The 41,363-nt window shown below is 66.2% G+C and carries 39 protein-coding genes and 1 tRNA gene; 18 read left to right on the top strand and 22 right to left on the bottom strand.

Annotated features, from left to right (window positions below):
- Positions 1-18 precede the first annotated feature (18 nt).
- The 3 genes from ACTJKX_RS34130 to ACTJKX_RS34120 are packed head-to-tail and all read left to right on the top strand — an operon-like array spanning position 19 to position 2,381.
- Positions 19-813: an SDR family oxidoreductase gene (locus ACTJKX_RS34130; protein ID WP_394315765.1), complete on the top strand. Its 795-nt coding sequence runs from the start codon at positions 19-21 to the stop codon at positions 811-813.
- A 1-nt stretch (position 814) separates the two neighbouring features.
- Positions 815-1,882, top strand: coding sequence for an ABC transporter ATP-binding protein (locus tag ACTJKX_RS34125; RefSeq protein WP_440728028.1), 1,068 nt, complete (start codon positions 815-817; stop codon positions 1,880-1,882).
- Positions 1,883-1,892: 10 nt separating this feature from the next.
- Positions 1,893-2,381 (top strand): hypothetical protein, encoded by a 489-nt coding sequence (locus tag ACTJKX_RS34120; RefSeq protein WP_440728027.1) that lies wholly within the window; start codon positions 1,893-1,895, stop codon positions 2,379-2,381.
- A gap of 176 nt (positions 2,382-2,557) precedes the next feature.
- Here ACTJKX_RS34120 and ACTJKX_RS34115 read toward each other — a convergent pair whose 3' ends face one another.
- From ACTJKX_RS34115 to ACTJKX_RS34085, 7 genes are all read right to left on the bottom strand, one after another.
- A complete protein-coding gene (locus ACTJKX_RS34115) occupies positions 2,558-4,129 on the bottom strand; it encodes a GMC family oxidoreductase (protein WP_440728026.1) in 1,572 nt (523 codons plus the stop codon).
- Between the two features lie 190 nt (positions 4,130-4,319).
- On the bottom strand, positions 4,320-4,856 hold the full coding sequence (locus ACTJKX_RS34110; RefSeq protein ID WP_440728025.1) for a twin-arginine translocation signal domain-containing protein: 537 nt from the start codon (positions 4,854-4,856) through the stop codon (positions 4,320-4,322).
- Positions 4,857-4,949: 93 nt separating this feature from the next.
- The gene (locus tag ACTJKX_RS34105; protein ID WP_440728024.1) at positions 4,950-5,324 is read right to left on the bottom strand and encodes a VOC family protein; all 375 of its coding nucleotides are present in this window, start codon (positions 5,322-5,324) and stop codon (positions 4,950-4,952) included.
- A gap of 30 nt (positions 5,325-5,354) precedes the next feature.
- Positions 5,355-5,759 (bottom strand): c-type cytochrome, encoded by a 405-nt coding sequence (locus tag ACTJKX_RS34100; RefSeq protein ID WP_394315579.1) that lies wholly within the window; start codon positions 5,757-5,759, stop codon positions 5,355-5,357.
- A gap of 142 nt (positions 5,760-5,901) precedes the next feature.
- On the bottom strand, positions 5,902-6,213 hold the full coding sequence (locus tag ACTJKX_RS34095) for a ribbon-helix-helix domain-containing protein (protein WP_311932746.1): 312 nt from the start codon (positions 6,211-6,213) through the stop codon (positions 5,902-5,904).
- Positions 6,214-6,356: 143 nt separating this feature from the next.
- A complete protein-coding gene (locus ACTJKX_RS34090; RefSeq protein WP_440728023.1) occupies positions 6,357-7,769 on the bottom strand; it encodes an MFS transporter in 1,413 nt (470 codons plus the stop codon).
- Positions 7,770-7,900: 131 nt separating this feature from the next.
- The gene (locus ACTJKX_RS34085; protein WP_367626429.1) at positions 7,901-8,656 is read right to left on the bottom strand and encodes a sulfite exporter TauE/SafE family protein; all 756 of its coding nucleotides are present in this window, start codon (positions 8,654-8,656) and stop codon (positions 7,901-7,903) included.
- An 82-nt stretch (positions 8,657-8,738) separates the two neighbouring features.
- Here ACTJKX_RS34085 and ACTJKX_RS34080 point away from each other — a divergent pair, with 82 nt between their 5' ends.
- Positions 8,739-9,680: a LysR family transcriptional regulator gene (locus tag ACTJKX_RS34080; protein ID WP_440728022.1), complete on the top strand. Its 942-nt coding sequence runs from the start codon at positions 8,739-8,741 to the stop codon at positions 9,678-9,680.
- A gap of 26 nt (positions 9,681-9,706) precedes the next feature.
- Here ACTJKX_RS34080 and ACTJKX_RS34075 read toward each other — a convergent pair whose 3' ends face one another.
- Together ACTJKX_RS34075 and ACTJKX_RS34070 are read right to left on the bottom strand one after the other, a co-directional pair.
- Entirely contained in the window at positions 9,707-10,477 is a 771-nt protein-coding gene (locus tag ACTJKX_RS34075) for a hypothetical protein (protein WP_415086256.1), read from the bottom strand.
- A gap of 410 nt (positions 10,478-10,887) precedes the next feature.
- Positions 10,888-10,963: transfer RNA gene (locus ACTJKX_RS34070), tRNA-Ala, on the bottom strand.
- Between the two features lie 263 nt (positions 10,964-11,226).
- Between ACTJKX_RS34070 and cbiB the strand changes: the two genes are divergently transcribed.
- Positions 11,227-12,210 (top strand): adenosylcobinamide-phosphate synthase CbiB, encoded by a 984-nt coding sequence (gene cbiB, locus ACTJKX_RS34065; protein WP_440728030.1) that lies wholly within the window; start codon positions 11,227-11,229, stop codon positions 12,208-12,210.
- 39 nt (positions 12,211-12,249) lie between these two features.
- Here cbiB and ACTJKX_RS34060 read toward each other — a convergent pair whose 3' ends face one another.
- A complete protein-coding gene (locus ACTJKX_RS34060; protein WP_440728021.1) occupies positions 12,250-13,713 on the bottom strand; it encodes a cobyric acid synthase in 1,464 nt (487 codons plus the stop codon).
- Between the two features lie 5 nt (positions 13,714-13,718).
- Entirely contained in the window at positions 13,719-14,489 is a 771-nt protein-coding gene (locus ACTJKX_RS34055) for a class I SAM-dependent methyltransferase (RefSeq protein ID WP_440728020.1), read from the bottom strand.
- A gap of 240 nt (positions 14,490-14,729) precedes the next feature.
- On the opposite strand from ACTJKX_RS34055, the gene ACTJKX_RS34050 reads away from it, so the two are divergent.
- Positions 14,730-17,396: a TIGR02302 family protein gene (locus tag ACTJKX_RS34050; protein ID WP_440728019.1), complete on the top strand. Its 2,667-nt coding sequence runs from the start codon at positions 14,730-14,732 to the stop codon at positions 17,394-17,396.
- Between the two features lie 44 nt (positions 17,397-17,440).
- On the top strand, positions 17,441-17,842 hold the full coding sequence (locus tag ACTJKX_RS34045) for a GFA family protein (protein WP_311932736.1): 402 nt from the start codon (positions 17,441-17,443) through the stop codon (positions 17,840-17,842).
- Between the two features lie 60 nt (positions 17,843-17,902).
- Here ACTJKX_RS34045 and ACTJKX_RS34040 read toward each other — a convergent pair whose 3' ends face one another.
- Positions 17,903-18,583: a GNAT family N-acetyltransferase gene (locus ACTJKX_RS34040; RefSeq protein ID WP_440728018.1), complete on the bottom strand. Its 681-nt coding sequence runs from the start codon at positions 18,581-18,583 to the stop codon at positions 17,903-17,905.
- A complete protein-coding gene (locus tag ACTJKX_RS34035) occupies positions 18,580-19,071 on the bottom strand; it encodes a MarR family winged helix-turn-helix transcriptional regulator (protein ID WP_440728017.1) in 492 nt (163 codons plus the stop codon). The genes ACTJKX_RS34040 and ACTJKX_RS34035 overlap by 4 nt, the downstream gene beginning before the upstream one ends.
- Positions 19,072-19,259: 188 nt before the next feature.
- Between ACTJKX_RS34035 and ACTJKX_RS34030 the strand changes: the two genes are divergently transcribed.
- The 5 genes from ACTJKX_RS34030 to ACTJKX_RS34010 all read left to right on the top strand — a co-directional run bounded on the left by ACTJKX_RS34030 (position 19,260) and on the right by ACTJKX_RS34010 (position 23,090).
- The gene (locus tag ACTJKX_RS34030) at positions 19,260-19,859 is read left to right on the top strand and encodes a DUF2585 domain-containing protein (RefSeq protein ID WP_440728016.1); all 600 of its coding nucleotides are present in this window, start codon (positions 19,260-19,262) and stop codon (positions 19,857-19,859) included.
- A 70-nt stretch (positions 19,860-19,929) separates the two neighbouring features.
- Complete coding sequence (locus ACTJKX_RS34025; protein WP_440728015.1) at positions 19,930-21,060, top strand: MGDG synthase family glycosyltransferase; 1,131 nt, start codon at positions 19,930-19,932, stop codon at positions 21,058-21,060.
- The gene (locus ACTJKX_RS34020) at positions 21,057-21,641 is read left to right on the top strand and encodes a hypothetical protein (protein ID WP_440728014.1); all 585 of its coding nucleotides are present in this window, start codon (positions 21,057-21,059) and stop codon (positions 21,639-21,641) included. Before ACTJKX_RS34025 ends, ACTJKX_RS34020 begins: the two co-directional genes overlap by 4 nt.
- Before the next feature lie 46 nt (positions 21,642-21,687).
- The gene (locus ACTJKX_RS34015) at positions 21,688-22,386 is read left to right on the top strand and encodes a hypothetical protein (RefSeq protein WP_440728013.1); all 699 of its coding nucleotides are present in this window, start codon (positions 21,688-21,690) and stop codon (positions 22,384-22,386) included.
- Positions 22,387-22,400: 14 nt separating this feature from the next.
- The gene (locus tag ACTJKX_RS34010; RefSeq protein WP_440728012.1) at positions 22,401-23,090 is read left to right on the top strand and encodes a hypothetical protein; all 690 of its coding nucleotides are present in this window, start codon (positions 22,401-22,403) and stop codon (positions 23,088-23,090) included.
- A 91-nt stretch (positions 23,091-23,181) separates the two neighbouring features.
- Here the strand turns inward: ACTJKX_RS34010 and ACTJKX_RS34005 are convergent, their stop codons facing one another.
- On the bottom strand, positions 23,182-25,608 hold the full coding sequence (locus ACTJKX_RS34005; protein ID WP_440728011.1) for a GcvT family protein: 2,427 nt from the start codon (positions 25,606-25,608) through the stop codon (positions 23,182-23,184).
- A gap of 119 nt (positions 25,609-25,727) precedes the next feature.
- Entirely contained in the window at positions 25,728-27,281 is a 1,554-nt protein-coding gene (locus ACTJKX_RS34000; protein ID WP_440728029.1) for a trimethylamine methyltransferase family protein, read from the bottom strand.
- A 254-nt stretch (positions 27,282-27,535) separates the two neighbouring features.
- Between ACTJKX_RS34000 and ACTJKX_RS33995 the strand changes: the two genes are divergently transcribed.
- The 3 genes from ACTJKX_RS33995 (at position 27,536) to ACTJKX_RS33985 (ending at position 31,494) form a co-directional block, all read left to right on the top strand.
- Positions 27,536-28,696: an iron-containing alcohol dehydrogenase gene (locus ACTJKX_RS33995; RefSeq protein WP_394315357.1), complete on the top strand. Its 1,161-nt coding sequence runs from the start codon at positions 27,536-27,538 to the stop codon at positions 28,694-28,696.
- A 92-nt stretch (positions 28,697-28,788) separates the two neighbouring features.
- A complete protein-coding gene (locus tag ACTJKX_RS33990) occupies positions 28,789-30,291 on the top strand; it encodes an aldehyde dehydrogenase (protein ID WP_440728010.1) in 1,503 nt (500 codons plus the stop codon).
- Between the two features lie 93 nt (positions 30,292-30,384).
- Positions 30,385-31,494, top strand: a complete 1,110-nt coding sequence (locus ACTJKX_RS33985; protein ID WP_440728009.1) for a mandelate racemase/muconate lactonizing enzyme family protein — start codon at positions 30,385-30,387, stop codon at positions 31,492-31,494.
- 263 nt (positions 31,495-31,757) lie between these two features.
- Here the strand turns inward: ACTJKX_RS33985 and ACTJKX_RS33980 are convergent, their stop codons facing one another.
- Positions 31,758-32,171, bottom strand: a complete 414-nt coding sequence (locus ACTJKX_RS33980; protein ID WP_440728008.1) for a hypothetical protein — start codon at positions 32,169-32,171, stop codon at positions 31,758-31,760.
- A 106-nt stretch (positions 32,172-32,277) separates the two neighbouring features.
- On the opposite strand from ACTJKX_RS33980, the gene ACTJKX_RS33975 reads away from it, so the two are divergent.
- Positions 32,278-32,601, top strand: coding sequence for an MmcQ/YjbR family DNA-binding protein (locus tag ACTJKX_RS33975; protein ID WP_440728007.1), 324 nt, complete (start codon positions 32,278-32,280; stop codon positions 32,599-32,601).
- Between the two features lie 28 nt (positions 32,602-32,629).
- On the opposite strand, the gene ACTJKX_RS33970 is transcribed toward ACTJKX_RS33975, so the two are convergent.
- Entirely contained in the window at positions 32,630-33,520 is an 891-nt protein-coding gene (locus tag ACTJKX_RS33970; protein WP_440728006.1) for a DMT family transporter, read from the bottom strand.
- 478 nt (positions 33,521-33,998) lie between these two features.
- Between ACTJKX_RS33970 and ACTJKX_RS33965 the strand changes: the two genes are divergently transcribed.
- Together ACTJKX_RS33965 and ACTJKX_RS33960 are read left to right on the top strand one after the other, a co-directional pair.
- Positions 33,999-34,937 carry a LysR substrate-binding domain-containing protein gene (locus ACTJKX_RS33965; RefSeq protein ID WP_440728005.1) on the top strand — a complete coding sequence of 313 codons (939 nt, stop codon included), beginning with the start codon at positions 33,999-34,001 and terminating at the stop codon, positions 34,935-34,937.
- A gap of 54 nt (positions 34,938-34,991) precedes the next feature.
- A complete protein-coding gene (locus tag ACTJKX_RS33960; protein WP_440728004.1) occupies positions 34,992-36,167 on the top strand; it encodes an MFS transporter in 1,176 nt (391 codons plus the stop codon).
- A gap of 190 nt (positions 36,168-36,357) precedes the next feature.
- Here ACTJKX_RS33960 and ACTJKX_RS33955 read toward each other — a convergent pair whose 3' ends face one another.
- The 5 genes from ACTJKX_RS33955 to ACTJKX_RS33935 form a co-directional block, all read right to left on the bottom strand.
- A complete protein-coding gene (locus ACTJKX_RS33955; RefSeq protein WP_440728003.1) occupies positions 36,358-37,311 on the bottom strand; it encodes a glucokinase in 954 nt (317 codons plus the stop codon).
- Positions 37,312-37,422: 111 nt separating this feature from the next.
- Positions 37,423-38,052: a glutathione S-transferase family protein gene (locus ACTJKX_RS33950; protein ID WP_440728002.1), complete on the bottom strand. Its 630-nt coding sequence runs from the start codon at positions 38,050-38,052 to the stop codon at positions 37,423-37,425.
- Between the two features lie 152 nt (positions 38,053-38,204).
- Complete coding sequence (locus ACTJKX_RS33945) at positions 38,205-39,608, bottom strand: NAD(P)(+) transhydrogenase (Re/Si-specific) subunit beta (RefSeq protein WP_440728001.1); 1,404 nt, start codon at positions 39,606-39,608, stop codon at positions 38,205-38,207.
- A gap of 10 nt (positions 39,609-39,618) precedes the next feature.
- Positions 39,619-40,119 (bottom strand): proton-translocating transhydrogenase family protein, encoded by a 501-nt coding sequence (locus ACTJKX_RS33940; protein ID WP_068299804.1) that lies wholly within the window; start codon positions 40,117-40,119, stop codon positions 39,619-39,621.
- A 132-nt stretch (positions 40,120-40,251) separates the two neighbouring features.
- The coding region (locus tag ACTJKX_RS33935; RefSeq protein WP_440728000.1) for a Re/Si-specific NAD(P)(+) transhydrogenase subunit alpha at positions 40,252-41,363 on the bottom strand (1,112 nt) is incomplete at its 5' end.

The following is a 41,363-nucleotide window of genomic DNA, read 5'->3' as shown; positions in this document are numbered from 1 at the left end:
GTTCCCACGAGTCTTCCGATGTCCGATCCTGCCAGCCTCCCCGATCCCTTCGGCCTTTCGGGACGCCACGTCCTGGTCACCGGCGCCGGCGGCGGCATCGGGCGGGCAATGATCGAAGCTTTCCTGCGGGCCGGCGCCATCGTCTCGGGCGCCGACCGGGATGCGGCCCTGCTGGAAAGCCTGCCCCTGCAGCACCGGCTCGTCTTCGATCTCACCGACGCCAGGGCTTGCGCCAATGCCGTTGCCCAACTGGTGGCCCAGGGCAACACGCCCGACATCCTGGTCAACAATGCCGGCTTCACCCGCGCCGAGACGCTGGCTGACGTCGACGACGCGGTCTGGGACAGCGAGCTTGCCATCAACCTCACCGGCGCCTTTCATGTCACCCGGCCCGTGATGGCAGCGATGGCAGCGCGCGGCGGCGGTTCGGTCGTCTTCGTCGCCTCGGTCAACGGGCTCGGCCATTACGGCAACCCGGCCTATTCGGCCGCCAAGGCCGGGCTGATCGCCTATGCCAAGTCGATCGCGGTGGAGGCCGGCCGCGACGGCGTCCGCGCCAATGTCGTCTGCCCCGGCTCGGTGCGCACGCCGGCCTGGGACCATCGCCTTGCCAAGGATCCGACGATCCTCGAAGATGTCGTCTCCCACTACCCGCTCGGCCGGATGGTGCGCCCCGAGGACGTCGCCAATGCCGCCGTCTTCCTGGCCTCCCCGCTCGCCGCCGGCGTGACGGGAGCGGTCCTGCCGGTCGATGGCGGCCTGACCGCCGGCAATCTGCGCTTCGTGCGCGACATCATCGAGAGGAGGTCGTGACATGGCGGGCCTGCAGGTCAAGGCGCTGCAAAAGCGATATGGCTCGGCCGTGATCCTCAAGGGCATCGACCTCGATGTCCGCGACGGCGAATTCGTGGTGCTGGTCGGCCCCTCCGGCTGCGGCAAGTCCACGCTGCTGCGCATGATCGCCGGCCTCGACGAGATCTCGGACGGCGAATTGTGGATCGGCTCCAAGCTCGCCAACAAGCTGTCGCCGCAGCAGCGCAACATCTCCATGGTGTTCCAGAGCTACGCTTTGTTCCCGCACATGACCACGCGCGCCAATATCGGCTTCGGCCCGCGCATGCGCGGCGAGAGTGCCCAGTCGATCGAGCCGCGCGTCAAGAAGGCGGCGAGCGTGCTCAACCTGCACGACTATCTCGAGCGCTATCCTCGCCAGCTCTCCGGCGGCCAGCGCCAGCGCGTCGCCATGGGCCGTACCATCGTGCGCCAGCCCGAGCTCTTCCTGTTCGATGAACCGCTCTCCAATCTCGACGCCAAGCTGCGCGTGCAGATGCGTACCGAGATCAAGGCGCTGCACCAGGACCTGAAGACCACCATCGTCTACGTCACGCATGACCAGATCGAGGCCATGACCATGGCCGATCGCATCGTGGTGATGAATGCCGGCCATATCGAGCAGGTCGGCACGCCGCTCGAGCTCTATGACCGGCCTGCCAACCGTTTCGTGGCGAGTTTCCTCGGCTCGCCCTCGATGGGCTTCATTCCCGGTACGGCCGAGAAGGGCGATGGCGCGCCGCGTCTGCGCACCAGGAACGGCCTCTTGCTGCCGATGGGTGACAGCACCGCCGCTTCCGGGCAGGCGGTCGAGATCGGCATCCGCCCCGAGCATTTCATCGTCGGCGATGCGCAGACCGGCTTTCCCTTCGTGGTCGGCGTGGTCGAGCCCACCGGCGCGGAGACCCATCTGTTCGGCACCATCGACGGCACCGAGATGCGCGCGGTGTTTCGCGAACGCCTGTCGCCCCAGTCGGGCGAGACGCTCTACCTTGATGTCAACAGGGCCAATGTCCACGTCTTCGACCCGCAGAGCGGTGCGAGGCTGTAGCTGATATCACATGCCCTTCGACACCAATCCCTTCCCCGACGATTCCGAACGCCACGCCCTTTGGGAGATGCTGGTCCGCCGCGACATCGAGGCCTATCTCGGGGCGGACTGGCCGGCGGTGGAAGACGATTTCCTCGCCGAAACCTTCTTCGGCCTCAGCGGCCTCAAATCCGCCAATCCGGACGAATGGCGCATGATCTTCCCGCGCCTCGACGATTACCGCGACCGCTGGCTGAGCCAGGCCCGGCTCTCGGCGGCCACCGCCTATGCCGAGCCCCGCCGCGAGGCGCTCTATCGCATCACCACGCTCCAGGACATCGACATCAATGGCGAGCGGGCGGTGGCGCACAAGAAGTTCGACGGCACCATCGCGAAGGCCGACGGCAGCATCGATACCATCAACTGGCAGACCCTCTATCTGTGCAACCGGGTCGACGGACGCTGGAAGATCGCCGGCTTCGTCGGCTACCTGCCCAATCCGATGGGGATATCGGGCTGAACGCAATACAGTTCACTTAAGCGTCTTGGAGTTTGCGCGACCTTTGTCATTGCCGGGCTTGACCCGGCAATCCAGCTCTTTCGCGCGGATATTGGATAGCCGGGTCAAGCCCGGCTATGACAAATCGGAGGACTCCTTCCTTTTGTGAACGGCATTGGGGCTGAACGCCCCCTGCCCTACAGCTCGCCCTTCTTCAGGCTGGATGCGATGAAATCGGCCTGTCGGATGGCGAGCGCCACGATAGTCAGGGTCGGATTCTCCGCGCCGCCGCTGGTGAACTGGCTGCCATCCGAGACGAACAGGTTCTTGATGTCGTGCGTCTGGCCATGCTTGTTGACCACGCCGTCGGATGCCTTGGCACTCATGCGGTTGGTGCCGAGATTGTGGGTTGAAGGATAGGGGGGCGTCGGGAAGGTCCTGACTGCGCCGACCGCCTCATAGATTGCCTGTCCCTGCCGATAGGCATGGTTTCGCATGGCAGTATCGTTCTCGTGGTCGTCGAAATGCACATTGGCGACAGGCATGCCCGCCTTGTCCTTGGCGCTTGCATGCAGGGTGATGCGGTTGGCCTCGCTCGGCATGTCCTCGCCGACGATCCACATGCCGGCCATGTGGTCGTAGCTGTCGAGCGCCGAGGTGAAGGAACGCCCCCAGGCACCGGGATCGAGAAACGCCGCCATGAAGGGCAGCCCGAGCGAGAGCGTCTCCAGCTCATAGCCGCCGGCAAAGCCGCGCTTGGGATCGTGGCGCGCCTCGTCCCTGACGATGCCGGCCATGGTGGTGCCGCGATACATGTGCACCGGCTTTTCGAAAATGCCGTAGACCGAGCCGGTGGTGTGGCGCATGTAGTTGCGGCCGACCTGGCCTGAGCTGTTGGCGAGGCCGTCCGAAAACAGGTTCGAAGCCGAGTTGAGCAGCAGGCGCGGGCTCTCGATGGAATTGCCGGCAACCGCGACGACACGCGCCTTCTGGCGTTGCGTCTTGCCGTCCTTGTCGAGATAGACCACGCCGGTGACCTTGCCCTTCGCATCATGCTCGATCTTGACGGCCTGGCTGTTCGGCCGGACCTCGAGATTGCCGGTCTCCTCACCCTTGGGGATCTCGGCGTAGAGGGTCGACCATTTCGCGCCGGATTTGCAGCCCTGGAAGCAGAAGCCGATCTGCTGGCAGGAGCCGCGCCCGTCGCGCGGCTGGCTGTTGATCGCCATGCGGCCGGTATGCACTTCCTTGTAGCCGAGCTTCTTGGCGCCGGCCTCCAGCACCTTGTAGTTGTTGTTGCCGGGCAGGCCGGGAATGTTGTTGGTGCGCGTCACCCCCATCTTGTCCTCGGCCTTGGCGTAATAAGGCTCGAGTTCGGCGAGGGTGATCGGCCAGTCCAGGAGATTGGCGCCCGGCAGGCTGCCATAGGTGGAGCGGATCTTGAATTCGTGTTCCTGGAAGCGCAGCGAGGCGCCGGCCCAATGCACGCTGGAGCCGCCGACCGCCTTGACGATCCAGGCCGGCAGATTGGGGAAGTCCTTGTGCACGCGCCAGCTTCCGGACGTGGTGCGCATGTCCTTCCAGGCAAGCTGGCCGAAGCTTTCCCACTCGTCGTTGACGAAATCCTCGATCTCGTAGCGGCCCCCTGCTTCCAGGATCACGACCTTCACGCCCTTGAGGGCCAGTTCGGTGCCCAGCGTGCCGCCGCCGGCGCCGGAGCCGACGATCACCACGACGGAATCGTCGTTCAGATCAAAAGGGGCTGCCATGGTTCTGTCTCCTCCAAGGCGTCCTGCGCAAAGACGAGCTCGTCTCAGGCGGCAAGGACGCGTCGAACCAAAGAATTGAGAGTAAAAATGCGTTCTCGCTGAAACGCGTTCTGCTCAGGGAATGGATGCCGCCGGCAGGAAGATCCGGCCGGTCAGAATGATCGAGGGAAGCCGATATCGGCAGGCCGGGTCAGAGCCACTCGATGTCGGAGAAGCCGCGATTGATGTAGCCGCCCTTGTCGGCGGAGGAGCCCTCATAGCCAAAGAGGGGCCAGACCTCCTTCTGGTTGTAGAGGCTGACCACCAAGCCCGAGCGTACGGCAGCGAAGAAGGGCGAGGCCTCGACCTTGCGCAGGATCGCCAGCCTCTCCTCTTCCCAGCCGAGATCGGCATAGCGCTTGCCGCCCGCCGCCGCGGCCAGCCCGTCCAGCGTGGTCACGCCGTCCTCGAACAGGGCCTTGCTAGCCGCATCCTTGCCGGCCTTGGCATCGAAATCCTTGACGGCAATGGCGTAGTAGCGATCGGGAAGCCGGTCATACGGATAGATGTCGCGCGACATCCGGACCAGCGTTTCCAGCGTCTCCGGCTTCAGCGCGCCGGCTTCGAGCGCCCAGGCCTCCCGCGGGCAGTAAAGCGCCCCGCCGGCGACCACCAACGCAACGCCGGTCGCAGCCGAGACGATAAAACCGCGACGGGACAGTTCACCTGCCTGCCTGGCCTTCTTCATGTTGTCCTCCCTGCTTGTTGCGCCGGGGCTGCCATCGGCGCCCCGGTCTGCCGTTCTTGTCATTCCGTGCGACCGCGCGATGGCGGCCGCAGACTATTTGTAGCGCCCGCCCCGCTGCAGGACCTCGATCTTGTAGCCGTCCGGGTCCTGGATGAAGAAGAAGCGCGCGGCGCCCGAGCCATCCGGGAAGGAGAGGCTCTTCAGATCGCCGGGCATGAGGCCGAGGGCCGAGACCTTCGCATGCGCCGCTTCGAGGTCCGGCACGGAGATCGCCAGATGGCCATAGCCGTCGCCAAGCTGGTAGGGCTCGGTACGCCCCTTGTTGACCGTCAGTTCCAGCTCGAAGCCGGTCTCGTCGCTCAGATAGATCAGGGTGAAGCTCTCGAAGGCGAAGCGGCCGGCAACTTCGAGCCCAAAGGCCTTCCGGTAGAAATCGACCGAGCGCTCCTCGTCGAGAACGCGGATCATGCTGTGAATCATGCCCATGGCAACTGGCCTCTACTTTTGAACGCTGAGTGACTTGAGATAGGCGATGATCCGCGCCCGTTTGGCGGGATCGGCCTGGCGATAGGGCATGGTCGAGCCCGGCCGGAAGGCCTGGGCATTGGTGATCCACTTGTCGAGATTGTCGGCATCCCAGGTGAAGCCGGCATTGGCGAGGGCAGCCGAATATTTGTAGCCCGGATAGGTTCCTGCCTTGCGGCCGACGAGACCGGCCAGGTTCGGCCCCTGGCGCGGGCCTGCCGCGGGATCAACGACATGGCAGGTGCCACAGCTGGTGACGAACTGCTTCTGAGCGGCTGCGAGATCATCGTCCGCCTGGGCGGTGGAGATGCTGAACAGCAACGCTCCCGCCACGACGGCAAGCGCCTTGCCCATCCCTCCCTGCGTCCCACCCATCATGACCGCCTGCTTCGTTTGCGACTATGGCCAGGAGGTTAGGTGCCGGCTTCAGGCACCGGGTAGTAATATTGCATTACACGTCGAGAATTCGGAAAATAGGCCGGGTTTCAGCACGGGTCCCCGAGGGCAACCGCTTCCACCCCTACTCCGCGGCAACGAGGTCGAAGGCGGCAGGCCGGCGCGAGGTGGCCGGCCGCAGTTCGGCGACGTATTTCAGGCAGCAGCAGCGCAGGAGCGAGGTGAAGTTGCGGACGTCGCCGTGCAGGTCCAGCACCTCGTCATGCAGGCGGGTGACGAAACGGCCAAGCGACATGCCCTGGTCGACGGCAAGCTGCTCCAGAATGTCCCAATAGACGGCTTCGAGGCGAATCGAGGTGGCATGACCGCCGATACGCACCGAACGCGTATGCGTCTCATAGGTCTCCGGCGGCTGGGAGGCGAACAGATGGCACATGGCTTTCCCCCGATCGGCGCGTCCCTGCGCTTCCTGCCGGTTGCGGCACGTCGCGAAACGCTTTGCTTTCTTTGACTCTTTCCAAAGAGAGCGGCTCTGTCAATCGGCGAACGCCACACCAAGACGTTACCGGTATCGGGGTGCTATTTCGCGCCCACCCGCCGGACCCTGAGCTCGTTGCCGGCCCTGGCATCAAGGCCGATCATGTCGAGGATGGCGATGAAGGCGATCACTCCGATCACCGCAAAGGCAATCTGGAAATCCACCAGCGGCAGTGAGCCATTCGTGCCGGGGAACCAGAGTTCCGCCAACCTGAGCGCCGCGGCGGCCACGCCGACACCAAGGCCCATCGACATCTGCTGGGCGACGTTGAACAGAGTGTTCGCCCCGCTCATCCGCGCTTCCGGCACCTCGGCGAAGGCGATGGTGTTGAGCGCGGTGAACTGCATCGAGCGCGTCAGGCCGCTGGCGAACAGCAAGGCGCAGATCAGCGGGAAGGGCGTCGCCGGCGTCAGCAGCGCATAGGAAGAGATCAGCACGGCGTTGAGGAGGCCATTGCCGAGCAGCACCTGGCGGAAGGTAAAGCGCCGCAGCACCGGCGTGGTGAAGGGCTTCATCACGATATTGCCGGCGAACACCCACAACACCAGCAGACCGGCCTGATAGGCGTCGAGCCCGAAGGCGAGCTGGAACATCAGCGGCGCCAGGAAGGGCACGGCGCCGATGGCCACGCGGAATATCGAGCCGCCCCAGATGGTGATGGAGAAGCTGCGGATGCGCAGGGCCCAGGGATCGACCAAGGGATGCGCGGCGCGCCGCGCATGGAGAACCGCCGCCAGCGTGACCACGGCGCTCGCCGCCAGCCAGATCGCCGCCAGCGCCATGGAGCCATCCTGCCGCGAGATCAGGTCCAGGCCATACATCAGGCCGAAGCAGGCGACGCCGATCAGGACGAAGCCCGTCCAGTCGAACGGCTTGGCACCGTCTGGCTTGCCGGCGGGAATCAGCTTCATGGTGAGGAGGAAACCAATGATGCCGAGCGGCACGTTGAGGAAGAAGATCCAGTGCCAGGTCGCATAGGTGGCGAGGAAGCCACCGATCGGCGGGCCGAGCACGGGTGCCGCCAGGCCGGGCCAGGTGATGGTGGCGATCGCCCGCATCAGATCCGGCTTGGCGGTGTTGCGCAGCACGATCAACCGGCCGACCGGCACCATCAAGGCGCCGCCGACGCCCTGCAGGATGCGCGCCGCCGTGAAGACCGGCAGGCTGGTGCTGAGGCCGCACAGGATGGAAGCGAGCGTGAAGATCACGATCGCCCAGCCGAACACCGCGCGCGGGCCGTATTTGTCGGCGACCCAGCCGCTGGCCGGGATCAGCACGGCCAAAGTGAGCAGATAGGCGGAGATGCCGATATTGAGGTCGATCGGCTGCACGCCGAAGGAATCGGCCATCTGCGGCAGGGCGCTGACCACCACCGTGCCGTCCAGCATCTCCATGAAATAGGCGCCGGCGACGAGGAAGGCCAGGATGGAACTACTCGCCGGCTTGGATGTCATGAAGGTCGGTTCCGAAGACGAAGGCGGCTGGTATTATCCGCCGCGCCATTGGTCGGACCATAGAAAAAGAAGACGGAGCTGGAAAGAGAAAGCTTGAGGGCGAACTTAAAGGGAAACGATCATTTCCAAATTCACCCTCGCCCATAGGCCCTGACGAAAAAGGCCACCGTCATGCCGACCGCAATCGCCAGCGTGGCAAAGCGTACGGCGCCGGATGGCAGCCGCCGGCCGGCCTGGGCGCCGAGATAGCCACCGGCGAGCGCCCCGCCTCCCACGATCAGTGTCTGCGGCCAATGCACGGCACCGGCCAGCGCAAAGCAGAGCACAGCGGCGGTGTTGGCCGCCGTCACCATCAGCGTGCGTGACGGGTTCAGCGCCTTGAAATCGGCACCATCGAGCAGGCTCCAGGCTGCGATCATCATCAGCCCCACGGCGCCGCCGAAATAGCCGCCATAAAGACCGAGCAGGACCTGGATCGCCAGCACCACAAGGGGCCCGGCCGCCAGGCGCGCCCGCAGCGCGGCGCCGAGCCGCGGCCCGGCTGCCAGCATGAGGGTGGCAACCAGCAGCAGCCAGGGCAGCAGCTGGTCGAACATGGTCGTTGGCGTCCACAGCAGGAGGAGTGCGCCCGCAAGGCCGCCCGCCAGCGTGACGGCGAGCATCCAACCGGCCGGCGCGCCGCAGATCGGATCGAAGCCGCTGCGATAGACATAGGCACTGGCCGCGCCGCCGGGATAAAGCGCCACCGTGCTCGAAGCATTCGCCGCAACCGAAGGCACACCGGCGGCAATCAGGGCCGGCAGCGTCACGAAGGAGCCGCCGCCCGCCATGGCGTTCATTGCACCAGCAAGCAGACCGGCACCGGCAAGCAGGAAAAGATCGGACATACGGGCTTCCTGACATTCGGCAACCCGGTTGACAATCGGGAAGATCCGATCCTTTCCTTCGGATAAAACGAAGGAAGAGCCCATGCGTTTCGATCTCACCGATTTGCGCCTGTTCGACGCCGTGGTGCGGGCGGGCAGCATTTCCGGCGGGGCCGAGCGCATGCATATGGCGCTTGCCTCCGCCAGTGCCCGGGTGAGCGGCATGGAGGCTGCGCTCGGCATCGCTCTGTTCAACCGCAGCCGCCGCGGCGTCGAGCCGACGGCGGCCGGGCTGGCGCTGCTGCACCACGCCCGCGCCATCACCGCGCAGGTCGAGCAGATGCGGGGCGAATTGCTGTCCTTCTCCTCCGGCCTCAAGGGCGAGATCCGCATGCTCTCCAACACTGCCGGGCTGGTCGAGCTGGTGCCGGCGGCCTTGCGCGTCTTCCTGGCCAGCCACCCCGGCGTCGACATCGACATCGAGGAAAGGACCAGCGCCGAAATCGTCGAGGCGATCGGCGCCGGCATGGCCGAGTTCGGCGTGATCGCCGCCACCGCTGATCTGGCGGAACTGGAGACCCGCACCCTTGGCGTCGATCGCCTGGTGGCCGTAACGGCGAGGAGCAGCGCCCTCGCGGCCCGGCCGGAGATCGGTTTTTCGGAACTGATCGGCGAACCCTTCGTCGGCCTGGCCGGCGGCGCCCTCACCGACCATCTCGCCCGCCAGGCCGCGCGCCTCGGACGGCGCATCGCCTATCGCGTCAGGCTGCGCAGCTTCGATGCCGTCGCCCGCCTGGTCGAGGCCGGCATCGGCGTCGGCGTATTGCCGCAGGCTGCCGTCGAGCGCTATGGCAGCCCGCATTTGGTCGCGCTGCGCCTGAGCGACGGCTGGGCCGACCGGCACCTGGTCGTTTGCGCCAAATCCCTCGCCGGCCTGTCGATGCACAGCCGCTTGCTCATCGACGAACTCCAGCGGCAGGGGATGGCGACGCACGGGCCTGGCGACGAGACAAAATATACCGGATATCTGCCCCACAATCCCTGACAGGCCCGGCTTCCCCAAGCGTGGCGTCAGGCAAACACCATCTCGACCGAGCCGAGGTCGCCGAAATCGGCGGCGAAAGCCTGGCCGACGACCGCCTGCAGGATCAGCGGCCCGCCCCCGATGGCGATGAGGTTGCCCGGCGGCACCTGCCGGCCACGACGCGCAAGGTAGAGTGAAAGGCTGGCAATCGCCTGCCTGACCTCGCGCATCACCTGCTCGCCCCGGCTGCGGCCGACCACCGCCCCATTCATACTGGCGACGACCTCCAGGCCTCCGAGATCGGCCAGTTGGCGGTCGAACACGGGCCTGCCCTTGGCGGAGGCCACGTGCAGGCCGAAATCGGCCGTGGCCGTCCAGGAGTTGAGCGGCACGGCCCCCCTCACCCGACGGCCGAGGATCGTGATCATCGGCACGCAACCAATGATGGCTTCCTCGATCAGCGAGGGCGTGACCGGGCGGTGCGGGTCGGGATAGGAATCTCCCAGCAGCAGGCCGAGACTCCATTCCGCCCCCAGCACGCCCGGCGGCAGGCGGAAAGGACTATGGCTGGACATCATGCTTGCACCGGGCAGCGGCCCGAATACAGGACCGTCGCATTGCAGGATGCGCCGGGTGGCCGGGATCGTCGCCGTCGCGTAGTAGCCGACGCTATTGTCGTCCAGGGCAGCGAATGCAGCATCCTGGACGTCTTCCGCCATCTGTTCCGATGAAATCAGGTGAAGCGGAAGATCGCCGATGGTGCCGCCGGAACGATTGAAAGCCAGCGCCTCACCGAGTTCGGCAATCGACGCCTTCATTCTCATCCTCGATCGGTTCGAAGCCCAGCCCAGCGCGCCATTATACCGTCGCCCGATGCAGGCCTTCAAATCAGGAGATCGTCCTATTTCGGCTGGAGAGCATAAGGGACGTATAAAGGAAATGGCTGCCGGCAAGACGACCGGCGTCTCCAGCGCCCAGCGCCTTGTTCAGCGCGAAACGCCTGTCCGGCCCCGGCTCTGCTTCATGCCGGTGGGCGAAGAGTTCAACCCGTCGCGATCGTTCACGCCGTGCCACCCGCCAGGGCCCGATCACGCCCAGCGGCATATGCCATTGCGTAAACTTAATGTGAGGCGGCACGGCGAATGAAAAACAACCGCGACTGGGGGAAAGAGGCAGGCTTTACCGGGTATTTCAGGCATTCCTGCCTCGCCTGAAGCGCGAAGCGGGATGGTGGAGCTGATGAGATTCGAACTCACGACCTCTGCAGTGCGATTGCAGCGCTCTCCCAACTGAGCTACAGCCCCGGCTGCCCGGAAGCGTCGCCATTTAGTGTTCGTGCCTCCCTCCTGTCAAGCGGACTTGGCATATATCCAGGTCCGCTGGCTGAAGATGGCCGAGCCTCAATGGCGCAGTGCCCTTCCCGGGACCGTGGGTGTCCCCGTCCGCGGTTCCAGGAGGGGTGGAAACCGAGCGGAATTTGGAAATCCTTAACCGAATTCTGAGTCTTGGCGAGGCATGGTGGCCCGGAACGGGCTGGGTGCCGATCAAGTTTGGTTTTGCCGTATCGATGGATGTGTTCTCTAGGATTCTCAGTCTGGCGATTGCCTGGGCCTTCGAAATGGTCTTCGGCTATCCGCGCTGGCTCTATGCGCGGATCGGCCATCCCGTTACCTGGATGGGCGCCCTCATCGGCTGGCTCGACCGGCGCCTGAATTTCGCGGAGGATGCCCCCTCCACCCGCCGGGGCGCCGGCATCGTCACCACCGGCGTCCTCGTGCTGGTTGCCGGGGTCGGCGGCTATGTCGTCGAGCGGCTCTGCCTTTCCCTCACCTATGGCTTCATTCCGCTCGGTCTGATCGCTTCTTCGCTGATCGCTTCGAAGAGCCTGGGCGATCATGTCGAGGACGTCGCGCATGGGCTGGAAGTCGGCGGCCTCGCCGGCGGCCGCAAGGCGGTCTCGATGATCGTCGGGCGCAATCCCGAAACCCTGGACGAGCCCGGTGTCTGCCGCGCCGCGATCGAGAGCCTGGCCGAGAACTTCTCCGACGGCGTGGTGGCGCCGGTGTTCTGGTATGCCCTGTTCGGCCTGCCCGGCATTGCCGTCTACAAGATCATCAACACGGCCGATTCGATGATCGGCCACCGCACCCCGCGCCACGAGGCCTTCGGCTGGGCCGCGGCGCGCCTCGACGACTGGCTGAACCTCATCCCCGCCCGTCTGACGGCCCTGGTCATCAGCGCCGCCGCCTTCATCAGCCATCGCCGCGGGCGGGCCGCCCTCGCCGCCGTCAGGCGCGATGCCGGCAAGCACCGTTCCCCCAATGCCGGCTGGCCCGAGGCGGCCATGGCCGGCGCGCTCGACCTGCGCCTCGCCGGTCCGCGCATCTATGGCGAGACCCTGGTCGAGGACGCCTACATGGGCAATGGCCGGGCTGATGCCGGCGCGGCCGATATCCGCCGCGCCCTCGACCTCTACCATATGGCCTGCGTGATCCTGTCGGCCGTGATCGGGCTGCTGACCTTCTACCTGATCTACATGCAATATCAGTGAGGGAATTCCGGATGCCCGTGCACCGGAAGCTCCTCCGCCCTACAGCCCGATGATCCGCCCGATCATTGCCATGTCGAGATGGCGAGCGAGGTGGGCTGCGAAGGCGTCCAGCGTCTCCTCCACCACGGCGTCATAGGCCAGGTTGCTGCCCTGTCCGCCGAGACGAGCGAGCCAGGCCGCACGCTGGCGGTCGTCGCCGAACAGGCCATGCACATAGCAGCCGGCGATGCGGCCGTCGGCCGAACTCGCTCCATCGAGACTGCCGTCATCGAAACGCAGCAACGGGCGAGCGAGCGCGGGCCCCTCGGTGACGCCGACATGCATCTCATAGCCGGAGAAGGGCTCCTCGTCCGCGCAGCTCTGCCCGCTCGCCGCCACCAGCCGCTTGTCGCCGCCGAGGCGGGTGACGACATCGAGCAGGCCGAGGCCCTCGACCTCGCCCGGCGGCCCCTCGATGCCGTCGGGATCGGCGATGACAGTGCCGAGCATCTGATAGCCGCCGCACAGGCCGAGGACATGGCCGCCACGCCGGACATGGGCCGCTATGTCGATGTCCCAGCCCTCGGCGCGCAGGAAGGCGAGGTCGGCGATGGTCGCCTTCGAGCCGGGCAGGATGACGAGATCGGCCACCGGCAGGGGACGGCCGGGCTTCACCATCACGAGATCGACCTCGGCCTCCTGGGCCAGCGGATCGAGATCGTCGAAATTGGAGATGCGCGGCATCATCGGCACCGCGATGGTGAGCTTGGCACCGGCGCGGCGCGAACCATAGGAGCCGAGCGCCAGTGCATCCTCCGCCGGCAGCCGCCCGGCCTGCGGAAAATGCGGCACCAGGCCGAGAGCCGGCCAGCCCGAGCGCTCGGCGATGAAGGCCATGCCGTCGACGAACAGGCTGGCATCGCCGCGCATCTTGTTGACGATGAAGCCCTTGATCAAGGCGGCGTCCTCGGGGTCGATGGCTGCCTTGGTGCCGAGGATCTGCGCAATCACGCCGCCGCGGTCGATGTCGCCGGCCAGCAGCACGGGGGCGTCCACCGCACGGGCAAAGCCCATATTGGCGATGTCGCCGGCGCGCAGATTGACCTCCGAGGCCGAGCCGGCCCCCTCGACGAGCACGAGATCGGCTTCGGCTCTGAGACGCTCGAAACTGTCGAGCACGTCGGCCATCAGTGCGGGCTTGAGCGCCTGGTAGTCTCGTGCCCTAGCCGAGCCGCGCATGCGGCCCTGCACGATGATCTGGGCCCCGATCTCCGATTGCGGCTTCAAGAGCACCGGGTTCATGTGCACGCTGAGCGCAACCCGCGCCGCCCGGGCCTGCAGCGCCTGTGCCCGGCCGATCTCGCCGCCATCCTCGGTAACCGCAGCATTGTTCGACATGTTCTGCGGCTTGAAGGGGCGTACTCTCAAGCCCTGGTCGGCGAAATGGCGGCACAGCCCCGCCACCAGCAGCGACTTGCCGACATCCGAGCCCGTGCCCTGGATCATGAGGATTTTGGCGGTCATCGATGTCACGAGCTCCTGCGCAGCCGTCCCAGGGGAATGAAGTCCGGCGACGTCGGCGTACAAGGCCTGCGTTCCCAATCGCCATACCAGGCTTCCACCTCGAGGCCCACTTCCTCCAGCGCCTGTTCCAGCTCGGACCGCGGGGCAAAGGCGATGCGCGAATGGGACGAGAGCACCCGCCCATCGCCAAGGACGCGATAATGGGTGCCATAGGTCACGATGTCAGTGGCGGGGTCATGCGAAACATCGTTCCAGGCCTCGACCGCTCCGAAACGCGGATGCTCGATCCGCCGGCTCGATTGCTCCGGCGTCCATTCCCGCCACTCGGCCACGGCCGGGTTACGGCTGTCGAAGATGAAACGCCCCCCGGGCTCCAGATGCGCAGCGATCGTGCGCAGAGCGGCGATGCGATCCTCCGGCGTGAGGAAGACCTGGAAGGCATGGCCGGTCATCACGATGAGCTCGAAACGGCGGCCCAACCGCACGGTGCGGCCGTCGCCCTGTATGAAGGTCACCCTGTCGCCGCCCTGGCGGCGGCGGGCGATATCGAGCATGGCAGCGGCTGGATCGACGCCGAAGACGGTGCAATCCGGCTCGAGCGCCACTTCCGCCGCAAGATCGCCCGTGCCGCAGCCGAGATCGAGCACGGAGGCACAGCCCGCCGCCAAAGACCGGCAGCAGGCGCGATCGGCGCTCCACTCGTTCTCGACATCATAGAAGCTGGCGATGTCCGGATCTTCATAGAGCCGGTCGGGGCGGGCATTGTCGTGGTTCACGGGCTTGTCGGTCCTGCTAGGCTCGTTCGAAGAATTGCCTGCCTATCACCCCTATCGGGCGCCGCAAAGCCTGCCGATTCGCTGCGCTCGAAGCGACATCTGTGCCCGGCTGAACAGGCTTTCAGGCCAAACACGCATATGGACATGGATTTGCCACGCACAGGCTTATGATGGGTGGGTACTGGAATCACCCGGCTGGGCGGCCTATCCTGCCGCCGATCGAGATGTTTGGATGATGGCATGGCTGATCCCGAGGCAGGCATGAGCGAGGAAGCGGCACGCGACGCGCGTGCCTTCGAGACGCTCGTGCTGCGTGCGAGGCTGGCTCAGTTCTGGGAACGGGCCTGGCCGCGCTTGGCCGTGCCACTGGGCATTATCGGCCTCTTCGTGGCCCTGAGCTGGTTCGATCTGTTCGCCGTCCTGTCCGGCCTGCCGCGTCTCGTTCTTTTCCTGATCCTTCTTGGCGGGCTCCTCGCCTCGCTCTGGCCGCTCGCCCGGCTGCGCTTCCCCAGCCGGGATGCCGCGCTGCAGCGTATTGACCAGGCCATCGGCCTGCCGCATCGCCCGGCCACCGCCCGGCAGGACCGGCTGGTGCAGGGCGGCGGCGACCCGCTCGCCGAAGCGCTGTGGCGCCGGCACCTGCGCCTCGCTTTGGAGGCAAGCCGCCGGGTGCGCCTCGGCCTGCCTTCGCCGGGCCTGCCGCAACTCGATCGCTATGGCCTGCGCATCGGCGCCATCCTGGCCCTGTTCGTCGGATTCTTCTATGCCGGGGCCGAACGCCTGCCGCGCCTCCTCGATGCCCTCGCCTCCCCCCGGCACGACATCACCGCCCTGTTCTCGGGCCGGGATGGCGAGCTGTCAGGCATGCGCATGGATGCCTGGGTTACGCCGCCACCCTATACGCGCCGCGCGCCCCAGGTGCTCTCGCAGGCCAATCAGGGCGCGCCGATCCCGGTGCCGCAGGGCTCCGTCCTGGTCGTGCGCCTTGCCGGCGACAAGGGTGCCGAGATCGAGGCGCAGGCCGGCACCGAGGACGTGCCCGCCACGGCGGCGGATCAGGACGCCACGGTCGTCGAAAAGCGCCTCAAACTGGTGGCCGACACCGGCATCGACATTCGCCACGGCGATGGCAGCCAGACGCACTTTGCCTTCACAGTCATCCCCGACCGGCCGCCCACCATCGCCTTCGAAGGGCCGGTGAAGCCGGACGGCAAGGGCGGCATGATCTTCAGCTACAAGATCGACGACGACTACGGCGCCACCACGGTGGAAAGCCAGGGCACGCTGCTCACCGACGGCCATGCCCTCTACCAGCCGCCGAAGATCGCCCTCTCCGCGCCCGCCGGCCATGCCCGTTCCGGTACGGTGACGGCAACGCGCAATCTTTCGGCCGATCCGCTGGCGGGAGCGGCCGTCAAGATGACGCTGGTGGTTCGGGACGATGCCGGCAATGAAGGCCGCAGCGATCCGCAGGATGTCACCCTGCCCCAGCGCGACTTCCAAAACCCGCTGGCCCGCGCCCTGGTGGAGCAGCGCCTCAACCTGGCCGTCGATGCCAACCGGGCCCGCGAGGTCAAATACGCGCTGGAAGCGCTGATGATCGCCCCGGAGGACTTCACCAAGGATGCCGGCCTCTATCTCGGCCTGCGCACCGTGCGTGACCGGATCGATCGCGCCAATTCCGATGACGGCTATCGCGATGCCGCCGACTATCTGTGGCAGATCGCGCTCGCCATCGAGGAGGGCGATGGCAGCATCGCCGAGCGCCGGCTCCGGGCCGCGCGCGAAAAGCTGAAGGAAGCGCTGGAACGCGGCGCCTCGCCGGAGGAGATCGAGAAGCTCACCCAGGAATTGCGCCAGGCCTTCAACGACTTCCTGCAGGACTATGCCAAGCGCCAGCAGCAGGCCCTCAAGAACAATCAGAGGCCTGGCGACAAGCCCGTCCGCAACATCACGCCCGAGGAGCTGAACAAGCTGCTCGACCAGCTCGAGAATTCGGCCAAGAACGGCAAGAAGGACGATGCCCAGAAGCTGCTCTCGCAGCTCGACGACATCCTCAACAGCCTGGCCAACCCCGAGGACAGCGTCGGCCAGGGCGATCCCACGATGCAGCAGATGCAGCAATCGCTCAACGACATGGGCAAGATGATCCTGCGCCAGCAACGCCTGCGCGATCAGACCTATCGCCAGAACCAGCCTTTCGGGCAGGGACAGGAGGGTCAAGGGCAAGAGGGCCAGGGGCAGGAAGGCCAGGGACAAGACGGCCAAGGCCCGGGCGATCAGGGGCTGGGGGACCAGGGCTTGGGCGACCAAGGTCAAGGTGGACAGGGACAGGGACCTTCCGGCCAGGGGCAGCAAGGTCAGAACGGACAAGGACAGGGTGGCTCCGGCCAAGGCAGCCCAGGTCAAGGTGGTCAGGGTCAGGGCGAAGCTTCGCCCTCGCTCGACCAGTTGAAGGAGCGCCAGCAGGCACTGCGCCAGCAATTGGAGAAGATGCAGAAGAATCTGCGCGATAGCGGCGCGGAGACCCCGGGTGCCCTGGGCGAGGCCGGGCAGGCCATGCGCGACGCCGAAAACCAGCTTGGCGAGCAGGATGGCGAAAATGCCGTCAATTCGCAGGGACGGGCCATCGAAGCCCTGCGCAAGGCGGCCAAGGGGCTTGCCGAGCAGATGGCGCAAGCCCGCATGAACGGCAAGGGACCGCAGCAGGGCAACAACCGGGGCGGCAAGGATCCTCTCGGCCGGCAACTGCCCGATGGCCCCGATTTCAATGCCGACGGCTCGACCGAGGCGTCTCCTTCCAGGCGCGCCGGCGAAGTGCTGAACGAATTGCGCCGCCGCCTCGCCGATCCCAACCGGCCGAAGGCGGAGACGGACTATCTGGAGCGCCTGCTCAACAAGCAGTGAGCATCGGCGGCTGCAATGACGCCAAGATCGAGAAGGAATCATCCATGTCCGCGACGTCCCTGCGCGCCACCGGCTCATGCCTGTGCGGCGGCGTGCGCTACGAGATCCATGGCACGCTGACACCCGTCAGTGCCTGCCATTGTTCGCAATGTGCCAAGACCAGCGGAAATTTCGTCGCCACCACCGACTGCGCGGCCGCTGATCTCACACTGACGGCTGAGGATACGCTGCGCTGGTATCGCTCATCCGAACGGGCCGAGCGCGGCTTCTGCGCCACCTGCGGCGGCAATTTGTTCTGGCGCGCCCTGGGCGATGACCGCATCTCGATCACCGCCGGCACGCTCGACCGGCCGACCGGGCTCGCCACGCGGCGGCACATCTTCGTCGCCTCGAAATCCGACTATTACGACATCGCCGACGGCGTGGCCCAGTTTGACGTCCGCTGATCCCCCGCTTCAGCCAGGTCGCCGGCATAGGCTTCATTCCGGAATGGCAAGCCCCTGAGGCTATCCAGCCCGGCCCAGCTTGACGACATGCATCTGGCAACGCAGCGCAAAGCCGATGCTCTCATAGAGGCGAATGGCGACCGCATTGCCGGCATAGGCATGGAGATAGGGCTCATCGCCTCCTGCACAGATTTCGCCGGCGACGAAGAGCGAGAGCAGGCGCGCCAGGCCCCGGCCGCGAAAATCGGCATGCGAGCACACCCCGCTGAGTTCGATATAGCCGGGCTGGCGCATGCGCTGGCCGGCCATGGCCGCCAGCCTGCCGTCGATGCGCACACCCCAGAAGTCACCGAGGCTCAACGCCTTCAGTGTGAACGGACCTGGGTTGGTCGCAGTCGCCAGGGCAAGCATCTCGGGGGCATCGGCCAGGGTGAGCTGTCGCACGCGGATATCCTTCACGCGCAGAAAGGTCGTCTCAGCGACCATCTGGACGGCGGCGGCGTGGGAAAGCACGCTCAAACCAGGAGGGATTGCTACAGCATCGGCCTGAGCGAGCACGACGCTGTCGCCATCCGGCACCAGTTCGGCCAACGCCTGCAGGCTTCCGGCGTCGTCCGATGCGGTAGCGGCAAACGGCACGATCGCAGCCGGATAGCGGCGGGCGTGCCAGTTTCCTTCCGCCAAGGTCGCATGCGCACTGGAAAGGGCCGTCCAGACCGGACGATCGAGACAATGGCTCATGGCTTGTTCCTTTCCGGCAGGACGACCCGTTGATCCAGCCGGGCGACGGCGAGACGGTCCTCGATTGCGGAGAGCTGTTCGAGCAAGGGCCCCGTCAGGTCGCCGCACAGATCGGCGACGGCAGCCTCGATCAGCGGCCAGGCCTGCTGCCTGGTCGTGTCGACGAGGCGATGGCCTTCTCCCGTCAGCGTGACCAGACGCCGCCTCTGATCGTCCGGCGCCGGGCTGGCCTCGACCAGCCCGAGCGCCTCGAGCTGGGCGAGACTGCGCGTCGCGCCCGGCTGCGTGATGCCGACTGCCTGCGCCAATTCACCAACGCCGAGTGGCCCCTCCCGGGCGAGCGCTGCCAGGAAGGGATATTGGCTGGCCGGCACCCTGTCGTCGAACACTTCGAGGAAGCGCTGCGTATCTGCCTGCAGCCGCTCGCCGAGTCGCTTCAACCGCGTGCCGAGGGTGAGATAACCAAACTCCCGAACGACATCCACCATGCTTGCCTCCTAAATATATAACAAGTTATATAACACGTTATATATTGAAGCAAGCCTTCGTTCCGAAGGCGCGATCAACGGCCCGAGCCCCTTTCTCCGGCGCCCGAAGCTCTCCAGCACCACCAGCGGCTTGTCAATGCCGGCCGATGATGGGACACACGGCCTGTCACAATGGAACCGGCCGCATCATGAACCCATCCTCCGAAACGGTCGCAAGAAGCGCCACTGCCACCCCGGCGCTGCGCTACTGGCTCGCCGGCGCCGGCCTGATCGTCCTCGCGGCGCTGATTCTCTACGCCATGGGCCGCAATCCGATCTGCACCTGCGGCACGGTAAAGCTATGGGTCGGCGATCCCAACACGGCCGACAATTCCCAGCACATCGCCGACTGGTACACGCTTTCGCATATCATTCACGGCTTCCTGTTCTGCGGCCTGTTCTGGCTGGTGGCGCGCGATCGCCCGCTCGGCTTCCGGGCCCTCCTGGCCCTGGTGGTCGAGGCCGGCTGGGAGATCCTGGAAAACAGCCCGCTGATCATCAACCGCTATCGCGAGGGTACCATCGCGCTGGGCTATGAGGGCGACAGCATCCTGAACTCGGTGAGCGATATCCTGTTCATGCTGGTAGGCTTCCTCATCGCCTCGCGCCTGCCCGTCTGGGTCACTGTGGCGCTTGCCATCTTCTTCGAGCTTCTGGCCCTCTACGCCATCCGCGACAACCTCACCCTCAACGTCATCATGCTGGTCTATCCCGTCGCCGGCATCAAGACCTGGCAAAGCGGGTTGTAAGGTCCCGGTCTAGTTGACAAATCGGCCCCGCCTTCGCCAAGTCTTCGCCTTGCGAAGGGAGCCGACTGCCTTGGCCAGATCATATCGCATTCTCTTCCTCAGCGTCTCCGCCGGAGCCGGCCATATGCGGGCGGCCGAGGCCCTGAAGGAAGCTACGCTCTTGCTGGCGCCCGATGCCGAGGCGCAGCATCTGGACGTGATGGACTATGTGCCCTCGACCTTCCGCAAGATCTATACGGACTATTACATCAAGCTCGTCACCAAGCATCCGGCCCTGTGGGGCATGCTCTACCAGGCGAGCTCGGAGGCCCCGCCCGACGCGGTCTCCCAGAAATTGCGCCGGGCGGTCGAGCGCCTCTCGACCCGGCCGCTGCGCAGCGCCATCGACGAGTTCGCGCCCGACGCCATCGTCTGCACGCATTTCCTGCCGGCCGAACTCCTGATGCGCGAGATCGGCAAGGGGCGCGTCAGTGTGCCTGTCTTCGTGCAGATCACCGATTTCGACCTCCACCGCATGTGGGTGATCCCGCGCATGGCCGGTTTCTTCGCCGGCAACCAGGAGGTCGCCTTCCGCCTCACCGCGCATGGCATCGAGGCCGGGCAGATCCATGTCACCGGCATTCCGATCATGCCGGCCTTCGCGCAGGAGCACGACCGCGCCGCCTGCACCGCCGCCTTCGGGCTCGATCCCATGAGACGCACCTATCTCCTGATGGGCGGCGGCGCGGGGCTCGGCGTCGGGCCGGTGGCCAAGCGCCTCACTGCCGCCGATCCCGAGCTCCAGCTCGTGGTGCTGGCCGGCAAGAACCAGAAAGCGCTGGCGGAACTCCAGGCCCTGGCCCAGAGCCGACCCGGCCGGCTCTTTCCGCTCGGCTTCACCAATGAGGTGCCGCGCCTGATGGCAGCGGCGGATCTGGTCATCACCAAGCCCGGGGGCCTCTCCACCTCCGAATGCCTGGCCATGGGCGTGCCGATGCTGCTCAGCAGCCCCATTCCGGGCCAGGAGGAGCGCAACGCCGATTATCTCATGGAGAATGGCGCCGCCATGAAGGCCATCGACGAGATCGGCCTCGAATATCACGTCGCCCTGCTGAAGGCCGAACCGCAGCGCCTGGAAGCCATGCGCCGCCAGGCCCGCGCCCTCGGCCGCCCGCAGGCCGGGCAGGACGCCATGCGCATCGTGCTGGAGGCCCTGGCGTGAGCGTTCCCAACCACGCCCCCGCCGCGCCGCGACGCGGCGGCCTCGCCCAGCCCGTGGCACTCGTCGCCATGGTGCTCGTGCTCGCCTTCTTCTTCGCCAATGTCGAGATCCAGATCGAGGGCGGCCATGGCTGGGCCACCAGCCTGCCGACCTGGCGCATCGAGCATCACTGGCTGCTCGACATTGTCTGGGGCGGGCGGCCGATGACCGGCTACCATGCCTGGGTGTTTCCCTTCATGGCGATCTTCTTCCATTTTCCGCTGGTGTTCGCCTGGACCTGGTCGTGGCGTCTGGAAGCGCGTGTGATCGCCTGCATCATGATCTTCTGGCTGAGCGAGGACTTCCTATGGTTCGTCCTGAACCCGGCCTTCGGCCTCGCCCGCTTCAGCCCCGAATTCGTGCCCTGGCACATCCACTGGTTCTGGCTGGCGCCGGTGGACTACTGGACCATGTCGACGGCTGGAATCCTGCTGCTGGTCTGGTCCTATCGAGGAACGGGCGCCCTTCCCGTCTTTAGGCAAGGCGCACCCACAAATGGCGAAGGACACCTGCCGTACCGGTGTCCTCCCCGCATGGACTAAACGGTAAAAATCAGCTTCTTAGCCAGGATGCGTTACCTGGAATTGCATGATGATTCGCCGTTCGCTGTCCTTTGCATTGCTTTCCGTTTTACTTGCTGCCTCGCCCGCCCTTGCCCGAGACGCCGGCATCTGTCGCGGTTTCAATCTCGAGGACGACCCTCTCGGCGTCGATCTCTACGAAGTCACCGCGCCGGGCCGGACCTATTTCGTCAAGGGCGCCTCTTCGGACGGCGAGGATTGCCCCTCGACCTCGCCCGAATGCCAGGCCCGCAGCTTCCTGATCGCCGGCGACCGCGTGGTGGTGAACCGCACCGCCGGTGGCTTCGCCTGCGCCAGCTATCTCAACCGCAAGGGCTCTGACATCGCGCTCTGGCTGCCACTCTCGGCCCTGCGCAAGACCAACCCCGAACCGGGTTGGGCCGGCAATTGGCGTAACGCCGAGGGCAACGCCATCCTCGAGATCAAGGAGATCAAGGGCGGCGACATCTCGGTGAACGGCTCGGCTTCCTACAACAATGGGCAGAGCGTCAATACCGGCGAATTCAACGTCTTCGGCGAAGCGCGGGAATCGACGCTCACCTTCGCCTATGACGGCGAGAAGCAGGGTCGCATCGAGGATATCAGCAGCGGTGACGGCACCTGCACCGTGCGCATGGCCCAGCTCGGTCCCTATATCGCGGTGGTCGACAACAATGCCTGCGGCGGGTTGAACGTCACCTTTACAGGCCTTTATTTCAGGCAATGATCAGAGAAAAAGACATGTTCCGTTCCAGTCTGGGCGCCGTATTGCTGCTCGCCGCCGCCACCGGTTCCGCCTTCGCCGCCAACGGCGTCTGCCGCGGCTTCAATTTCCAGAACGATCTTTCCGCCATCAGCCTCTACGAAGTCGCCGAGAGCGGGCGTACCTTCTTCATCAAGGGCCCGACCAGCCAGCGCGAAAGCTGCCCGTCCCTCTCGCCGTCCTGCCGGCAGCGTTCCTTCCTGGTCGAGGGCGACAAGGTGGTGGTGAACGAGATCGAGGGCGATTTCGCCTGCGCCAACTATGTCGACCGCAAGGGCACCGACATTGCGAGCTGGCTGCCCCTGTCGTCCCTGTCGCGGGTCCAGGTCCAGCCACGCTGGGACGGGCGCTGGAGCACCTATGACGGGCGCTCGGTCATCACCATCAAGACCACTGGCGGCGGGCGCATGTTCGTGCGCGGCAACGCCACTTACGACACCGGCTCCTCCGTCAACACCGGCGAATTCGAGGTCGAGGGCGATGCCGGCGAGCGCGACTTCGCCTTCGGCTATGATGGTGGCCAGCAGATGGGCTATGAAGAGGCCAATGCCGGCCCCCGGCGCTGCGCGGCGCGCATGGTCCAGCTCGGCCCCTATATCGCAGTGATCGACAACGACGCCTGCGGCGGGCAGAACGTGCGCTTCACGGGGCTTTATTCGCGGCAATAGTTTGGAGCGCGGACATCCTGTCCGCTCTTCAGCCATAAATTCCTCGCGAAGAAGGATAGGCATGCCTGAGGAGCNCCGCGCTCCGATCTGCCTACCCCCGCATCCTCACCCCCTTGGGATCGAACAGCGGTTCGGGCGCGACCCTGGCCGGGCGCCGCTCGCCGATGATCTCGATCTCATAGGCCGCGGTGGCGTCGAAGGCGGCGGCCTCGACATAGCCGAGCGCCACCGAGGCCTTGGCGTGATGGGCATAGCCGCCCGAGGTGACCCAGCCCACCACCTTGCCATCCCGCCAGATCGGTTCGTCGCCGATGACGTCGGCATCGAGGGCATCGACCACGAAGGTGGCGAGGCGGCGTTTGGGGCCTTCGTCGCGGGCACGCAGCAATGCATCGCGTCCGATGAATTCGCTCTTCTGGGTCGAGACGAAGCGCTCCAGCCCGGCCTCCCAGGGCGTGTAGATCGGGCGGTATTCGCGCGACCAGGAACCGAAGCTCTTTTCCAGGCGCAGCGCGTTGAGGGCGCGGCCGCCGAAGAGCCTGATGCCGAGGCCGGCGCCTTCCTTCATCAGCAGGTCAAACAGCGCGCGTTGGTGCTCGGGCTTGACCCAGATCTCATAGCCGAGATCGCCCGTATAGGTGACGCGCCCGATCAGGGCGGGAACGGTGCCGACATTGAAGCGGCCGACCGCCATGAAGGGGAAGGTCTCCTTCGACAGGTCGGCATCGACGAGGCGGGCAAGGAGTTCGCGCGATTTCGGACCGGCGACCTGCAGGCCGACGAGGTCGAGGCCATGGGCGCGCAGGGTAACGCCGGCTTCGGGCAGGTGCGCCTGGAACCAGCGCATGTGATATTGCTCGGCAAGCCCCGAGCCGAAGATCATGAAGCGGTCATCCGCCTCGCGGGCCAGGGTAAAGTCGCCGATCAGCATGCCGTTCTCGTTCAGCATGGGCGTCAGCACCATGCGGCCCCTGGCCGGCAGGCGGTTCGGCAGGATGGTGTCGAGCCAGGCTTCCGCTCCCTTGCCGCTGATCTCGTATTTGGCGAAGTTCGAGATCTCCAGGAGGCCGACGCCCTCGCGCACCGCGGCACATTCGGCGGCGACATGCGGGAAGTCGTTGGCGCGGCGGAAGGAGAACTCGTCCCTTGCCTCGGCCTTGGACGGCGCGAACCAGAGCGCGTGCTCCAATCCGTTCATGTCGCCGAACACGGCATTGCGGCTCTCCAGCCGGTCATAGACAGGCGTGGTGCGGAAGGGACGAGCCGCCGGCAGTTCCTCGTTGGGAAAGCGGATGCGGAAGCGCCGGGCATAGTTCTCGCGCACCTTGGCGTTGGTGTGGGAGAGCGTGGTCCAGTCGCCATAGCGGGCGACATCCATGCCCCAGACGTCGAAGCCGGGATCGCCATGCACCATCCAGTTGGACAAAGCGAGGCCGACGCCGCCGCCCTGGGAGAAACCGGCCATCACGCCGCAGGCAACCCAGTAATTGCGCAGGCCCCTGATCGGGCCGACCAGCGGGTTTCCGTCGGGCGCGAAGGTGAAGGGGCCGTTGATGACCCGGCGGATGCCGGCATTCTCGAAGGCAGGGAAATGGCGGAAGCCGACTTCCAGCGAAGGGGCGATGCGGTCGAGATCGGGGTCGAGCAGATTCTGGCCGAAATCCCAGGGCGTCACCTTCTCTGACCAGGGCACGCAGGCCTGCTCATAGGTACCCAGCAGCATGCCGCCGCGCTCCTGGCGCATATAGATCTCGCCCTCGAAATCCAGCGCGGTGATCACCTCCTTGCCGGTGGAGGCGTTGATCTCGGCGACCTCGGGCATGTCCTCGGTGAGGAAGTACATGTGCTCCATGGCGAGCACGGGCAGCTCCAGTCCGACCATGCGGCCGCATTCGCGCGCCCAGAGGCCGCCGCAGTTCACCACATGCTCGGCATGGATGCTGCCTTGCTCGGTGGCGACGTCCCAGCTGCCGTCCTCGCGCTGGGCCATGTCGACGACGCGGTTGCGCAGCACGATCTCGGCGCCGAGGATCTTGGCCGACTTGGCATAGGCATGGGTGGTGCCATAGGGGTCGAGGTGCCCCTCCAGCGGATCATACATCGCGCCGGCGAATTGCTTCTCGTCGATCAGCGGCATCAGCTTCTTGGCTTCGGCGGCCGAGATGATCTCGGTGTGCATGCCCAGATACCGGCCCTTGGCATGGGCCATCTTCAGCCAGTCCATGCGCTCCTTGGTGCCGGCCAGCATGACGCCGCCAGTGAGGTGCAGGCCGCAGGACTGGCCCGAGAGTTCCTCGATCTCCCGGTATAGCTCCACGGTATATTGCTGCAGCTTGGCGACGTTGGGATCGCCGTTGAGCGTATGGAAGCCGCCCGCCGCATGCCAGGTCGAGCCCGCCGTCAGCTCCGCGCGCTCGATCAGGGTGATATCCGTCCAGCCGTCCCTAGCGAGATGATAGAGCACCGAGCAGCCGACGACGCCACCGCCGATGACGAGGACACGGGTGTGGGATTTCATGGGGAGATCCTTGGAGCGCGGACATCCTGTCCGCTCTTGGAAAAGTTGTGTTTTGTGGAAGGAAGAGCGGACATCGCGACATGCGAGCATGTCGCTAAGAAGTCCGCGCTCCCAGGGGTTCAAAAATCCGTGGGCGCGCCGCCCTCTTCCTTGCGCTTGGCCACGAAGGCGGCCAGTTCCTCGCGGATGGCCGGATCCATCGGCGGTTCCTCATAGGCAGCGAGGCGCTCCTTGTAGAGCCGGTTGGCGCGGTCATAGCCGGTGGGCGATCCCGCTTCCTGCCAGGTCTCGTAATTGCGCCAGTCCGAGATCATCGGGGCGAAGAAGGCGTTGCGGTAGCGCGCCTGGGTATGGGCGCAGCCGAAGAAATGCCCGCCGGGCCCGACCTCCCGGACAGCCTCCAGCGCCAGTTCGTCATCATCGACCTGGAACGGCATCAGGAAATGCGTGATCATGTCGAGGAGGTCGGCGTCGATGACCATCTTCTCGAAGCTCGCATGCAGGCCGCCCTCCATCCAGCCGGCGCCGTGCATCAACAGGTTGACGCCGCCCATCACCGCGCCCCACAGCGAGAACACGCTCTCATAGGCGGCCTGCACGTCGATGGTGTTGGCGGCGCAGGTGTTGGAGGAGCGGTAGGGCAGGCCGTAGCGGCGGGCGAGCTGGCCGCCGACCAGCGCTGCCTTCATCTGCTCGGGCGTGCCGAAGGCGGGCGCGCCGGTCTTCATGTCGACATTGGAGGTAAAGCCGCCATAGGCGAAGGGCGAGCCCGGCCGCACCGACTGGGCCAGCACCAGCCCGGCCAGCGCCTCGGCATTCTGCTGGGCCACGGCACCGGCGATCGTCACCGGCGCCATGGCGCCCGCCAGGGTGAAGGGCGTGAGCACGGTGACCTGGTTGCGGCGCGCCATCTGGATCACGCCCTCCATCATCGGCGTATCCAGGCGCAGCGGCGAGGAGGAGTTGATGATGGTGAAGAGCGAGGGCTCGCGCTCCAATGTCTCCTGGTCGATACCGCGAGCGATGCGCGCCATCTCGATGGCGTCGAGATTGCGCTCACGGCCCAGCGAATAGGCATGGATGGGCTTGTCCGACAAGGTCAGCATATCCCAGAGCGCATCGAGATGGCGCACGGAGGCATGGATATCGGCCGGCTCGACCGGATAGCCGCCCCACAGATGGATGCTGTCGAGCGTGTGCCCGAGCCGGATGAGGTTCTGGTAGTCCTTGCGGTTGCCGGGCCGGCGGCCGCCCTCGCGATCGGCCACGTTGGGCGCGCTCGCCACCGAGCAGAAGGCGAGATGGTCGCCGCCGAGCACGACGTTGCGGGCCTGATTGCGCGCATGCAGCGTGAAGCCCTGCGGCGCCAGGCCGATTTTCGATTCGACCAGCCCGCGCGGAAAACGCACCCTGTCGGAATTGGGGTCGACCTCGGCGCCTTCGGCCTTGAGAATGGCCTTGGCCTCCTCATGCAGCACGTCGAGGCCGATCTCCTCCAGGATCTGCAGCGAGGCGAGATGGATGGCCTCGAGCTGGTCCGCCGAGACGGCGTTGACCGCCGGAAACGGCCGCCGGGGCTGAGGCCTCGAAGCCGGGGCAGCGCCGCCGGCACGCTGACGCTCCTCCCGGCCACGGCGGCGCGGCCGCTCCGAGGTTTCGAGCGAAAGTTCCATCGGGCTTTGCATGGCAGGCTGATCCTTTTGTCCGATCAGCCTAGCGCGCGCTCCGACGCATCGCCACGGCGAAACGGCGCTATCATTTTTTTGGATCGGGCCATCGAATAAAGGCGCACACGGCGCGCGGGGAGCAGAGATAGAGTTGGTGGGCCGCCATGTCCGGGGGCGGGTCTTCGGACCCGGCCTTACCTGGTCGGCTCGGTGTTCCATGCCGGTCTGAAGACCGGCACCCCAATTTCTCGAGATCCCGCATGTCCCGCTACCAGCTCTCCCACCTGCCACGCATCACCGGAGGGCCGGGGGCCCGGGAACTCGCCGGGGAGCTTACAGCCGCCAGGCTCGGCAAGGGCGCGCAGGTACTGCTGGTGGCCGATCCCGGCCTGAAGGCGACCGGCCTGATCGACGACGTCGAGGCTTCGCTGCGCAAGGCTGGGCTCGGCGTCTCAGTCTTCTCAGAGTTCGGCGGCGATCCCACCATCGCCTCAGCCGATGCCGCAGCCGCCCAGGCGCGGCGCACCAAGGCGAAGGCGGTGGTGTCACTGGGCGGGGGCTCCGCGCTCGACCTCGGCAAGGTGGTGGCAGCGGTTGCGACCACCGCCGCCACGGCGCGGCGCTCGGCCGAGGACTATGAATTGTGCAAGCGTCCCTTCCCGCGCAAGCGCCTGGTCTCGCTGGTCATTCCCACCACCTCCGGCACCGGCTCGGAATGCACCCGCACCGCCATCCTCACCCGCTCGGACAAGGCCAAGGTCTGGCTCTGGGGCGAGGAACTCAAGCCCGACGAAGTGATCCTCGATCCGGAAACCACACTCTCCTTGCCGCCGGTGCTGACGGCCTGGACCGGCATCGACGCCCTCGTCCACGCGCTGGAGGCCACCACCAACGGCAACGCCACGCCGGCCAACAATGTCTATGCGCATGAGGCCATCCGCCTCGCCGTCGGCAATCTGCCTGACGCCGTCGGCAAGGGCAGCGATCTCGCCGCCCGCGAGGGGCTGCAGCGCGCCGCCGCGCTCGCCGGCATCGCCATCGACAATTGCGGTACCGCCGTCGCCCACAATATCGGCCATGCACTGGGCTCGCTGCGCCCGGTACAGCATGGCCGCTCGGTGGCGCTCGGCATGATCGCCACGCTCGACTGGAACATCGAGGGCGATGACGGGCGCTTCGCCGCCGCGGCGCGGGCGATGGGATTGACATCGTCAGCCGACCTGCCCGCCGCCTTCGAGACACTGGTGCGCGGCATCGGCATCAAGGTCTCGCTTGCCGACGAATTCGCAGGCATCACCGCCACGCGCCTCGCCGAGCAGATGGCCCGGCCGGAAAATGCCGCGATGCGCACCTCCAACCGCCGTACGATCGAGGAGGCCGATCTGCTCCGCTTCGCCGAACGCGTGCTGACGCAGGCCTGATCCTGGGACCGCCGGCATCTTGCCGGCTCTCCCTTTCCCCACGCTTTTCGTTTCCAAGAGCCGGCAGGACGCCGGCGGTCCCAGGAAGTATCATGCTCACCACCCCCTTCACCCGCTCCGACTGGGAAGCCAAGGCCGCAGCCCTCAAGCCGGAAGGCCGCGCCTTCATCGACGGCCGCTACGTTCCCGCTCTTTCCGGCAAGACCTTCACCAAGACCTCGCCGATCGATGGCCGGGTGATCGCCGAGGTCGCCGATTGCGGCGCCGAGGACGTCGAGGCAGCGGTAAAAGCAGCCCGCACCGCCTTCGAGGACGGGCGTTGGCGCTCGAAGCCTCCAGCCGAGAAGAAGCGCATCCTGCTGCGCTTCGCCGAGCTTGTCCGGGCCGATCTCGAGCATCTCGCCTTGCTCGAAACCCTCGATGTCGGCAAGGTCATTTCCAATTCGCTCGCCGTCGACGTGCCCTTCTGCGCCGACTGCATCCAGTATTACGCCGAGTTCGCCGACAAGAGCTTCGACGAGGTCGCACCGACCGGCCCCAACGATCTCGCCATCGTCAGGCGTGAGCCGCTCGGGGTGATCGGTGCCATCGTGCCCTGGAACTACCCGCTGATCATCACGGCGTGGAAGATCGGCCCGGCCCTGGTGGCCGGCAATTGCGTGGTGCTGAAGCCGGCAGAGCAGTCGCCGCTCTCGGCGCTGCGCCTCGGCGAACTCGCCCGGCAGGCCGGCCTGCCCGACGGCGTGCTCAATGTCGTGCCCGGTTTCGGCGAGAAGGCCGGCAAGCCCCTGGCATTGCATCAAGACGTCGACATGATCTCCTTCACCGGCTCCACCGAGGTCGGCAAGCTGATGCTGCGCTATGCCGGCGAGAGCAACATGAAGCGCGTGGCGCTCGAATGCGGCGGCAAGAGCCCGCATGTGGTGCTCGCCGATGCCGATCTCGACGACGCCGCTTCCGGCATCGCCTGGGGCATCTATTACAATCAGGGCGAGACCTGCCATGCCGGCTCGCGCGTGATCGCCCATGCCTCGATCAAGGATGAACTGGTCCGCAAGATCGGCGAGGTCGCGGTGCAGCAGATCCCCCTCGGCCATCCTCTCGATCCAGCCGCCCAGATGGGCGCCCTGGTCGAGAAGGGCCATATGGAGCGCGTGCTCTCCTATATCGACATCGGCACGAGGGAAGGCGCTACGATCGCCCATGGCGGCAGCCGGGTGATGGCGGAGACCGGCGGCTATTATGTCGAGGCCACCATCCTCGACGGCGTCGAGCCGCAGCACCGCGTCGCACGCGAAGAAATCTTCGGCCCGGTCGTGGTCGTCAGCACCTTCACAGACGAAAACGAGGCGCTGCGCATGGCCAATGATTCCATCTACGGCCTCGCAGCGGCGGTATGGACCGGCAACATGAACGCCGCGCATCGCTTCACCTCGGGCATCCGCGCCGGGACGGTGTGGGTGAACTGCTTCGACCGTTCCTCGCTCGCCACGCCCTTCGGCGGTTTCCGGCAATCGGGCTTCGGCCGTGACCGTTCTCCGCACGCCATCGAGAAGTACATGGACTTCAAGACGGTGTGGACGGCGTATTCCTAATCTGGGATCGCAGGCATCTCTGCCTGCTTCTCCTTCCCCAGCCGCATCGGTTCCAAGAGCAGGCAAGGATGCCTGCGATCCCAGGAGCAGCTCATGAAAATCACCGGCATCGAGATCACCCACCACCGCCTGCCCCTCGACCCGCCTTTCCATGCGAGCTGGGATTCCAAGCCCCGCACCGCCTTCGACGCCACCATCGTGCGGGTCTCCACCGACGAGGGCCTCGTCGGCTATGGCTCGGGCGACACCATGACCGGCTTTACGGGCCATGAGCGCTTCTTCATCGGCCAGGACCCGATGGCGATCGAGCGCCATTACCGCATCCTCTCCAACATCCAGTTCCATTACGGCCGCTGCTGGCCGCTGGACCTGGCACTGTGGGACCTCGCCGGCAAAATCACCGGGCAGCCGGTGTGGAAGCTGCTCGGCGGCCTCTCCAACAAGGTGGCCGCCTATGCCTCCTCGGGCACGCTGAGGAAGCCCGAGGAACTCGCCGACGCGGCCGAGACCTATCTCGGCCAGGGCTTCAAGGCCTTGAAGATCCGCTTCCATCGCGGCGACTGGCGGGCCGACATCAAGGCGCTGGAGGCGGTGCGGGCCCGTATCGGCAACAAGCTCGACCTGATGGTCGACTGCAACCAGGGCTGGCGCATGTCCTGGGACGCCTATGCGCCCTGGACGCTCAAGGACGCAATCCCTGTCGCCCGTGAACTCGAACGGCTCGGCGTCTACTGGATGGAGGAGCCGCTGCACCGCTCCGACCGGGAAGGCATGCGGCGCCTGCGCGAAATGGTCGACATCCGCATCGCCGGCGGCGAAATGACGCGCGAGCTCTACGAGTTCCGCGATCTGATCCGCGATGGCTGCCTGGACGTGCTGCAGCCCGATGCCGCACTGGTCGGCGGCATCACGGGCCTGCGCCGCATCGCCGCGATGGCGGCCGAGAACAACCTCACCTTCACGCCGCATACCTGGACCAATGGCATGGGCGTCGCCGCCAACTGCCACCTCACCGCCGGGCTCGCCGACGCGCCCTTCATCGAGTTCCCCTACGACCCGCCGGAATGGAGCCTGCCGCGCCGCGACTTCATGATGGCCGAGCCCCTGGCGGTGGACGGTGAGGGCATGATCACGCTGAGCGAACAGCCCGGCATGGGCTACGCGTTGGACGAGACGATGCTGGCGAAGACGCGGGTCGGCTGAAGCTTTCGCCGAAAAACGGCCCTTGATTCCGCCGGGTAGCGCTGCCCCTCACCTGTATCCTCTCCCAGCAAGAGCGGGGCGAGGAGGGCATCGGCGTCGGGCTTCATGCGGAAATCGACTCACCTCGCCCAACCGTTGAGCGAAACGCAGTGCTGCGAGGAGATACACAACATTTGCGTCCCCTCGCCTCGCTCTTGCGGGGAGAGGGAGGTGAGGGGCTACGCCACCGACCAAACAGCTCCTGTTGCCGCGTGCCCCCGCTCCTACCGCCCCCGGTGCCGCGACAGCACGAGCGTGGCGCGTGCCCTGATGCCGGGGAAGCGGGTGTTCACCCCGCTCCAGCGCCAGAACAGCCGGTTGCCGCGCCGCCAGGCCGTCACCGTGCCGCCGTCGATGCAGGTACCGCGGCCATAGCGGATATGCTCGCGATAGCGCACGATGGCACCGTGCTGGCTACGCCGGATCAGCACCCCGCCGCAATGCAGGCTGGGATAGTCGATGCGGGCGTTGCCCTGGCCGTCGAAGATGAGATGGATGCGCCAGCGGCTGGGCGGCGCGCCACGCTCGCTCTGCACGCCGGTGCCGACCCAGGCAAGATGGCGCTTGGCCGGCGGCGCGGCGGCGACAGCCGGAACCGTCGCGGCGGCAAACAGGAGAAGGAGGACAAGGCGGAGCATGGACTTCATCATCCTTGCCTAGCCAGCCCCTTCAACCTTGGCAAGGCGGTGTCGGCGCGGCCCGCAAAAGGATAGGCTCGCCCCACAATAGCGGGGAAAACCCATCATGGCCGATGCTGACGATTTCAGACGGTTCGCCCTGTCCCTGGGCGGTACCAGCGAGGCGCCGCATTTCGAGCGTACCGCCTTCAAGGCCGTGCGCATCTACGCCACCCTCGCTCCCGACGGCCTCGGCGCCAATCTCCTCTTCACGCCGGAAGAGCAGGAATTCAAATGCCTGCTCGCCCCGGATGTCTTCCGCCCTGTTGCCAATGCCTGGGGTCGGCAGGGCTGGACCACGCTTACTCTCTCAGCCGCCAGCGAAGCGGAATTGCAGGATGCGCTGGCGATGGCGTGGCGGCACGGTGCAGCCAAGAAGAAGAAAGGCTGATAGCGGCTTCCCTGCGGCTCATCTTCGCTCAGGCCGTCCGCAGCCGCGCCGCGCGCGCCTCCCACCAGACCAGGCCGAGGCTGGCGGCGACGATCAGGGCGGCGCCGGCGAAGACATGGGGCTTGGGCACATCCTGCCAGAGGAGATAGCCATAGATGAAGGCCCAGACCAGGCCGGTATATTCCACCGGCGCCAGCGCCGAGGCCGGTGCGTAGCGATAGCCCTCATAGAGCAGGTACTGGGCGATGCCGGAGACGAGGCCGAGGCCAAGCATCAGGCCCCAGCCCATGGCATCCGGCGTCTTCCAGATGAAGGGCAACGCCGCCCCGCACACCAGCACGAACAGGCCCGATGTAGCGATCATCTGGTTGGCCGTGCTCTCGGAACGATTGATCAGGCGGATCAGCACCGTGCCCCAGGCCCAGCAGAAGGCAGCGAACAGCACCATCGCGGCCGGCAGGAAATCGGGCCGTCCCGAGGGGTCGGCCGCGACGATCACGCCGAGGAAGCCGGCAATCACGGCAAGCCAGCGGGCAACGCTTACCTTCTCCTTCAGGATCAGGATGGAGAGCACCACCGCCATCACCGGAGCGCCGAAATACATGGTGGTGAGATCGGCCAGGCCCAGATAGCGCGAGGCGTTATAGAAGCTGAGCCAGGCCACCAGCAAAAGCAGGCCGCGCGAGGTCAGCGCCCATTTGTTGCGGCTCTGCCAGATCGGCGGCTGGCCCTGGCGCCAGGCGATCGCCATGCCCACGACCAGGATGACGACCGAGCGCAGGAACAGGATCTGCGGCACTTCATAGCTCGCCACCAGCCATTTGACGGCGGCATCCTGGATGGCGAACAGGCAATAGCCGACCGAGGCCAGCGCGATGCCGGTCAGAGGGCGTGAATCGGGGGGAGTAAGGGGGGGCATGCAGGGGTACGCGAGGCAGCAACGCAGAGCTGATAGAGGGGCTATAGCACCGTCCCCGGCTCGAGGCGAGCGAGAGCCCTGTGCTCAGATGTCGCGATTCGGTGGAATCTTCCTGGCAAGATCCAATACGGTTCGCTTAAACATCTTCCGGATTTGCACGACCCTTGTCATTGCCGGGCCCGACCCGGCAATCCAGCATCTTGCGGTCGGGGCTTGAAGATACGCGGTCAAGCCCGGCTATGACACATCGAAGCGTTTTTCCCTTCAGTGAACCGCATTGCGCCAAAACCAGCGGGTGTCGCCGGTCGCGAACCGAAACGTCGTGACCCGCAGACGCCTCTCCTCCTGTGGCACTAACCTCCATGCGTCATCATGCCCCTCGTCCAGGTCGCGCGTAGAACATTGAGTTCAGCCGAACCGGATGATGTAAGAGGATGCGATTTTCTCCCGATCGCCGCGATCAACGGGGTTCGACATCATGGACAGGCGCTGGCTGCCGCTGAACGCTTTGCGGGCCTTCGAGGCAGTGGGGCGGCAAGGCAGCTTCACCGGCGCCGCCCAGAGCCTGCTGGTCTCCCAAAGCGCCGTCAGCCGCCACGTCATCGGCCTGGAAGACTTCCTCGGCGTGCCCCTGTTCGACCGCAAGCCGCCGCAGCCGGCACTCACCGAAGCCGGCAGGCGTCTGCTGCCCGTGGTGGAGAAGGCCTTCGAGCGTATCGACACCACGCTGGAGGAGATCATGCGCGAACGCGGCGAGCCGCAGCGCTCCCTCCGCGTGCTGCTGCCGACGACCTTTGCCCAGCGCCTGGCCGTGCCGATCCTGCGCCATTTCCGGGCCGAATTCCCCGACCTCAAGCTCGACATCGATTCCCGTCCGGTGCCCGGCAATGCCGAGCGCGAGGCCGACGTCGCCGTGATCTACACGCCGCCCCGAGTGGCGCCGCAGGTGCTGGACCTGCTCTGGATGGTGAAGCTCACCATCCTGTGCCATCCCGACGTCGCAGCGCGAGCCGCCAAGACCGACATTGCCGGCTTCCTCGCCACCAATGACCTCCTGCACGTCAAGCTCGACAGCCGCCCTCCCGCCTTCCTGTGGCAGAATTTCGCCCGGGCCGCCCATGTCGCGCCGGGATCGCTCGACCGTGGCCTCATCTTCGATACCGCCCAACTCGCTGTACAATACGCCCTATCGGGCGAAGGCCTGGCGCTGGTCGATCCAGTGCTGTTCGAGGACGAGATTCGGGCCGGCCGCCTGATGCGGCCCTACGATATCCATGTCGACGACGGCTATGGCTATTACCTCTCCATCCATCCCGACGACCTCGACCGCCCAGAGATCGCCCTGTTCCGCTCCTGGCTGATCCGCCGTTTCTCGCGCCCGCCCTTCCTCGGGGACGGCACGCCGCCAGCCAGTTGATCCGCCTCCTCCCATACACCGCGTCCAACACCCTCCTGCCACGAGTTCGCTGCCTTGCGTTCCCCCTACGCTTCCATCGCCGCCCTGCTGGTTGCCGTCGCCGGCGTATTGGCCGGCAATGGCGTTCTCACCACCCTTCTGCCGGTGCGCGCCGAGCTCGAACATTTTCCGGCGCTGGCCATCAGCCTGATGGGCTCGGCCTATTTCGGCGGCATGCTCGCCGGCGCCTTCCTGACCCCACGCCTCGTCCAGCGCTTCGGCCATATCAGGGCCTTCGGCCTGTCCTCGATCTGCGGCGCGGTGATGATCCTGGTCGCCGGCACGCTGGTCGAGCCGCATGCCTGGGTGATCATCGGCTTCCTGCGCGGCTTCTTCCTGGCCGGCATCTACGCCATCGTCGAAAGCTATCTGCAGGGCAAGGCGGAGAACCGCATCCGCGGGCGCCTGCTCGGCCTCTATTCCATCACCCAATATGGCGGCTGGGCGATCGGCAACCAGTTCATGCGGCTGGGCGATCCGGCTGCCTTCACCATTTTCGGCGTCGCCGCGGCCGTGGTGATCGTCTGCCTCGCGCCGCTGCTGCTGATCGAGGATGGCCCACCGCCCAAAGGCACACGCCGGGCCGGCATGCGTCTTCTCTGGCTCCTGCGCACCACGCCGGTCGGCTTCGTCTGCGCCACGCTGATCGGCTTCGCCAATGGCCCCTTCTGGTCACTCACTCCTGTCTACGCCACCAAGCTCGGCATGGACGGGGTACAGACCGGCACGCTGATCTCGGCCATTACCCTGGGCTCGGCCGCCTTCCAGTTCCCTGTTGGCCGGCTCTCCGACGCCTTCGACCGGCGCAAGGTGCTGATCGGCCTCACCGCCCTGACCGCCCTGGTCGAGATCGGCATCTACTGGTCCGGCAAGCTCCTGGTCGGCTGGCCCTTCGTGATCACCGGCTTCGTGCTGGGAGGCATCATCTCCACGCAATATTACGCAAGCTCGGCCTATACCAACGACATCACCGGCCGCGAGAATGCCGTCGGCGTCGCCTCCGCCTTGCTGTTCCTCTATTGCATCGGCGCCGTGCTCGGCCCGATCACGGCCTATTATGTGATGCACTGGCTCGGCGATCCCGGCCTCTATCTCCACAATGCCGGCATCCACGCCGCCATGGCGGTGTTCATCCTGCTCAGGGTGCTGAGGAGCCCGGGACGGGACAAGGCTGACACGACAACGATCTGATCGGTCTCTCACAAAGATCACCTTCTCCCCTTGCGGGAGAAGGTGCCGGCAGGCGGATGAGGGGTCTCATGATCCTATGCCGGTGTATCGGCTCGCCTCATCCGGCGCTTCGCGCCACCTCTAGTCAACTCAAGAGAGTTAACGACACCCGCAAGGCGAGAAGGCTTGTCGCACCCCCACTTTGCCATCCCTACCAATGCGCCGCCACCGCCGCGCAGCCGATCAAGCCGGGCGTGGGATGGGTGATCAGGCGGATCGGGATCTCGCGCAGGAATTTCTCCAGCGGACTCTTGGCCTCGAAGGCGGCGCGGAAGGCGGCCTCGTCCATCAGCGGCGAGAGCTTCTGCACCACGCCGCCATAGAGGAAGACGCCGCCCTTGGCCGCGAACATCAGGCCGACATCGCCGGAAAAGCGGGCGAGATAGTCGAAGAACAGATGCGTGGCCTCCACCGCCACCGGATCGGCCCCCGCCACAGCCGCCGTGCCGATCTCGGCGGCGCTGCGCTCGGCGGGATGGCCGGCCAGGGTGGCGAGCGCGGTATCGATGCGCTGCAGGCCCGGGCCCGACAATACATGCTCGCCCGAAACGCGGCCGATCTTGGCGCGGATGAGTTCATGCGCCTTGGCCCAGTTCCCGGATGGCGCGCCGATCTCGGCATGCCCGCCCTCGGACGGCACCGCGATCCAGCGCGAGCCGCCGCGCACCAGGGCGCCGACGCCGAGCCCCGTTCCCGGTCCGAGCACCGCCATATTGCCACCGGCCACGGCGGTGGAGACGCTGCCGATCACCGTGGTGTCGGCCTGCGCCAGATGCGGCAAGGCATGGGCGACGGCCTCGAAATCATTGATCACGTCGAGGCGGGCAAAGCGCAGCTCCGCCGCCAGGGTCGGCGGATTGAACAGCCAACTCTGCCGGTTGGTCGGCCCGACCATCTCGCCCGCCACCGGCCCGGCTATGGCGACGACCCCGGCATTGGGCCGTTCGCCGACATCGGCGATATAGGCTTCGATCGCCTCCCGGAAGGTCGGAAACCGCTTGTTCTCGTAATGCCGCTCGCTGCGATAGTCGGTGCGGCCCTGAACGACGAGGGCAAACCGGCTGTTGGTGCCGCCGATGTCGCCCAGCAAGGTCAGGTCTGTCATGAGAATCCGTCTTCTTGGTTGTTGCCTATAGCGTTTTACGACTTGATCGGGGCAGCAAGATGTAGCGCCTGCCTTCCTCGCGTCAAAGCCCTTTGAAGGATCAAGCCCGGATCAATCCGGCCGCCCTTCATGCTGGCGCCAGGCCGGCCCGATCACCGGATGGGCCTGCAGGGTCTTGTACAAGGTCCGGAAAGCCGGCAAGGCCCGCGCCTGTTCATGCCAGCCGGCGATCATGGCGGCATAGACGTCGACGATGGTGACGATATCGCCGAGCAGGAAAGGCCCGACCATCTCATTGGCGAGCAGGGTGAAGATACGCTCGGAATCCCGCTTGGCCGCTTCGGCGACCGCGGCCTTCGCCGCCTCGCTGCCATCGGCCGTGAAGCGATCGGAATAATAGGTTCTCAAGGCCGCTGGATAGGCGTTGGTCGCCAGGAACATCAACCAGCGCAGCGAGATGGCGCGTGCCGTCGAGCCCGCGGCTGGCAGCAGGCCGGCGCCGGCGGAGGCTTCGTCGATGGTGAGCAGGATCGCCGCCGTTTCGGTCAGCACCGTGCCGCTGGGCAGAATCACCGCCGGGACCTGCGCGGCGGGGTTGACAGCAAGGAAATCGGGCGCCTGCTGCTCGCCCTTGTCGGTATCGATCAGGATGCGCTCGGGCGTGATCCCCGCCCAGGCAAAGGCGACGTCGACCACCAGGGAACCGGTGCCGGGACACCAATAGTGCCGCCATTGCCGCATCGCGTCCTCCTCCCGAGCCTTATACTTGCCGTTGTATTGTTAGGCTGGATTCGCCGTCATTGCGAGTTCCGCCAATTCGCGGGATTGGCGGAGCTCGCAATGGCAGCCCCATGATCGGCACATATGAGACGCGACGGAGTGCCAGGCCTCGTTCAGAATCCCTTGATGATTTCCTCGACCATTTTCTTGGCATCGCCGAAGAGCATCATGGTGTTGTCCTTGAAGAAGAGCTCGTTCTCGACGCCGGCATAGCCCGAACCCATGCCGCGCTTGATGAAGAGGACGGTCTTGGCCTTCTCGACATCGAGGATGGGCATGCCGAAGATGGGCGAGGCCGGGTCGGTCTTGGCGGCGGGATTGGTGACGTCGTTGGCGCCGATGACGAAGGCGACGTCGGCCTGGGCGAACTCGGCATTGATGTCCTCGAGCTCGAACACCTCGTCATAGGGCACGTTGGCCTCGGCCAGCAGCACGTTCATGTGGCCGGGCATGCGGCCGGCGACGGGGTGGATGGCATAGGAGACGTCGACGCCCTCTTCCTTGAGCTGGTCGGCCATCTCGCGCAGGGCATGCTGGGCCTGCGCCACCGCCATGCCGTAGCCGGGCACGATGATGACCTTGCCGGCATTCTTCATGATGAAGGCGGCATCGTCCGCCGAGCCCTGCTTGACCGGGCGCGTCTCCGGGCCCTTGCCGCCGCCGCCGGCCGCCGCCGCATCGCCGCCGAACCCGCCCAGGATCACCGAGATGAAGGAGCGGTTCATGCCCTTGCACATGATGTAGGACAGGATGGCGCCCGACGAGCCCACCAGCGCCCCGGTGATGATCAAGGCAAGGTTGCCCAGGGTGAAGCCGATGCCGGCCGCCGCCCAGCCCGAATAGGAGTTGAGCATCGAGACCACCACCGGCATGTCGGCCCCGCCGATCGGGATGATGATCAGCCCGCCCAGCACCAGCGAGGCGATGACGATCAGCCAGAACAGGGTGTGGCTGGCCGAGAGCACGAAGGCGATGATCAGGGCGACCAGCAGCGCGGCCAGGGCCGCATTGATGACATGGCGGCTCGGCAGCAGGATCGGTGCGCCCGACATGTTGCCGTTGAGCTTGGCGAAGGCGATCACCGAGCCGGTGAAGGTGATGGCGCCGATGGCCACGCCCAGCGACATCTCCACCAGCGACTGCGCTTCGATCTCGCCGCCATGGGCGATGCCGAAGGCGGCGGGGGCATAGAGGGCGCCGGCGGCCACGAACACCGCGGCCAGGCCGACGCCCGAATGGAAGGCGGCCACCAATTGCGGCATCGCCGTCATCGCCACGCGCTTGGCCACCACGGCGCCGAGCCCGCCGCCGACGGCCAGGCCTGCGACCACCAGCAGCCAGCCCGACACGCCCGAGGGCGGGGCCACCGCCAGCGTGGTCAGCACGGCCAGGCCCATGCCGATCATGCCGAAGCGGTTGCCCTGGCGCGAGGAGGTCGGCGAGGACAGCCCGCGCAGCGCCAGGATGAACAGGACGCCGGCGACGAGATAGAGGAACTGGGTGAGATTCACGGACATGGACGCTTCCTCACTGGCCGGCGCCGGCGGCCGAAGAGGCCCCGGTCTTCTTGGTCTTGTCGGCGGTCTTGTCCTTGGGCTTGTACATGGCCAGCATGCGCTCGGTGACCAGGAAGCCGCCGAAGATGTTGATGGAGGCCAGCACCAAAGCCAGGAAGCCGAAGCCGCGGGCCCACCAGGGACCGCTCTCGTCCCCGGCCAGGGCGACGCCGACCGAGAGCAGGGCGCCCACCACGATCACCGAGGAGATGGCGTTGGTCACCGACATCAGCGGGGTGTGCAGGGCCGGGGTGACCGACCACACCACGTAATAGCCCACGAAGATGGCGAGCACGAAGATGGCGAAGCGGAAGACGAAGGGATCGATCGCCCCGCCGGTGGCGGCATGGGCGACGCCCCCCAGCGTGGCGGCGAGCTGGTCGGCATAGTCCTGGGCGTGTCTGGCGGCCTCGCCGGCAGCCTGCGCCGCGGCCTGGGCCTTGTCGAGAAGCTCTTGGGGCGTGTCGGCCATGTCGGTCTCCCTCGATGGGATGGATCTGATTGGGGGGCGGGTCTTCAGATCCGCCTCTTGATGAGATGCAGTCCGTTCCAGGCGGGTCCCGCTCCATCTCCCGATGGAGCTGAGAAGACCCGCCCCCGATCGTCAGGCCGGCTGGGGCTGGAAGGAAGGATGCACCACCGCCCCGTCCTTGGTGAGGAGGGTGGCCTTGACCAACTCGTCCTCCCAATTGGGCGCCAGCGTCTTTTCCTTCTTGTCGACCAGCGTCTCGACGAAGGCGAAGAGGTTGCGGGCATAGAGCGAGGAGGCGGAGGCGGCCAGGCGGCCGGGTACGTTGAGATGGCCGATGATCTTGACCCCGCCCGGCGTGACCACGACCTCGCCGGGGCGGGCGCCCTCGACATTGCCGCCGCGCTCCACCGCCAGGTCCACCAGCACGGAGCCTGGCTTGAGGCTGTCCACCATCTCGGCCGAGACCAGGCGCGGGGCGGGCCGGCCGGGGATCAGGGCGGTGGTGATGACGATGTCCTGCTTCTTGATGTGCTCGGCCACCAGGGCGGCCTGCTTGGTCTGGTACTCCGCCGACATCGGCTTGGCATAGCCGGCCGCGGTCTCGGCCTGCTTGAACTCCTCATCCTCGACGGCGACGAATTTGGCGCCGAGCGAGGCGACCTGTTCCTTGGCGGCGGGGCGCACGTCGGTGGCGGTGACCACCGCGCCCAGGCGCCGGGCCGTGGCGATGGCCTGCAGGCCGGCGACGCCCGCCCCCATCACGAAGACCTTGGCGGCGGGCACGGTGCCGGCGGCCGTCATCATCATCGGGAAGGCCCGGCCGAACTCGGCACTGGCGTCGATCACGGCCCGGTAGCCGGCGAGGTTGGCCTGGGAGGACAACACGTCCATCACCTGCGCCCGGGTGATGCGCGGCATCAGCTCCATGGCGAAGGCCGACACGCCCGCCTGCGCCAAAGCGGCGAGCGCCTCGTGCTGGCCGTAGGGATCCATGATGGCGAGCACCAAAGCGCCATGGGGATAGGCAGAAAGCTCGTCCGCCCGCGGGCGGCGCACCTTCAGCACGATGGCCGCGCCCGCCAGCGCCTCGGCATTGGAAGCCACCACGCTCGCCCCAGCCGCCGCATAGTCCTCGTCCGTGATCCCGGACGCCAGCCCCGCACCGCTCGCGACCCGAACCGTCGCGCCAAGCGCAAGCAGCTTCTTCACCGTGTCGGGCGTCGCGCCAACGCGAGGTTCGCCGG

Origin of the sequence: Labrys sp. 22185 (assembly GCF_052045555.1) — a bacterium.
In the GTDB taxonomy this organism is placed as follows: domain Bacteria; phylum Pseudomonadota; class Alphaproteobacteria; order Rhizobiales; family Labraceae; genus Labrys; species Labrys neptuniae.
Note: the sequence above shows the minus strand (reverse complement) of the source record. Positions and strands in the feature narration are given on the sequence as shown.

What these genes read in the sequence shown, in the direction of transcription:
- ACTJKX_RS33990 (WP_440728010.1), top strand. Translation starts at nt 28,789, where the DNA reads ATGCTCACCACCCCCTTCACCCGCTCCGACTGGGAAGCCAAGGCCGCA.
- ACTJKX_RS33985 (WP_440728009.1), top strand. Translation starts at nt 30,385, where the DNA reads ATGAAAATCACCGGCATCGAGATCACCCACCACCGCCTGCCCCTCGAC.
- ACTJKX_RS34085 (WP_367626429.1), bottom strand. Translation starts at nt 8,656, where the DNA reads ATGTCCGATCTTTTCCTGCTTGCCGGTGCCGGTCTGCTTGCTGGTGCA.
- ACTJKX_RS34110 (WP_440728025.1), bottom strand. Translation starts at nt 4,856, where the DNA reads ATGAAGAAGGCCAGGCAGGCAGGTGAACTGTCCCGTCGCGGTTTTATC.
- ACTJKX_RS34100 (WP_394315579.1), bottom strand. Translation starts at nt 5,759, where the DNA reads ATGATGGGTGGGACGCAGGGAGGGATGGGCAAGGCGCTTGCCGTCGTG.
- cbiB (WP_440728030.1), top strand. Translation starts at nt 11,227, where the DNA reads ATGGATGTGTTCTCTAGGATTCTCAGTCTGGCGATTGCCTGGGCCTTC.
- ACTJKX_RS34045 (WP_311932736.1), top strand. Translation starts at nt 17,441, where the DNA reads ATGTCCGCGACGTCCCTGCGCGCCACCGGCTCATGCCTGTGCGGCGGC.
- ACTJKX_RS34010 (WP_440728012.1), top strand. Translation starts at nt 22,401, where the DNA reads ATGTTCCGTTCCAGTCTGGGCGCCGTATTGCTGCTCGCCGCCGCCACC.
- ACTJKX_RS34120 (WP_440728027.1), top strand. Translation starts at nt 1,893, where the DNA reads ATGCCCTTCGACACCAATCCCTTCCCCGACGATTCCGAACGCCACGCC.
- ACTJKX_RS34130 (WP_394315765.1), top strand. Translation starts at nt 19, where the DNA reads ATGTCCGATCCTGCCAGCCTCCCCGATCCCTTCGGCCTTTCGGGACGC.
- ACTJKX_RS34030 (WP_440728016.1), top strand. Translation starts at nt 19,260, where the DNA reads ATGAACCCATCCTCCGAAACGGTCGCAAGAAGCGCCACTGCCACCCCG.
- ACTJKX_RS33965 (WP_440728005.1), top strand. Translation starts at nt 33,999, where the DNA reads ATGGACAGGCGCTGGCTGCCGCTGAACGCTTTGCGGGCCTTCGAGGCA.
- ACTJKX_RS33955 (WP_440728003.1), bottom strand. Translation starts at nt 37,311, where the DNA reads ATGACAGACCTGACCTTGCTGGGCGACATCGGCGGCACCAACAGCCGG.
- ACTJKX_RS33980 (WP_440728008.1), bottom strand. Translation starts at nt 32,171, where the DNA reads ATGCTCCGCCTTGTCCTCCTTCTCCTGTTTGCCGCCGCGACGGTTCCG.
- ACTJKX_RS34005 (WP_440728011.1), bottom strand. Translation starts at nt 25,608, where the DNA reads ATGAAATCCCACACCCGTGTCCTCGTCATCGGCGGTGGCGTCGTCGGC.
- ACTJKX_RS34105 (WP_440728024.1), bottom strand. Translation starts at nt 5,324, where the DNA reads ATGATCCGCGTTCTCGACGAGGAGCGCTCGGTCGATTTCTACCGGAAG.
- ACTJKX_RS34090 (WP_440728023.1), bottom strand. Translation starts at nt 7,769, where the DNA reads ATGACATCCAAGCCGGCGAGTAGTTCCATCCTGGCCTTCCTCGTCGCC.
- ACTJKX_RS34015 (WP_440728013.1), top strand. Translation starts at nt 21,688, where the DNA reads ATGATGATTCGCCGTTCGCTGTCCTTTGCATTGCTTTCCGTTTTACTT.
- ACTJKX_RS33945 (WP_440728001.1), bottom strand. Translation starts at nt 39,608, where the DNA reads ATGTCCGTGAATCTCACCCAGTTCCTCTATCTCGTCGCCGGCGTCCTG.
- ACTJKX_RS34080 (WP_440728022.1), top strand. Translation starts at nt 8,739, where the DNA reads ATGCGTTTCGATCTCACCGATTTGCGCCTGTTCGACGCCGTGGTGCGG.
- ACTJKX_RS33975 (WP_440728007.1), top strand. Translation starts at nt 32,278, where the DNA reads ATGGCCGATGCTGACGATTTCAGACGGTTCGCCCTGTCCCTGGGCGGT.
- ACTJKX_RS33950 (WP_440728002.1), bottom strand. Translation starts at nt 38,052, where the DNA reads ATGCGGCAATGGCGGCACTATTGGTGTCCCGGCACCGGTTCCCTGGTG.
- ACTJKX_RS34000 (WP_440728029.1), bottom strand. Translation starts at nt 27,281, where the DNA reads ATGGAACTTTCGCTCGAAACCTCGGAGCGGCCGCGCCGCCGTGGCCGG.
- ACTJKX_RS33970 (WP_440728006.1), bottom strand. Translation starts at nt 33,520, where the DNA reads ATGCCCCCCCTTACTCCCCCCGATTCACGCCCTCTGACCGGCATCGCG.
- ACTJKX_RS34060 (WP_440728021.1), bottom strand. Translation starts at nt 13,713, where the DNA reads ATGACCGCCAAAATCCTCATGATCCAGGGCACGGGCTCGGATGTCGGC.
- ACTJKX_RS34095 (WP_311932746.1), bottom strand. Translation starts at nt 6,213, where the DNA reads ATGTGCCATCTGTTCGCCTCCCAGCCGCCGGAGACCTATGAGACGCAT.
- ACTJKX_RS34050 (WP_440728019.1), top strand. Translation starts at nt 14,730, where the DNA reads ATGGCTGATCCCGAGGCAGGCATGAGCGAGGAAGCGGCACGCGACGCG.
- ACTJKX_RS34075 (WP_415086256.1), bottom strand. Translation starts at nt 10,477, where the DNA reads ATGAAGGCGTCGATTGCCGAACTCGGTGAGGCGCTGGCTTTCAATCGT.
- ACTJKX_RS34040 (WP_440728018.1), bottom strand. Translation starts at nt 18,583, where the DNA reads ATGAGCCATTGTCTCGATCGTCCGGTCTGGACGGCCCTTTCCAGTGCG.
- ACTJKX_RS34125 (WP_440728028.1), top strand. Translation starts at nt 815, where the DNA reads ATGGCGGGCCTGCAGGTCAAGGCGCTGCAAAAGCGATATGGCTCGGCC.
- ACTJKX_RS33940 (WP_068299804.1), bottom strand. Translation starts at nt 40,119, where the DNA reads ATGGCCGACACGCCCCAAGAGCTTCTCGACAAGGCCCAGGCCGCGGCG.
- ACTJKX_RS34115 (WP_440728026.1), bottom strand. Translation starts at nt 4,129, where the DNA reads ATGGCAGCCCCTTTTGATCTGAACGACGATTCCGTCGTGGTGATCGTC.
- ACTJKX_RS33995 (WP_394315357.1), top strand. Translation starts at nt 27,536, where the DNA reads ATGTCCCGCTACCAGCTCTCCCACCTGCCACGCATCACCGGAGGGCCG.
- ACTJKX_RS34035 (WP_440728017.1), bottom strand. Translation starts at nt 19,071, where the DNA reads ATGGTGGATGTCGTTCGGGAGTTTGGTTATCTCACCCTCGGCACGCGG.